A 55069-nucleotide genomic window follows, 5' to 3' on the forward strand; every position below is an offset into this window, starting at 1 on the left:
ACTAAAGCCTGGTAATAAAATTGATATTGTTTCGATGAGAGATGGGATTGAAGGATATCAGCATATTACTGGCCCAATTTTGTGGAACGTATCCGTAAACGACTAAATGTTTCGTTAAATTTTAGAGTGTGACCTTGAAGTTTCTGAAGGTCACACTTTTTATTGTTTTACATAAAAGTGTTTGTAGCAATGACTGGTGGTATTTCTATTGCTGCAGGTATTTTATTTTCAGTAAGTATAGTATGATATGAAATTAAAAGAAGAACAAAGTAATACGAAATAACACGTTCATTCTTACTGTAATAAAAAAAGAAACTAGGACAATGAATACGATCCTAGTTTCTTCTACTTTCAAACGACCGCCTATCGCTACACTCTCTCAAGCTGTCGAAAGCCAAATAATAAATTCTCTCCGCTCCATTGAACTAAATGTTCCATCCATACATGTGAACGGCTAACATTTGCTCGCCGACCATTCGGGCTGGGACTTCTTGGTCCTCTACGACGATGAACATCTTATTGTCTTTTTCAACAATCTCTAAAGATTGTCCTTCATTTGCTTTATAGTTCCCGAGCATAAATTGCTTGCTTTCGTTTGATAGTTCTACATCCTCATAAGTGACTGCAGGTGTTTCAGGGCTCTCTCCAAAGGTTACTTTCAAAGCACTTTCAAGGACAGAGGAAGCGGGTGCTCCAGCAATGTTCGTTAAACAAACCCCTGCCGTTTTCTCACCGGGTAGCACAGTAAGTTGTGCAGAGACCCCTTTAATACCCCCGGCATGCTCAAGTGTTCGTCGACCGAAGAAGTCGGTACGAATCATGATGCCGTAACCGTAGTAAAGATCAGGTTCGATTTGTACGTGTTGTGTTGTGAGTTGTTTCAAACTATCTGCATTAAGAATAGTAGCTTTGCTTTCAATTAATTGGCTTCCGAATGAAAGCATATCCTTTGCAGTTGATTTAACATACCCTGCTGACCACATTGTTGGGGCATCCCACCAAGTAGGCGATGCTTCAGTGAATGCTTCGTTATCTTTTTGTTCCATCGTGTATAACATCGCAACATTTTCATAGTCTTCGAGTTTCTTAGGAGAAAAGAACGTTCGTTTCATACCAGCTGGAGAAAAAAATCTCATCTTGCATATAGTCTTCGTAAGAGAGACCGCTTACTCGTTCAATAATGTATCCGAGAATTGAGTAACCATCGTTGGAATAACTAAAGACTTCACCAGGATCAGCGAGTAGACGATAAGATTTCGATCGCAAATACGAGAAAAACTCGTCCTCTGTATCAATACTCGGCGTATTTACGTCTAAATGATCGCTCATTGCTTTGAATTCTTCATTTGAAACGCTCTTCTTATTCGCATAAAAAAAGCGTATCGAGTGGCGGAAGTCCAGAAGTGTGCGTCATCATATGATGAATTGTCATGTCTTTTGAGCGGTCGTCTTCAGAAGCTGAGAACTCAGGTACATAAGTAGTGACTGTGTCGTGCACAGACAATTTTCCTTCTTCTTGTAGTTTCATAATCGCCATGCACGTCATCACCTTCGTGACGCTACCGATGCCAAAGATCGTATCTTCATCAATTGGCTGTTGTTCCTCTACGTTGCGGTAACCAAAGCTTTGTTGATACTCTGGATTCGAGAGTGCAACCATCGTACCAGGTGTTTTGAATGCTTCTAAGAATGGTGTGGCGTAAGATTCAAATGCCTTCATGTCCATACAATCATTCCTCCCTTTACTTGTTCATACGTTTTGAAACAGAAAAAGGTTCAAATTAAATTATAGTCTTTTTGAAATTGCATTTGTTAAGGCGTCGCACTAAGCACGATTGTTTGTTCCTTTTCGTGTTCGATATAGCGTAGCTACAACGTCCATGAGCCATTTTGGTAATTTAGAAGGAAAATAAGCTTTATGATAGTACCTGTAATAGCCTGACTTTAGGTCGTTCCACTGCTCACATGGTTTAGACTGAGAGAAACGCGCGATATCAATAATACAGACGTCACCACGTTTTGTAATGATTAGGTTGTGTAGGTGAATATCCGATGGATTAAGCCCACGGTTACGAGCGAAGAGCAGTGCATCGTCGACTTGTTTCACATGCTCAGGTAGAATAGGGACTCCTTCTTGTAAACATTGAAAAAACGTTTTCCCCTCAATGTAATCGAGAACAATGTAGGTATGACCAACTTCATAGAGCTTAGGATAACGAGGATCTCCTGCGACTTTCTTATAATTTATCTGTTCGTTTTTTTGCAACATGTTGATAAGGTGGATAATACACTTTTATTACACGTTTTTGTTCTTTAATCTTAAACACGACAGCACTTCTGCCAATCCCGCATATTGATAGATCTGGATGGTTGCTTGTCACGACATAAGATTGTTTTCGTTGTTCGAAAGTGACGCTGTTCGCATAGTGCTCATAATTTGTAGCTAAGCACCCCATTAATTTTTTTTCGTTTCGTTTCTTTTTGCTAGTTCCTTTTTTACGAAGGGAACGACGTGCTTTTGTGCCTCTTTAAATCCTTGACGGACGGCTTTTGACTTAAGTAGCTTCATTAGCTACTCATTGAACAGACTCCTTTACGAATGGCGGCAAAGGAATACAAAAAGAGACCTTTGCCCACCGTTGGATGGACAAAGGTCTCGCAAGCAACAAAATCGTTGCCAGCAGTGCCGAGGATCTCTCCCGTAATGACGACAGCTGCTTTTATGCTACTCCCCTTTGGGATCACGCGTTTCATGTTAGACTTAGTATAAGGCCGTTTTACCGGCAAGGCAATGCTTTCCATAACTTTACATGAGTCACCGCAATCACCCATGAAATCTTAATATAATCTATAAAAAGTTCGTTTAATCATAAAGGAGGAGGAAACATGAGTCATTACCCACCGGTTGATTATTACGATAAACGAATCTATCACATTGATGAACAGATCTGTGCCCTATTGCATCAGCGTAAGGCGATGACTAACAACAATCCAGGGTGCCCGCCAGTGAACGATGTACGTGATTGGGCAGAAAGGTTTAATTTAGCTCAGCGCTTTTTAGAACTGGTGTTTAAGGATGCTTGGGACGAAGAAAGGTACCGACCTCAAATTGAGCCTAAAGAGTTTAGAAAATATATACCACTAATGAAGTGGTATGAGAAAGATAATTATGTGTATTCGACGACTTATGTGGCTCAATACACAAATGCGAGTGTAATTAAGTTAATGGTAGATTGGGATACGAGTAATGAAAAGCGTGGATTTTTATCTACGAAAGTTTCTCAACTAGAAATGGACATCGGAAAGGACTATAAAGTTAGAAAAAAGGGTGGAAGTGGAACGCAAGGGCATCGACATTATGAATATGTTGTTACACCAGCATTGCCAGATGACTTGTCTCAACTAACACTAGTCATTCAAGAATATCGGGATTTTTATAAACAGAATCCTACTGACTTTGTCATTAAGTGGGCATTACCGTGATGAGTAACAGACGAAATTATCTTTGTATTATGATGAAATATAAGGTTGAGAATATTGTTTTATAGGTGTGAGACAGGTTATGGACGATGAGTATTCGTATGAAGAGTTAAAAAGAAAAGCGTTTAAACGTAATTTTATAAATGTACCTCTATCAATTATCATTGGTGTTTCGGTTGCTCAATTTTTAATCGATTTTCAATTACCAACGTTTTGGGAATTACTACCCTATGTTGTAGGCGCATATACCGGGGTGACGTTAGGTTGGGTTGTTAGGACAGAAGATCGAAATGTAGAACTAGAGCGTAAATATCTAGATAAGAGGGCAAGAAAAACGAGTAAGAGAAAAATCATCGATTTCATACTCATCTGGTCGGCAGTCGTTGTTGTTATACGTTTAATCGTCTACATCTTAGGTTGATGTTTTCGAGTAATTTATGTATTACTAAGTGATTCTCTCAAAGGCATGTGAACCATCGATTTCCGGTACCATTGTAAACAAAACACTCCAATGAGACATGCATCAATGAGATCTCCATAGTACATGATTGCGCGTGGTTCGTTTAATTCTTGGTATCATTTTACAAAAGCGATAAAGGGGGGACCTAAATGATCCATAACTTAAGCTTATATGACGTACCTTTTCAATCCATTGTGCATCTGACCAAAACAGTCGAAGTAAGATTAAATGATCAGCAAGTAAGTACAGTTCAAGTTGATGATCACATTCGATTTTATCTTGAAGACGACCTGGCAAGAACTGTTTTGTGTAAGGTGACGACTCTTAATTCGTACGAATCATTTTTCGCTTTATACGAAGACATTGCATTTGAGCAAATGGACTGTAGCGGCTGGACGATGGACGAGATGATGAATGCAACGTATAAATTGTATACACCTGAACAAGAGAAAGCTTACGGTGCGTTAGCGATCGGTGTTGAGGTTGTTGATGTAGGCAAATCAGACAGTGAGGACCATTCAAATGGAGATTAACGTTGCGAAACAAGAAGAATTAGAGACACTCACTAACATTTGGTATGAGAGTTCAATACAGGCACATGACTTTATTGTCGAGTCATATTGGAAGTCGCAAAAGCGAGCAATGAAAGAAACGTATTTGCCGCAATCAACGACGTATGTGATTAGGGATCAATCGCACATTGTCGGATTTTTATCTATGGTTGATCACGTTATTGCAGCACTCTTCGTTGACGTTACGAAACAAAAGAAAGGGTATGGAAAAGAGCTACTAAACTTCGCCAAACAACAGAACGATGTTGTGACTCTAAATGTATACAAGAAAAACACATCAGCGATTCGGTTTTACGAGAAGAACGGTTTTCTCGTGAAGAAGGAAGCGATTGACGAGCATACGAATGAGGGTGAATACGTGCTTGAATGGCGTAAAGACATTTAACGGAGAAGGGGAGAAGAGCGGCATGAGTTCGAAGGTAAATCGTGTATCGAATCTCGCTACATTATTAGCATTTCTTTATTTGGTGCTGTTTTTTTTCCACAGGTCTAGCATTTCTTGCCGAAGTTCTACCTTGGGTCGCGTTCATTTTATGTTTAGCACTATCGGTAAGTGGCTTAGTGATGTCACTATGGGCATTTAAAAAAAGGAGAAAACGCATTCAAGATATCGCAAAACTTACTAACGGCATCGATTTGTTTTGTGTTGATTTTGTTTACAGGCTTTGTATTCTTAATGTCAGAAGGCGGGTTCTCACCGTTAATTGGGAGTGTTTAAAGCGAACGTTTAGTTCGCCATTCAGTGATGAACGTATGTAGCAATGATATAACAATCGCAGTACAAGATCCGACGATCCAAATGACTACTGTAGTTGCAGAAAATTCTGGAATTGCTAATGGAATAAAGCTGATGACACAGATCACCGATGAAATGACAATCACTTTCTTAGCACCTCGTTTGTTTTTAACATACCAATCTGAATCGCACTCATAAATGTTACGGACTATCCCATAAAAGTAATTCGGTTTCACCTTCTTATAATAGAGAGGTAAGCTTACACCGATAAATAACAAGCCTAATAAAAACATAACCAAAGTAGCGATGATATTGTGCATCGTGACCTCCTTGAGATTTAGTTATCACGAAAGTCGGTGTAACAGGGCGTATGACATTTCGTTCAAGAGTTGACAAACGTATGGTCGTATTCATCACTGTTGTCATGATGAGTGTCGTCAGCTTAGCAGGTGATACACTTCTCTTTAGTGCCTCAACACTGTGGGAATGGTTGCCGTTTATCTTTCTATTTGTGGTCGCTGCACTTTGCTTTTGGATGTTGATGACGGTGAAGTATGTAATTACGGAGCAGCAATTAAACGTGCAAGCAGGACTTATTAAAAGTACGATTCCATATCAAAAGATCACTCGTATTGAGCGCTTTCGAGGGTTGGGGTATACTTCAGGTGGATACAAGCTTCATTTGGTAGGAGATGGATTTGAAATCTATTATTCTAATGGATGGTTTGGTAGTGTGCGGATCTCGCCCCAACAAGATGAACAATTTCTAAAAGAGATTCGTAGGCATTTGAGCAACGATTCAATTGATCTCTAACTCCTGAATAGATAGAAAATAAAAAATAATAAGTTATATAAATATCCTACCATAATAATCCTTCGACCACAGAACAAGAGAGGCGGAATTGAACATGGAACACAAGTTTTCAAAGCGAGTAGAAGATTATGTGAAGTATCGTCCAACCTATCCACGTGAAGCGATTGATTATTTATATGAACATCAGATTGTTTCAGATCATTCTACGGTCGCCGATATTGGAGCGGGAACTGGCATATTTTCTAAGTTGCTCGTTGAACGAGGAACGCATGTAATTGCTGTAGAGCCTGACCCTGTCATGCGTAACGCATCAATGAAAGCAATCGGAGACGATCAAGCATTCAACACGACGGCAGGAACTGCTGAAACGACCGGTTTAGAAGATCATTCCGTTGACGCAATTACATGTGCTCAGTCTTTTCATTGGTTCGATCGAGTAGCTGTAAAAGAAGAGTTTAGCCGAATACTAAAACCTGGTGGGAAGGTTGCTCTCATTTGGAATAAGCGCCAAATAACAGGAACGTCTTTTATGGAAGGGTTAGAGGAGGTATGGCACCGTTATGGTATTGATTACTCCAAAGTTAATCATAAGAACATTGCTGATGAAGACTTACAGGCCTTTTTTACTGATAACACAATGCATAAAGCACGTTTTCAGATGCAGCAAACGTTTGATTTTGAAGGGTTACGTGGGAGGGTCAAGTCATCATCGTACACACCGATGCCTGAACATGAGAACTATGAGCCGATGATGGCTGAGTTACAGCGCCTTTTTAACCGATATGAGCAAAATGGAGAAGTTCCGTTCTTATATGAAACAGAGTTGTTTTGGGGTCGTGTTGATCGTACAGAGGTATAGTTTGATTAAAAAAGAGGGGGATCATGATGCTAAAGCTGTTTGAATACAACTGGAGAATTCGGGAAGCGTGGTTTGATTGGTGCTGTGAAGTGCCTCGGGAAGAATTAATAAAAGATCGAGTTGGGGGCGTTGGCAGTATACTATATACATTGTTTCATATCGTCGAGGTGGAATATAGTTGGTTGCGTGTGATCCGAGGTGAAGAGGATCTAGTTGTGAAGTATGCGGATCATCAATCTTTGGATCAAATCCGTGCGTTATCCAATCGCTTTCATAAAGAGATCAACCAAGGGTTACATTCGCTAACCAATCGAGATCTCGTCAATGAAGTTAGTGTTCCTTGGGACAATTCTGTTCAAACCATCGATGATATTCTACATCATATGGTAGCTCACGAGATTCATCATAGCGGTCAGCTTTCCATTTGGGCTAGAGAGATCGGTCGACAACCTGTTGTGGCCCGGTTTCTTGATTAGGAGGTTCTGCTCTCAAACGTTAAATTAGAGAGCAGAATCCAATTATCCCTTTGAATTCTCGCGTTCCCAATCGTAAGTTGCTTCAATCACTTGTTGTAACGACAAGTGATGTTCATTCGCTGCTCTTTTAAGGTCTTCGTATTCATACGACCTTTTTACAATTCCGTCCGCTGTGCTTGCGTGTTTTACGTTAATCGCACCGAGTGGAGTGTCGAGCGTTTCCATCGAACGCTTCATCGGGTTACGAGTTGCCGTAGTTTGTCTGACGCCGAGCGTACTCGTTTCTTTAAGTAACGTATGCTCGACAACTTGCGCTTGCTCGGGTTTTGAAATGACGGTAATTAAAACGCCAGGACGATTTTTCTTCATGTACACGGGTGTGTAGTAAGCATCAAAAATCTCATGTTCAAACAACTTTTCTAACGCAAAGCCGAGCGCTTCGCCAGTCATATCATCAACTTGACATTGTGAGATGACGAGGCGCTCACGGTGCTTTGGGACATCATTCATGACGAACACGCGCATGACATTTGGATGCTTTGGAAAGTCTTTTTTTGCCTGCACCATATCCGATTGCTGAAATGATCCCTTCAGGTACTTGACCAAACGATGATGCCAGTGCCTTTAAGATTCCTGCACCGGTTGGTGTTGTAAGTTCGCCTTTTGCTTCAAGTGGTGCAAGTGGGATGCCTTTTAACAATTCGGTTGTCGCTGGGGCGGGAATTGGGTACAATCCGTGTGCCATATGCAACTTCCCTGATCCTGTTGGAACAGGTGACGAGATAATCTGATCAATGTTCAGATCTTCAAGAGCAATGCAGATCCCGATAATATCAATAATCGAATCCATCGCTCCAACTTCGTGAAAGTGAACGTCATCAGGTTCATGCCATGAATGGTTCCTTCAGCGTGAGCAATTGCAGTAAAGACAGCAATACTTCTTTCTTTCACTCGTGCTGAAAGCTCGCTCTGTTCAATTAAATGGAAAATATCTTTCGCCGTTCGATGAACGTGATCATGTCCGTGTTCATGCGAATGATTGTGATCGTGAGCATGCCCATGATCGTGAATATCTAATTGTAAGTACTTTGAAGCAATTCCCATTTTGACAACATTGTCAAAGGACATATGAAAATGATCAATAGGTAATGTGTTAAGTTGGGAAATGATCGTCTCTTCATTAGCGCCAGCGTCAACGAGGGCAGAGAGCATCATGTCACCGGCGATGCCAGAAACGCAATCAATATATAACGTGTTCATCTGTAACTACCTTTCTTCGCTTAAATCAGCGGCAAGCTTTAAGATTTGTGCGGCCTGATACATCGCTCCAAAACCGTTGTTGATGTTCACAACACTCATCCCAGAAGCACAGCTGCTTACCATTGCAAGTAGCGGTGTAATCCCTTCAAGATTCGCTCCATAACCAACTGAAGTAGGAACAGCTAGTACTGGTCGCTTGACGAGCCCAGCCACAACAGAACTTAAGGCGCCTTCCATGCCGGCAATGACGATGACGACACTTGCTTTTTGCAACGTTTCTTTTTGAGATAATAAGCGGTCGATGCCTGCAACCCCAACATCGGTCATCGTCTCAACGCGACACCCTAGCCATTGGCCTGTTTCGACGGCTTCTTCTCGAACAGGGACGTCAGAAGTACCTGCGCTAACGACGAGTACATGCCCAAGTTCAATTGGATCGCACTGCCCGTAGACGAGCGTTCGAGCTTCTTTGTTGTACCGACCTTCTGGGTAATGATGCAAAACTTCTGTGGCTTTTGTTTCATCAATACGAGTGATCAACGCTTTGTGATGTCGTGGAAGAAGCTCGTGAATAATGTTGATGATTTGTGCGGAGGTTTTGCCTTCTCCGTAAATGATCTCGGGAAAACCAGTGCGGCTTTCCCGGTCAAAGTCAACGTGATGTTCATTGCTCATGATGGGACTCCTTTAATCATTGCGTTCATACTTCCGCTTTTGTAACCTTTAAGATCTAACGTAATGTAGAGAAAACCTATGTCTTGGAGTTTCTCGTGGATCGCTTTGTGATTTTCTAAAATGATCGCCATATCATTAGGATCAACTTCAATACGTGCGATGTTGTCGTGGGAGCGAACTCGAATTTGTTGAACGCCTAAGTGTTGAATGAAGTGTTCAGCTGCATCTACTTTCTCTAACTTTTCAATCGTAATTTTCTCCTCGAAAGCAATGCGAGAAGCAAGACACGCATACGATGGCTTGTTCCAAGCAGAGATTCCCATCTCTCGTGCAAAGCTTCGAATTTCTTCTTTGAATAGATTTGCTTCTTGCAAAGGTCCTCGAACACCGTGCTCACGTGCCGCGATCACACCAGGGCGATGTTCACCCATATCATCAGCAATTAAGCCGAAGACAATGTTCTCAAAGCCTTGATCTTCGAGAATTGGTTTTAAATTATGAAATAAGTTGTCGCGACAAAGGTAACAACGGTTCGATAAATTGTCCTCAAAGCCTTCGACAGCAAGTTCGGACGTTTCGATAATTTGATGGGTAGCACCGAGTTCGCCTGCAATACGTATTGCATCTTGGAGTTCTCGCTCTGGAAGTGTTTCAGAGTTTGCGGTGACTGCCAGTACGTGGTTTGGACCGAGTGTTTTAAGGGCAACAGCAAGTAAGAGCGAACTATCAACTCCTCCTGAAAAAGCGACAACTACGGTGCCCATCTCTTGCAAAATCTCCTCTAAGTGCAAGAGTTTTTCGTCACTGTGCATCGTATCTCTCCTTTAATCTTCTTCTACATATGGGATCGTAAGTGGTCCTAAAGGGAGCACGGCTACGCTTAGTTCACGATCAGTAGCTTTGTTAAGTTTGTCTAACGTATCTGTAATAGAGTGGCTTGGTGTTAGCATGGCCGTGTTCACTTGTTCATCACTTAACTTGGAATAAACATGAACGTCTGCCCAGACTTGAATGACGGCTTGCTTTTGGACTTGCCACTGATCAAACATTTTAAATTCAGGATCTTCGATCATTTGAAGGAGTTCTGCAGGTGTACTTGCCATTTTCAAAATATCGGCATAGTTGCCGTGACCTGGTAGCCCATCGGAACATTCAGAAGCGACGATAATCGTACCGCCTTCTTTCACAATCTTATGAGCAGCACTCATCTTTGACGGCTTGATATAAATTCTGATCAAGTGGGTAGCCAGAGTTTGAGGTGATCACAACATCAAAGCGATCGTCACATTTGACCATGGCATGTTCTTTGGCGTAGGCACATCCAGCATCATGGGCTTCATACAATTCGCCTGAGAATACGGCTGTAATGTCTTTATCACCGTTCAGTGTGACATTGAGCATAAATTCTGGTTTACACATAGCATTAATTTCTCGTGTCATGTCTTGAACAGGGTTATCAACCATGTTACCCCACGTTGATTTCGAGTTTCCGATCATGCGGGCGTTGTGGAACGTCATAATTGTTTCAATGCCGGCGATGCCTGGCATAATTCCTTTCGGTCCTCCAGAGAACCCTGCAAAGAAGTGAGGTTCAATAAAACCTGTTACAATTCGAAAATCTGCTTCAACATAATCTTTGTTTAAGTAGACGTCACAGCCGTATTTGCTTTCACCGACTTTAACGAGTTCGTCGTTGTTGTGGCATTGGTTATTGACGATTTTAATGTTATCAACGATCCATTCTCCAAGCATACCTACAAATTCTTCGCGCGTTTGATCACGGTGTGTACCCGTTCCATTAATAATAACAAATTGTTCGTGAGGAACGTGATCAAGCATTTCCAAGATTGCCGGAACAAGAATATGATTCGGTGTTGGGCGTGTAATGTCACTGATCACAATTGCTACCGTATCGTCTTTGTTGACCATCTCTTTGAGTGATTTTGTTCCAATAGGAGAAGCCATGCTTTTCAGCACAGCTCCCATTTGATTGTCAATGGCTGGTATATGTTTCGGTTCAATAATTTGGGCGTGGGTAGGTACATCAATCGTTAGATTTTCTTTTCCGTAGAGTAAGGTTTGTTTCATTAGGATGCCTCCTTGTTGTTATTGTCTGCGTCTAGTTCGTCCATTTCATCATCTTCAAGTCGGCCATCAATTCCTTGCTTTCGTTGCCAGCGGTCAACGATGATAACGGCAACTGGACAGAGCAGGGCGGTTACGATAACGGCAAGTGAAATTTGCGCCGTTGCGAGCGGTACTAAGTCTTGATAGGCCTGCACTTGTGAAGCACTCATTGCAGCACCAGAAGAACTAGCAGCCGCTGCAATTGCCATTGGTGTTGCTGTGGCGTTCCCTGCGGTCGATGCTTCTGCCATGGGGCAATATAACTTCGTTCTTTGAACAATTTGAATACGAGCATACCTGCGAAACCAGTCACTACAGTTGTAAGTACCCCTAGTAAAATACCTGCTCCAACAACTTCTGGGTTAAAGAATAAAGCTAAGTTCATGCCTGCACCGAGTGCGAAGGCGAAGAATGGTACTGGTAAAATCTCACCTGGTTTTAGAAATTCTCGGATGTCTTCATCCAAGTTACCTAATATCATACCAATAAGAATCGGTAAAAGCACGGCTACAAATGCAATAAATGGAAAGCTAGTACCGATCACACCTAGTGCAACCATCGTTAAGAACGGTCCGTCATTTAATGAAAGGACGGCTACACCACCAACATCTGAACGGCGTCCATATTGAGACGTTAGTGCAGCGTACATTCCACCATTACCATTTGTCATGGCTGCAACAATGGTCATAAGTGATAATCCTAGTAATCCATCCATTACGCCGAAAATCGAAGCGAATGCAAAACCTACAGCTACCCCAGAGCCGTATTTCGCGACGAGGAGTAATGTACCGATTTTTAACGCTTTTCCGCCAATTTTCAAGTTCATTTGACTACCGCAACAAAAGAGAAACAAAGCAATTAAAACCATAGCCCCGTCTTTAAAGAGCCATTCAGAAAAACCACCAAGTCTCAAAAACTCATAGTTCCCGTTTTCTTGTTGTTCTGCTCCGAGCATTTGGAGGAAATCAACAATCCACGGAATTTGCAATTGGTCAACGGTGTTTAGCGTTGCTCCGAGAAGGAGTGGAATAACCATTAAGCCCCCTGGTACTTTTTCAATCGTCTTCTTGATTTGCATGTTTGCAACCCCCATCTTTGTTTTTTTGAGAGCGTTTTCAGTCATTATACAAGAGGGTGTCCATAAATAAATCAGTACGAATGCACAAAATACTCACAAAATTAGTAACAAAATTGTATAATAGGAACAAAAGAGGAGGGGAAGGACATGCTTACTGTCGATATTGCCAATTCCATCATTAAAGAAACAGCATCCAAATTGCATTATCATATGAACATTATGGATGTGAACGGTGTCATCATTGCGAGTACTGATGACCGCCGTCTGTATACCGTTCATGAAGGTGCACAATCTGTGCTGGAAACAGGCATTCCTCTCATCGTAACGAGCGAAGATGTAGTGCATTACCAGGATGTACGACCGGGCATCAATATGCCGGTTTACTTTCAAGATGAGTTAGTAGGGGTAGTTGGGATCACTGGAGAACCAGAACAAATTAAAGAACTATCAGAAATGGCTAAGTTAACGACTGAGCTGTTAATTAAGCAGAACTTCTTGATTTCGCATAAAGGGTGGTTGCAAAATTCAAAGCAAACGATTCTAGAAGAAATTCTACTTTATAAAGGCTCATTAGCAGATATTACGAGCAAATTAGAAATTCTAGGATACGAGCTTCAATCCCCTTATTTACTAATCATTGTTGAACCGAATGTTGCAGGCCTAAATAGAAAAGACTTTCTTACTCATGTTGAGCAGTTCATCGATACGACAAAAAGCTTTGTAACGTGCACAGAAATTAATCGATTTGCAGTGTTAACGTCATCAATCTCATCTAGAAAGCTCGTAACGAGCGCGAAAAAAATTGTACACAGATTTACAACGGCACTACCCTGAATTGCGAATGATGTATAGTCCAGCTTTTCATCGGTTGGATGAGACGAAAGGTCTCTTTGATGACTGTTGTATCGCGTTTGCCAATCAAAGGAACGTACCGGGCATGCTTGCTTATGAAGATTATGAAATGGACGTCTTATTGGCAGACGTCACCGAAGAACGGGCTCACCATTTTACGTTTCGCCTATTTGCATCGTTGAAAGAAAAAGAAGTTGCGACGCTTGAAGCGTTTTTTGCTGAGAATGGTAGTAGCGAACAGACGGCAAAACGGTTGAAAATTCACCGCAACACGCTCAAATACCGACTCGAAAGCATTCAAGAGAAAACGAAGTTGAATCCTAGAAATGTTCGTGAAGCCTTTGAGCTTCAGCTCGCTCTGAAATTGTTGCGGTTGGATACAGGAGCTTAGCGTTAATTTCTTTTGAAACAAAATTCGTGGAGTAACGTCTACGTTTGAAATGAATGGTGGAGGGGTGAAACGATTCGATACGTTGTGACATGCGCGATCGTTCTAATCATGTTGACTGCTTGTAATGGAAGTGAAGATGTTGGAGAAGTACGAGAGGACATTAGCTTGCTAGAGAAAGACCTTGAAACGATTAGTATTACTGAGATGAAAACGTTCAATGAGAGCGTACCAGACTCAACAGTTGTGATCGATGATCAAGAAGATGTTGAAACGATGCAATCAATTATTGGTGAGGGACAGAATTCTCGGCAACCATCAATTAGCGATGTGATTGACCCTGATTATGAGATTGAATTTGGTAAGTTGAACTATTATGTCTGGTTAAGTGAGAGTGGTGGATCGTTTCAAGATCAACGAGACAACGATCATATCTATCCGCTTTATAAAGTGGAATCACAAGAGATGTTAGAGGTTGTGGAGGAAGCGTTAAACGAATAACCGCCGAACGAGAATACGTGCTCGCTCGGCGGTTTCTTTCGGTTATTGATGAAAGTTCGTTCCGTCACTCGTCTCTTTAATATACCCGGCACGAATGACGTAATCACCGAAATGTTCCTCAGTTTCTCGGTTTTTGCCATAGTCGATGAGAAGGGGACGAAGAATGGAGAGAATCTCTTCTTCGCCAATATTCTCTTTATACATCTTGCTTAATCGTTCTCCTTTGAAGCCTCCGCCAAGGTATAAGTTGTATTTGCCCGGTGCTTTACCAATAAATCCAATTTCAGCTAGAGCTGCTCGAGAGCAACCGTTTGGACACCCGGACATCCGGATGACAATCTCTTTATTCCTGAGCCCTGCTTCATTAACTGTCTCTTCGAGTTTGTCGACGAGACTAGGGAGGTAGCGTTCTGATTCTGCCATTGCGAGTCCACAAGTAGGGAAGGAGACGCAAGCCATGGAGCTTTTCCTTAAAGCGGATAGCTGATCTTCGGCGACAATATTGTAATTTTCGAAGATGTTACGAATCGCTTTTTTTCTTTGGAGCGGTTATGTTACTGATGACTAGATTTTGGTTTGCAGATAATCGGAATTCCCCGGTGTGAATGTGAGCAATTTCTCTTAAAGCAGTCATTAAACGGTAATCGTCATCATCTTTAATACGACCATTTTGAATGAACAGCGTGTAGTTCCAGCGGTTGTTCGCGCCTTTAACCCAGCCGTAACGATCGCCGTTATGAGTGAAATCAAACGGTTTGGATTCAGCGAGTTCATACCCGAGACGTTCGTGCAATTCGGTTTTTAACCAATCGAGTCCCCGAGCATCAATCGTATATTTGAACCGTGCGTATTTTCGTTCGTTGCGGTTGCCGTAATCTCGTTGAATCGTGATCAGTTTCTCAGAGACGTCAGTGACTTGCTCAGGAGTACAAAAACCAATCATTCGAGACAGTTGGGGGTACGTGTTCTCATCTCCGTGAGTCATCCCCATTCCTCCACCAACGCTTACGTTAAATCCAGTCAGCTTGTCGTTTTCAATAATGGCGATTAGACCAATATCTTGCGAGAATACATCCACATCGTTCGAAGGAGGAATCGCGATCCCCATTTTAAATTTACGAGGTAAGTACAGTTTTCCATACATCGGTTCTTGCTCGTCTTCTTTACTGCTCGTTATTTTTTCTTCTCCAAGCCAGATCTCATGGTAAGCTCTCGTTCTTGGAGAGAGGTATTCACTCAGTTTGCTCGCCCATTCATAGACTTCTTGATGAACCGAAGAGAGGTCTGGATTTGGGTTCAACATCACATTGCGGTTGACATCACCGCAGGCAGCTAACGTGTCCATTAACGATTTATTAATAGCATGAACGGTTTCTTTCATGTTCCACTTGATGATGCCGTGAATTTGAAACGCTTGACGCGTCGTTAGTTTTAGCGTCCCATTTCCGTATTGAGTGGCTAACTCATCCATGGCGAGCCATTGTTTAGGTGTGGCAACCCCACCAGGGGCGCGAACGCGCACCATAAATTGGTGAGCTGGTTCAAGCTTTTGTTTGCGACGTTCGTTTCTGAGGTCTCGGTCGTCTTGTAAGTAACTGCCGTGAAACTTCATTAGGCGGTTGTCTTCGTCGGGAATGCCAGCGGTAATCGAATTGGCGAGCGTCTCTTCAAGAGTGCCTCGTAAATAATTACTCTTTTCCTTAATTTCTTCAACATCACTAGGAGGGCCATTTTGAATGTGTACGTTTTTCTCGTTCGCCATTGTTTTTCACCTCAATTAATAGACATCTCGTTGATATCGTTGTTCTTGTTGCAGTTCTTTTAAGAAGGTTTCGGCTTCGTCTGTCGTGTAATTGCCTTCTGCAGCGACAATCTCAGCCAACGTATCGTGGACGTCTTGTGCCATTTGTTTTTCATCTCCGCAAACATAAATTGTTGCGCCCGCATCAATCCATTCATACAATTCCTTCGACTGTTCTTTCATACGGTGTTGAACATACACTTTTTTTATCAGTATCTCGTGAGAATGCGACATCCATTTTCGTAAGCGTCCCGTTTGATAGCCAGCGTTGCCAATCCACTTGATAAAGAAAATCCGTCATAAAGTGTTGATCACCAAAGAACAACCACGATTTCCCTGAAGCATCAAGTTCTTCGCGTTCTTCAAGAAAGCTTCGGTATGGTGCCACGCCAGTCCCAGGTCCAACCATGATAATCGGGGTTTCAGGGTCTTTAGGGAGACGGAAATTATCATTCTTTTGTAAGAAGATTGGAAGAACACCGCCTACTTCCGTACGCTCTGCGCATTGAACAGAACAAACGCCACTTCGCGCTCGCTCATTAAGATCATAACGAACGGCAGAGACCGTTAAATGAACTTCATCTTCATTCGCCAAATGACTACTTGCAATTGAATAAAGGCGAGGCGGAATTTTTCTTAGTGTGGCGACGAATGCTTCTGCAGACGTTTGAATGGGACCATAATCTTTGATGTAATCAATAAGATCACGACCTTCTAGGTAGTCGCGCAATTGATCTTGATTCCCTTCTTGGATTAATTCCTCTACGCCCTCTTCATTCATCCACTGTTTCGTTTTTGTAAGAAGTGGCTTCGTTAACACAGTAATTTCATAGTGTTTAAGTAATGCTTCTTTGAGCGGGACAGTATCGTTATTTTTATTGATGGACACGTCAAGATTACCGTCCCAATTCGTAAGCTCCAGTAATTGCTGAACGATTAACTCATCATTTTCTGGGAAAATACCGATGCTATCGCCTGGTAGGAATGTAAAACCAGAGCCTTCGAGGGACAACTCAATGTGTCGTGTTTCTTTGTTCGATCTCGTCCATTTAGATTAATATTCTCAAGCACTTCAGCATGGTATGGGTTGCTTCTAGAATATGGACTCGGTGAGTCTCCGATTATTGACGTCGGTGAAGCCAAAGAAGCTGTAGCTGATTGTTGGTTCTCAGCCATTTTTGTGACGACTTCATCGATCCATTCATTTGCCACTTCTTCAAAATCGACATCACAGTCTGCTCGTGGTACGACGCGTTCTCCGCCGAGTTTTTCGAATAAGTCATCCAATTCTTTTCCTGTTTGACAAAAGACTCATACGACTCGTCGCCAAGTGATAGAACGGAGAATTGCACGCCGTCTAGCTTCGGCATTTTGCGGCTAAATGCATGTTCATAAAATCCAATCGCATTGTCTGGAGGTTCACCTTCGCCGTGGGTACTAATGATGACGAAAAGTCGCTCCACAGACTTAAGTTCTTTCGTTTTGTAATCTCTCATTGAATGTAGATCTGCATTAATTCCGGCTTGTTTGAATTGGAGTGCAAGTGTTTCAGCAACACTTTGTGAATTCCCCGTTTGTGATCCATAGAGAACGGTCGCATTGATTGGGTTTTGATCGTTGACCACAGCTTCGGTTGAAGGAGTGGGGAGTGCTTCGCTCGGGAAAGATTGTCCGCTTATGTAACCACTCAACCAAATTTTCTGTTCTGCTGACAATGTTGGTAACAATTGATTTAACAGTTGTACTTGTTCATCTGTAAAAGGACTAGAAGTTGTCTTAAGATGCAATGAAGTTCCCCCTTAATCGAGATCGAATTCCGGAAGATGAAATGGAATGTTCTTACAATTAGAAATTTAGCACAATATTATGCTAACTAAACAAAGTTGTCAAGTTGGTTTTATACAATATTAAGAGAGTGAAGACGACTTCGCAGGCATACAAATGAGTAAGGGAGTAGATTCAGATGTAATCATAGTAGGGATTTTCATAGTTATAAGCCTTTTTATGAGAAGAATTAAGAAATTCTTTTCGTTTGAATTTACATTTTATTTTGACAAAGATTGCTTAGGAATGTAGAATCACTGTAAAACATATCCATTTACTAAGAATATTGTGAGGAAGTGGAAGTTCATGAGTGTTCGCTATCATACCGCTCAACATGAAGACTATGAAACGTTGAATCGAAAGCTTCATAACAAAGATAGTCTAGATGTGCTGAAATGGGCTGATCATTCATTTGGAAACCGGCTCGTCTATGCGTGTAGCTTTGGTGCAGAAGCGATGGTGCTCCTTGATTTACTTTCTAAAGTGCAAAAAGATGCAAGGATCTTGTTTTTAGATACGGACTTTCATTTCAAAGAGACGAAACAACTGATTGAACGAGTGGAAAAGCGTTACCCATCGTTTGAGATCACACAAGCGAAGCCGGCGCTAACACCAGTAGAGCAAGCGGCTACCTATGGAGAACGGTTGTGGGAGACGAACCAGACTTGTGTTGCCAAATGAGGAAATTAGACGTGCTTGAACATCATTTACAGCCCTACGACGCTTGGTTATCTGGTCTAAGACGTGAGCAATCGCCAACGCGTGCGAATACGGAATATGTAAATGCAGATCACAAGTTCCAGAAAATCAAAGTCTGTCCGCTCATTCATTGGACAGAAGAAGAAATTTGGATGTACATCCGTTTGCATCAACTTCCTTACAACGAGCTTCATGATCAGCATTACCCAAGTATTGGTTGTACTCACTGTACTCGACCCGTGTTACCCGGTGAAGATGAGCGAGCAGGACGGTGGGCAGGTACTGGTAAGACAGAATGTGGTTTGCATACAGAAGGAGGACGTCAGACGTGAAGTTAGTAAATCGATATCAACCGAATAAAGATGTGCAGCACATTACAAAAACCATTGATTTGGACGCTTTTGCACTTTCAGATTTAGAATTGCTTGGAATTGGTGGCTTTAGTCCGTTAACAGGATTCCTTAATAAGGATGATTATGAAACCGTTGTTCATTCAATGCGACTTGCATCCGGTGAACCGTGGAGTGTTCCAATTACACTTCCTGCTTCAAACGCTTCTTCCATCCATTTAGGAGAAGAGGTGCGACTCGTCTACAACGATGTGACGTATGGGGTGCTCACTGTTGAATCAATCTATGAACCTGATAAAACAGTAGAAGCAGAACAAGTCTATCGAACGACCGAGCATGCACATCCTGGTGTTGCAAAATTATATGCTCGACCGAATGTTTACATTGGAGGAGAGATCATCCTCACGAAAAAAATCGAACGTGACGAATTTGCGGAAGATTATTTGACTCCTGAGGAAACACGACAGGCTTTTCATGAGTACGGTTGGAAAACAGTTGTTGGCTTTCAAACGAGGAACCCGGTTCATCGTGCGCATGAATATATTCAAAAAGCCGCATTAGAGACGATTGATGGCTTATTTTTAAATCCGCTTGTTGGGGAAACGAAAAAAGGGGACATTCCAGCAAACGTAAGAATGGAAAGCTACAAAGTGTTATTAGAACGATATTATCCTCAAAACCGTGTTCATTTGTCTGTTTTCCCAGCTGCTATGCGTTATGCGGGTCCTAGAGAAGCGATTTTCCACGCACTCGTTCGCAGAAATTACGGATGCACACATTTTATTGTCGGTCGTGATCATGCAGGAGTCGGTGATTATTACGGAACGTATGATGCGCAAGAGATTTTCAAAGAATTTGAAGAAGGGGAATTAGGAATTACTCCATTGTTTTTCGAGCATAGTTTTTACTGCAAAGCATGCGATAACATGGCTTCACATAAAACGTGCCCTCATGATCGCTCAGAACATGTCATTCTATCGGGTACAAAAGTGCGCGAAATGCTCAGTAACCAAGTCCTACCTCCTAAGGAATTCAGTCGCAAAGAAGTGATTGAAGTACTTATAAAAGGAGAAACGAACAAAGAGGTGAAGTCATGACTGACCAAAACATCGTATGGCATGAGGCGAGTGTTACAAAGGAAGAGCGTCAACAGCGAAGCGGAGCGAAGAGCTGTGTGTTGTGGTTTACCGGCCTGTCTGGTTCTGGGAAATCTACGCTTGCAAATGCGATTAATCTAGAACTCTTTCGACGTAACTTGGCGGGATATGTGTTAGACGGGGATAACGTTCGGCATGGCTTAAATGCTGATCTCGGGTTTAGTGATGAAGATCGAGTTGAGAACATCCGCCGCATTGGAGAGGTATCGAAGTTGTTCGTGGATGCAGGAGTCATCGTATCTACGGCATTTATCTCACCGTTCCGAGAGGATCGTCACATCGTTCGTGAACGTTTTAAGGAAGATGAATTTATTGAAATTTATGTCGATTGCCCATTGCATGCATGTGAAGAGCGAGATGTGAAAGGGTTATATAAAAAAGCGCGAGAAGGAACGATCCCGAATTTCACAGGAATTAGCTCGCCGTATGAGCCACCTACACAGCCCGAAATTACAATCAATACGGACGTTTTAAGTGTCGAAGAAGGTGTCTTGAAGATCGTTCAGTACTTAGATCAACACAACTACATTGTGAGGCAAGCCGATGAGTAATGGTCAGGTGTATTTTATCGGTGCAGGTCCAGGAGATGAAGGGTTAATTACAGAAAAGGGTATTAGAGCACTAGAGCGCGCCGATGCGGTGCTATACGATCGGCTCGTCAATCCAAAGCTATTGCTTCACGCTCGACCGACTGCTGAGTTTATCTACGTTGGTAAGTTCCCAAAGCACCATACGTTACGGCAAGAGTTAATTCAAGAAGAAATTATTCGTTATGCGAAAAATGGCCAAACGGTTGTGCGCTTAAAAGGTGGCGATCCAGGTGTGTTCGGGCGAGTTGGCGAAGAAACGCAGGCCTTAGATAATGCAGGGATTAATTATGATGTGGTTCCTGGTATTACAGCGGGAATTGCGGCTCCTCTGTATGCGGGTGTTCCCGTTACTCACCGTGACTATGGAGCAAGCTTCGCAATCGCAGCGGGTCACCGCAAGAAGAATCGGAAGACGAATTAGATTGGCAATCGTTAGCTGGAATTGAGACAATCGCCTTTTATATGGGGGTAAACAACTTACAGCAAATTACGGATCAACTGCTCGCGCACGGGAGGTCTCGTGATGAACCTGCACTCATCATTGAATGGGGGACAACAGGAAGGCAACGAACGGTTCAGGCAAGTCTAGCAACGCTAGCGCTTACTGCGAAAGAAGCTAGTATTTCTAATCCAGCGATTACATTAGTCGGTCGAGTGAATCACGTATACGAAACGAAAAGCTGGTGGGAGAGAAAGAGTGGCTTTGGACAATCCTATATCGTTGCATATGATGAACATTATAATGAAGGAATTCAACAAGAGTTACAAGAAACAGGAGCAAATGTGCTCGTATATCCTCACGTGACGTCAATCGCTAAGCCTTCCCCAACGGACAATTGGCACGACGTGACGAGTATTTGTTTTGAAGATGCTCAAGCGGTTCGTCATTGGATTGTCTGGCTTCGTGAATGTAACGTGGATATTAGACAGCTACGTGCCGAGTTGATTGTTCGAACAGAGTGTGCGGCTAAACAACTCGAACAGTTTGGTCTTTCAGCAATCCAAGATGATACGAGAGAAGCGGAAGTTTCGCTCTCTGGTCTACCAGGCACTGAACAGATTGGAACGACCACTCATACGTATCATCCAATTAGTCATGATTGTCTCGCGAAGCAGTTCGAGAGTGGTGAGCGACAAACCGTCCATTTTCCGACTGTCGAATCGGTTTCGTTCTTCGTGGATAGTTTAAGGCAGGGAGGAATCGATTGGGTGGCCAACTACATTGATGCCATTTGTATGGATCGTGAAGTTGAGCAAGTAGTAAAGCCGTATTTTGCGATTAAGGAGGAAGAACATGAAAGCGATCTTGTACGTCGGTCATGGCAGTCGGGTGAAAGCAGGGTCGAACAGTTCGAGCGGTTTATTCATGAAGTCATGGTACTTTACCCTGAACCCGAGGTGTTTCAGACGTACGGGTTTATAGAATTGTCCTCCCCGACGATTGCAGAGGCGATGAATCACTGCGTGCAAAACGGTGCAACTGAGATTACAGTTGTGCCGGTTTTGCTTTTAACAGCGGGTCATGCAAGTTGATATTCCTGAGCAAGTGGAGGAAGCAATAAAAAAATTATCCGACGATACGTATCCACTACAGGGAAACGATCGGGGTGTGTGAGGAGGTCGTTGAACTAGCGGTCAAACGTTTAGAAGCAGCGGGAGTGTCTAGATTAGCAGATAAGACAAAACGAACAGATGTAGACGTCTTAATCGTTGGAAGAGGATCCAGTGATGGGTACCAACCGAGTGACGTAGCGAAGATTGCTCGCCTCATCTATGAGCGTGTGGACTGTCGTTATGTAGAGACTTGCTTTTTAGCAGCAACAACACCGACAGTTGACGAAGGATTAGAGAAAGTTGAACGTTTGCGATCCGAGCATACGGTAGTGTTGCCTTACTTACTATTTACAGGTGTGCTTATGAATGAGTTAGAACAAAAACTACAATGCCGAAAAGGTGAGACAACGTACACGTTGTGTGAGTTTTAGGTGCGGATCATGAGTTAGCGCCGGTGATCGTTTCTCGGGCATTAGCTCAGGTGGGCACGTATGACAAGTAGTTATTCCATTATGATGCATCCAAAAGATGCACAAGTCGTTGTTGTTGGTGCTGGGAAGGTTGGAACGAGAAGAATTGAACAATTGCTCGATTACCATTCAGACATTGTCGTGATCTCGCCGGAATTGCCTGAAAGCCTTCTACGCAAGGTGCGTTGGGAAAAACGTCGGGTGAGAGATTCGGAATGTTTTCTTGCGAGTATCCTTGTGTTATGTACAAATGTACCAAAACTACACGAGGCGTTAATGCGAAATCGAGCGCCGCGTCAGCTGATTTATCGAGCGGATCAGATGGCGCAAAGTGATTTTCATTTTCCAAAGTCTATTCAACGAGGGAATTTGACAGTTGCTCTTTCGACGCACGGATCAAGTCCTCATTACGCAAAACGCTTAGAGCGTGAGATTCGTGACATCTTGCCGGGGACGGTAGAAGAAGAATTAGCTTTTTTGGAAGAAGCTCGTACGGCATTGAAGCAACAAACGATGTCGCAAACGATGCGTTCGGAATTGCTAAAGAGAATCTCAGCTCAATCTTTTTTTGAACGATCCAAATCGTAAGGAAGCATTCGAGTCGCTCGCGAAACAATGGAGTGATGAGTTCTAAACGTGTGGATAAAGTTAAGCACCGAATAAAATGACAGCCAGTAAGGCAGTGTCATTTTATTCGGTGCTTTTCGTTTTTGTCGATTTGTACGACGTGGCCATCTTGTACGATGATCGTAACAGATCCATATTGTAGTGTGGCTAACATCTGTTCTACAGTTTCTTTGACTTCTTCAATTTGTGGATGACTAGCTGACATCAAGTCTCCCTCCTATGGTATTAATGCTTTGTCGTAAGTGAGTGCTTAAGGTAATCTTCATCGTGATACGTGACCGTATCAGGGTATTTAATCCCCATTCCGGTATTTAAGCAAAGAACGTGTTCATCTTCTTGGATCCACCCGGATTGTCGTAGCTTTTTCGTTGCGGCAAACGTCGCACCGCCTTCAGGACAAATCCAATTCCCTTCACGCTCTGCGACTTGCTTTTGCTCGGCTAACAACTCTTCGTCAGAGACAGCAAGGCACATCCATTCGTTTCGTAGATGGCTTCAAGCACGAGGAAATCTCCAATCGCTTTCGGAACATTAATGCCAAATGCAATCGTTTCTGCGTTCTCCCAAACGTCAGCATGGGTTTTTCTTTGTTCGTACGCTTTAACGATGGGTGCACACGTTTCTGATTGAACAGCGACGAGGCGTGGCAGAGTGGCGTCGTTAGGGATCCATCCGAGTGTCTTGAGTTCTAGAAATGCTTTATAAATGCCAATTAAACCGACACCTCCACCTGTTGGATAAAGGATCACATCAGGGAGGTGATAGCCATATTGTTCAAAGATCTCATAGCCCATCGTTTTTTTACCTTCGATTCGGTAAGGCTCTTTTAATGTGCTTACGTTGTACCAACCGTGTTCTTTAGAAGCTTCTGATACGGCATGTCCAGCATCATGGATGAGTCCGTCAATTAAAGAAAGTGTCCCTCCAGCTGCAATGACTTCACGTTTTGTAATTTCAGGCGTTTGGAGTGGCATCACGATGTGCGCTTGAATACCAGCTCTAGAAGCGTATAACGCCCAAGCGGCCCCTGCATTCCCGTTTGTTGGCATCGCAAGCGTCTGGACCCCGACTTCCTTTGCTTTCGAAACGCCGACTGCAGCACCTCTAGCTTTAAAAGAACCTGTAGGGAGTAGGCCTTCGTCTTTCATGTAAAGGTTCGGTAACTCGTACGTTTTACCGAGTGTCTCCATATGAACGAGAGGTGTCATTCCTTCTCCGAGTGAGACGCGGTTTGCTGGACTCAGCACAGGAAGTACTTCGTGATAACGCCAAAGCGTTGGTTCGCGTGTTTTGAGCTGTTCTATTGACCAATGTTCTTTTAAACGTTGCAAATCATAACGTGCTAGAAGCGGGGATCCACATACGCATAAATGTGTAGCGGTGGACCCGTCATACTCTTTCTTACATTTTGGACATTCGAGGTGTGTAAAGTAGCTATAGTTTTGTTTCACGATTGAACCTCCTGTACGAGTTAAATCATATATTCATTTGCTTGAAATGTTCCGAAACGCTCTACATGAGCGAACATGATGTCGCCAACTTTGATGGACAAGTTGTCAAATGTACCTTTTGAAAGCTCAATTTCAATGTGCTCCTGATCACGATCTAGTCGTCTTGCTTCAATGAATACGATCGGACCGACAGGATGAGTTTTCGTAATTTCGACTTCTAAGCGATGATCATTTCCAGAGTTGTGCGCGAGCGAAATTTCATGAGGTCGAACATAGCTCACTACGTTTTCGCCATCTGCATGTGGTTCTCCACTGGCAAGTGTTACGCCTCCTATAGAAATGCCTTCTTTTGTTGCGGTGCCCTTCAATTCATTTGCATTACCTAAAAAACGGTACATAAATGGACTGTTAGGTGAATCATAAATATCGGACGGGGTACCTTCTTGAATAATTTCTCCGTCATTTAAGACGATGACTTGATCAGCAACATCGAGCGCTTCTTCTTGATCGTGTGTCACAAAAACGGTCGTCACACCGGTTTGTTTATGGAGCGTTCGCAGCCAGCGACGTAACTCTTTTCTAACTTGGGCATCGAGTGCGCCAAAAGGTTCATCAAGTAATAACACCGAAGGCTCGATCGCTAGTGAGCGAGCAAGGGCTACGCGCTGTTTTTGTCCACCTGAGAGCTGACTAGGATACCGTTCGCCCAATCCTTCAAGCTTTACAAGTTCAAGTAGCTCATTTACTTTTGAATCGATTTGTGACTTTGTCGGTCGATCCTTTTTCTTTTTTACACGTAAGCCGTAGGCGATGTTGTCTTTGACTTTCATATGTGAGAACAAGGCATAATGTTGAAACACAAAACCTACATTTCGGTCTTTTGCATTCACGTTGGTCATGTTATTGCCATCAAAGAAGATGTCTCCTTTAGTTGCGTGTTCAAGGCCTGCAATCATACGAAGCAACGTCGTTTTCCCAGAGCCTGAAGGACCGAGTAGTGCTAATAATTCGCCTTCATTGACGGTGAGATTGATGTTCTTAAGGACTTCAGTTTTACCGAAGTCTTTTGTAATGCCTGTAATTGTGATTGACATCCTATTCACCCCAGTTGTTGTTTTCGTTCGACGACTTGCTTAATGACAATCGTAAAAATCGCGAACAATGACATGAGTAATGCAACTGAAAAAGCAGCAGCAAATTGATATTCGTTGTAAAGGATTTCTACATGTAACGGCATCGTGTTTGTTGCTCCGCGAATGCGTCCAGATACGACGGAAACCGCTCCGAACTCTCCAATTGCACGGGCACTACAAAGAATCACTCCGTACAGTAGTCCCCATTTAATTGCAGGGAGGGTCACGTGATAGAACGTTCTGAAACCACCTGCACCTAGTGTGAGAGAAGCTTCTTCAGCATCGCTTCCTTGAGCCTCCATTAAAGGAATCAGTTCCCTGGCAATAAACGGTAGCGTGACAAACATCGTCGCAAGAATAATTCCAGGTACGGCAAAGATGATTTGCAAGTTATTTGCAAGTAACCATTCCCCAAAAAAAAGCCATTTACTCCGTAAAGAATAATAAACACAAGACCCGCAATAACTGGGGAGACAGCGAAAGGAATCTCAATTAATGTAATTAACAATTGTCGACCACGAAAGCGATATTTCGTGAGTGCCCAAGCAGCAGCTAACCCGAACAACGTGTGGAGTGGGACTGTAACGACAACAACGAGCAAGGTTAGAAAAATTGCGTGCCTTGCTGCAGGCTCCGTAATGGAATACCAAAACACTTCAAATCCTTGGCTAAATGCACCGATGAAAATAATAAGTAAAGGTAATAACAAAAACAGCGTTAGAAAAAGAAAAGCAATGAAAATTAAGAGGGGCTTGTAGGTTTTTGTGTTCATCGGGAAGAATCCACCACCTTTTGCCCTAATTTTCTAGAAAGCCACCATTGCAGGATATTCGCTCCAAGCAACAAAAGAAATGAAAGAGCGAGCATTACCGTTGCAATCGCCGTCGCTCCCGCGTAATCAAATTGTTCAAGCTTATTCATGATGAGTAAAGGAACAATCTCGGTTTGCATCGGGATGTTTCCAGCGATAAAGACGACGGAACCGTATTCGCCAAGTGCCCGTGCAAATGCAAGTGTCATGCCCGCTAAAATTGCGGGTGTTAATAACGGGAGCAATACAGTTTTAAAAATGGTAAAAGGAGAAGCGCCGAGTAATCCAGCCGCCTCTTCTGTTTCTTGATCGAGTGAACGCAATACCGGCTCAACCATGCGGACGACAAACGGTAGGCCGATAAACGTAAGCGCAATCGTCACGCCAATCGGTGTAAATGCGACTTGAATTCCAAGTGGTGCAAGTAACGAACCGATCCAGCCATTTTCGGCATAAAGGCTCGTCAGTGCGATGCCTGCAACTGCTGTCGGTAAAGCAAATGGAAGGTCAATCATTCCGTCCATAATCCGTTTTCCAAAGAAGTCGTACCGAACGAGTACCCAGCAATGAGTAAACCGAAGACGCCGTTAATCATTGCCGCAATAAAAGAAGCAGAAAAGCTTAGTCGAAGTGCTGCAAATAATCTAGGATCAGTAACGGCATTCCAAAACGCTTCCCACCCGATTCCCATCGTGTACCAAACCAATGCAATTAAAGGAATGAAGACGATAAAGCTCATGTAAAACATCATAAAGCCGAAAGAAAGCGGGAAGCCTGGAAGTGTGCGTTTCATCGTAGTTCCTCCTGACTATGGCGCGTAGATCTGATCAAAAACGCCACCATCCGAAAAATGTCTTTCTTGTGCTTCATCCCAGCTTCCGAATCTCTCTTCAATCGTAAATAACTCGACGTCTGGAAAGTAGTCATCGTAATCAGCTAAAATATCTTCATTTCGTGGTCGGTAATAATGTTCTGCTGCAATCGTTTGACCTTCGTCAGAATATAAATAATCCAAGTAGGCATGAGCGACTTCTTCCGTTCCTTTTTGTTGGACATTCGTATCGACAATCGCGACAGGTGGCTCAGTTAGAATTGAAACCGATGGGGTAATAATCTCGAAGTCTTCAGCATTTAATTCATGCACAGTGAGTAGCGCTTCGTTTTCCCATGCGAGCAACACATCTCCGATACCGCGCTCAATAAACGATGTCGTCGAACCACGAGCTCCTGAATCCAATACGGTGACGTTCTCATAGATGTTCGTAACAAAATCCTCCGCCTCTTCTTCGCCATATGTATCTTCGGCATATCCCCAAGCGGCTAAGTAATTCCAGCGAGCACCACCAGATGTTTTCGGGTTTGGAGTTACAACTTCTACATCTTCTCGAACGAGATCATCCCAATCTTGAATGTCTTTTGGATTGCCTTCACGCACTAGAAAGTTAATCGTTGACGTATAAGGGGAGGCATTGTCTGGAAAGTCACTTTGCCACTCAGAATCCAATAATTCACGCTCTTGTAAAACATCAATATCATAGGCAAGCGCTAAGGTCACAACATCCGCTTGTAGCCCATCCAATACGGAACGTGCTTGACTTCCAGAACCACCGTGAGACTGATTAACTGTGACCGTGTCACCGGTTTCTTCTTGCCAATACGTACGAAAAGCTTCATTGTAGTCATCATAAAACTCACGAGTAGGGTCATAAGAGACGTTTAGCAATTCAATGACATCTCCGTCAGCCGTCGAATTGTCTTGAATGGCTTCACCGCTTTGATCTTCATCAAATCCACCTACGTTACATGCAGAAAGAATCGAAACAACCGTTACTCCTCCAAGAAAGTAAGAATAATACTTCACAATCATCATCCTTCCTTATAAAAGATATAATTCAAATGTAAATACTCTGAATTAAACGAGTAAAAAAAGCAAAGGTTTTTATTAAACCTCTCCTCAATTGGCCTTCGGTTGTCCGGTCAGCACGTAGGGTTTTCTTTTTTATCATACTATTCTTATTGTTTAACTATGTCAATCGATTTTTTTTCTAATATTTGGATGATAGATTGTGTGAAGACGGCTTAAATTACGATGCCGTTCAGGTATGACGTTTTCACTAAAAGAGAAGGCGCGCCATGAAGAAAGGGAGGAGGTGTAGGTATGGCGTACCTTTACATTAAGCTTATTCCTCTACGGGTGTATAGCGCACAGATAAGGTTTGTTCAATTTCATCGCCATCGTTAAGGAAGACAATGTATTCAGACGTATAAAAAGAATCGTCGCCGCTCCCTAGGATGATGTTTGATTTCGAACCGCTATTTACAAAATAATTGCCACTACCTGCATTCGGTTCTACTTTATAACGCCCTGGCGGAAGGTCTTGACCGACGGTGAAATATCCAGCAGACAACACACGTGGTTCTTCGGCTTTCGTTACAATTCCAGTCGTTAATTTTTCAAGCTCAATTTCTGCCGTTTCAATGTCGTCAATTACACGTGTTAATGATTCCTCTTTGTCATCGATTTCGTTATTTAACGTCTCGATCTCTAGCATGACGTCATCACGTTCACTAATTAAGGTGGTCATTTCTTCGAATTCCTCACTGTGATCAGAAATATCGTGTTCAAGTTGTTGTAGCAAAGTGGCTTGTTCCTCGTGCGAATTCTGGATACTGCTTAATTCTTCATTCACCTCTGTTAATGACGTTGACGACTGCGCAATCTCGATTTCAATTTCTTCGAGTGTAAACTTACGTGCATCAAGCGTCGCGCGCGCTTGATTCGTACCGATCATGTGACTAATAAAAGCAACAAATACGAGTAGAACAACACCGCCCGATACCCCAAGAATCCACCACATACCCCGATTTTTCATTGATCGTCCCCTTCGTTGTCGTCATGATTACTCTTCTATATTTATTGATGCTCTGACAATTTATTCATTCGATTGGAGCCTAAAGAATGATTTTCTAGAGTTTATTCTCATTTTATAAGTGATGAGTGAAGATTCATTTCGTACATAGCCGATTGCATCATTACTTCGGATAAGCAGATGCACGGTCAAAAAGTACTTACTGAACATGGAATCAAAAGAAGAAGGTAAGAAATCTTGCAGTATCAATTTTTAACCGAAACCACTGTGATTAGCGGTGTAAGAGTAGTGGTTTTAGGGTAAGTATAGTGGAGTTCATCTATTTAAACGACTTAAACGTATACATAAAGCATTTGATTTTGACATTGCATTGTCTGAATTGTGACCGTGACGTGACAGGTCAGCGTTCTTCATAAAATGTTAACATGCACGTATTACAATGGGTTTTAATCGTTGTTATAATGAAATCGAAAGTTTGTGAAGTAGTGAACATACTTTATTTGTGTTGTTCAAAAGGGGGTAGCACATGTTTATTGATGATCCCGTATTAATGAGTCGATTGTTAACGTTGCTTACGCTTTCGTTTCACATATTTTACGCAACCGTAGGTGTCGGTTTGCCGCTAATGATCATGTTGTTTCACTGGTTGGGGATTAAAAAAGACGACATACACTACATTTTAATGGCAAGAAGACTTGCGAAAGGGTTTGTCGTTACCGTAGCTGTTGGTGTTGTAACCGGAACGGCGATTGGTCTTCAGTTAGCGTTACTCTGGCCGAACTTTATGCAACTTGCCGGTCATATTATTGCCCTTCCACTCTTCATGGAAGTGTTCGCGTTTTTCTTTGAAGCGATCTTCCTCGGTATTTACTTATATACGTGGGACCGCTTTGATAATCAGAAAAAACACCTGTTACTACTCGTCCCAGTTGCGATTGGTGGTGCGTTGTCGGCATTTTTCATTACTGTCGTTAACTCATTCATGAATGCACCTGGTGGATTTGAAATGATTAATGGTGAACTTGCAAACGTAAATCCATTGCTTGCAATGTTTACCGTCGCGATGCCAACGAAGGTGACGCACGTCTTAGCAACAGCTTATATGACGATCGCCTTTACGCTTGCGGCAATCGCTGCGTTCCGTTTAATGAAGGGAAGCCACAAAGCCTATTACAAAAAGTCACTAAACGTCATGATGAAAGTTGGTTTCGTCTTTGCGATTGCAGCAGCAATCATTGGAGACTTCTCAGGGAAATACCTTGCAGAACATCAGCCTGAGAAATTGGCAGCTGCCGAGTGGCACTTTGAAACCGAAGAACAAGCCCCACTCATTCTTTGGGGAATCTTAGATGAGAATAATGAAGTGAAGTACGGCATTGAAATCCCATTTGCGCTAAGCATTCTCGCACATAGCGATCCGAATGCAAAAGTCATTGGTCTAGATCAATTCCCAGAAGAGCATCATCCGCCACTCATTATTCACTATTTCTTTGACACGATGATTACGATCGGCATGTTTATGCTGGCACTCTCGTTCGTCTTCCTCGTCGCTCGTTGGAGAAATTGGACATTTGTCGATAAAAAAATGGTATCGCTGGCTAATCGTCATGGGTGCACCTCTATCATTCCTTGGAATTCAAGCAGGCTGGTGGATGTCTGAAGTTGGTCGCCAACCGTGGATTTTAAGAGGAATTATGACGGTTGACGAAGGAGCAACTACTGCCAGTCACGTAGATTTAGTCTTCTTTTTCTTCGTGTTGTTGTACCTGATTCTTGGTGTCGGTACGATTGTCGTTCTTCGCAAGATGTTTAAAGACAAACCTGTGGAGAAAGAATTAGAGTCTTATGCAGGAGGGGATGAGCAATGAGTTTAGAAATCATCGGCATTACGGTGTTGTGGCTCTTTCTCTTCTTTTATATCATTGTTGGATCGATTGATTTCGGAGCAGGTGTGTTTAACGCCCACAGTATTATAAATGGGAAGCAGCACATCTTAAGTAAAGTGATCCAGCGTTACTTGTCACCCGTTTGGGAAGTGACCAACGTCTTCTTCGTCTTTTTCTTCGTTGGGATTATAGGTTTCTTTCCAGACAGTGCGTTTTTCTTCGGTAGCGTTCTATTAGTACCTGCGAGTATTTCGATCATATTACTCGCACTTCGGGGTTCATACTATGCGTTTGAATCCTATGGCTCTCAGGGTCACCGAGGTTATGCATTCATGTACGGCGCAACAGGATCTTGATTCCGGCATCCTTATCGGTCGTGCTCACCATCTCAGAAGGTGGATTTGTCTACATGGATGACGGTCAACCCGTTCTAAGTTATGAATTATTGTTTACAAGTCCGTTAACGTGGGCAATTGTTGTCTTGAGTATCGTTGCCGTGCTCTACATTTCATCGGTCTTCCTCACGTGGTATGCGAGCAAGACGGAAGATCAAGAAGCAACAGGTATCATGAGAAAATACGTACTCATTTGGGCGGTTCCACTGATCGTTGCAGCTGGCGGGATTATTTTTGAATTGCAAAACCATAACTCTGCTCACTTTGATAGCATCCTAAACCTTTGGTGGATGTTTGCCCTCTCATTCGTGTTATGGGCGATCACACTTTGGTTAATCTGGAACAGGCGAAAATATGGCCTTGCGGTATGGCTCATGATCGGTCAGTTCGCCTTTGCCTTTTTCGGCTACGGCATCTCGCATTATCCGTACTTGTTGTATCCTTATCTAACCATTTACGACGGCTTTACAAATGAAGCGATGGCGATTAGTCTCATTGTCGTCTTTATTCTTGGCATGATGTTACTATTGCCTTCCTTGTACTTGTTGTTACGCTTGTTCTTATTCGATCCGAAGTACGTAAAAGGAAAAAGGGAGTGAGCTTATGTTGGATGATTTCTTAATCTTAGTAGCTCCGTTTCTCGTACTCATCGGAGCGATCATCGTTGCCTTTATCGTAGCGAGTAAAGATAAAACGAAATAACTTTCAAAACCAGAGCGGCAGTTGCCCTCTGGTTTTTTTATGGATTGTTTTAGAAAATCGTATAAAAACATATGTTCTCATGGTAAGATATAAACTGAGAAGGAGAGAACATACATGAACTATAGCGTAGATATTCAGTTAACGTTTTTCAAAAATGAGCACCTTGAATTGTTAGAAAAGTTCGAACTCCCAGAGGCACAAGCGCAGTTTACAGCCTTACCAGAAGAACTAATGAATGTATCAGAAGGACAATATCGAATTGTTATTCTTTCTAATCAGGAGCCGGTAGGGTTCTTCTTATTGCATACGACAAACCGAGTAAGTGACTATACACCGAACCCTAAAGCGATGCTACTAACCGCGTTATCGGTCGATTATAAACAACAAGGAAAAGGCTATGCAAAAAAAGCAATGCTGGAATTAGAAACATTCATAACATCAACCTTTGAGACGATCGATGAAGTTGTATTGGCAGTTAACCATAAAAACATCCCTGCTCAGAACCTTTATAAAAGTGTCGGCTTTAAAGATACTGGCAGAAGGAAAATCGGTAAAATCGGCGAGCAACTCATCTTAGATTTAAAGATTTTGTAGAAAATGATCATCATGGAATGTTTCATCTCTTGAGCCTAATGACGAAGAATGTAGGTGAATGATTTGAGTGAGGTCATCAACTATTACAACCAATTTGACGAATGGGGAAGACTTGATCGTGAGCCGATTGAATTTCAAGTAAATTGGCACTACATAAAGAAGTATTTACCACGAACAGGGAGTATTCTTGATAACGGAGCAGGACCAGGGAAATATTCGGTAGCGCTTGCGCAAGAAGGTTATCATATGACATTAACGGACCTCACTCCTAAATTTGTGGATATGGCAAAGTCCAAAGCCAAGGAACGAAACGTAGAAGGTCAATTTGATGGATTTTACTTGGCGGATGCTAGAGCGTTGTCTTTGTTTAACTCTGAACAATTTGACGCTACGTTGATGCTTGGGCCGATGTATCACATACAACAAGAAGAAGATCGTTTAAAAGCGATAGCGGAATTAAGAAGGATTACGAAGCGTGATGGGCTGGTGTTTGTCGCTTTTATGCCACGAGTGAGGCATATTCTTACTTCGCTGTTAAATCCTCGTAGTTGGAAGCCGAATGATAACATGGGGGCAATCGATGCGTTCTCACGTTCAGGTTGTTTCAATCATTCCGATGAGGGTCGTTTTACCGGTGCGTATTATTTCGAGGTTGAGGACATAAAGCCATTCATGGAAAACAACGGATTTGAAACGATTAATTTGATTGGCTCAAATGTAGCTGCAATCTTAAATCAAGAGAGTTGGAATTATTGGGAAGGTAAAGGAGAGGAAGAAGTAAGGAAGTTAATTGATCTCTTGATTGAACGAGCTGAAGATCCTCACATATTAGGAATCTCTTCCCATTTGCTTTATATCGGCAGACGAAAGTGAATATAGGCCGGTGAAGGTGCGATTCCTAAAGTATACTTGGCAGGTTAATGTTAATTGTTTCACTTGAATAATTCCATAGTAATTACTTCATATTTTGCTTTAAAAGGATAGAAAAGGATTGTTATTCCTTTTCTATCCTTTTAGATCAAATATAAGTGCCAATTCGATGATTAAGGTGTATAGGCTGCTAGAACAAAACTTTGGAATGGAAGCTCTTCAACTACAGTATTGGAAATGGTGTCAATTACATAAATAATGTCATTATCAGCATCAGAGATATACGCGCGACGTACACTTGGGTTAACGGTGATTGAACTAGTATTTACGTTTCGGTCAATCGTAATCGTGTCTAGTAAAGTGTTCGTGTTTCCATCTACAACATAGGCAAGAACGTTTGATGCGTTATTCGTGTTTCGATTTGAAACATAAATTCGATTGTTGATCTCGTCTATGGCTATACCTGTGGATAAATTCCCAGGTTCGGCGAGGACAATCGTAGTTGTGACAGTGTTGGTATTGCCATCAATGATGTCGAGTAGAATAGTTCGACTTGGTGTTGAACTGTTTGACGTATAAATTCGATTTGTTGTTGAATTTACAGCCACTAAATCTGACGCATTAGGAGAAGTAATAACAGTATCTACCCAAGTATTGGTGAGTAGGTCAAGAACATACACATTATCAGCTATGCCAATCGGTAAATACCCTCTGTTAGTCAAAGGGTTTAGTGCGAACATTCCGCTACTGGCACCGCTTCGAGTGACATCAATCGTCGTACTTAGCTGATAGTTGTTATCGGGATCAAATCCAAAAGCCCTAAAGTCTGCACCTACATAGACGGTGTTATTGGTTGGGTTGTATCCAATTTCGTTAATAAAACCCGATGGTGCAGGTGTTTGTGCAATTAATTGATAATCTGATAAATTTAAAACACTTAATCCTAATGAAGATGTTACATAAAGCAAATTCATTTCGGAATTGATAAAAATATCATTTGGTGTGCCTACATTTTCAATTTCAGTGATAACACGTCTTCGTGATACATCATATACAGTAATTTCACCAGGATGTCCAATAAATAATAAATCTTCAAGAGGGGGAACTGGTGGGGTGGGCTGAGTCGGTTGTGTTGGAAAAGTAGGAGACGTTGGTGGTAATGGAGGAATCGGAGAAATATTCCCTGGACCATTGATTAGATTGTTATTAATTGTAATTCGCTTTTTCATATTCTCACTCCTTTATCATTAGGATATGAATCTTTGAAATGATTGTATGGTTGAACATCAGGTAGTGGTGTTGTAATTTTAAAATGAGTAAGTATAGAGCGGATAAACAAAAGGAAGAAGTGAAGTCTTTATAACTCACGATCTTTCGCTTTTAAGAGTCGTTAAGTAGCTATTTCATGCTACTTTTTTTTGTTTTGTGCGTTTATATCACAAAAATGATAGGAATTAAAAAGTGAAAACGTATTAGAGGGTATAAGGAGGGAGCATGTGGAGATCAGTGATAAAAACGTAGTCAAACAGCTAAAGAAAAAGAATGAGAAGGCACTGCAATATTTGATTGATACTTACGGAGGCCTCGTAAAGCATATCGTCTATAAGTACCTCTACAAATACCCTCAAGAACGAGAAGAGTGTATAAATGATGTGTTCTGGGTCGTTTGGGATAAGATTAGTGCATTCGATCCGAAGAAGAACAGCCTAAAAAAAATTGGATTGCCGCAGTCGCTTCCCACAAAGCGATTGATTATAAGCGTAAGAAGTTAAGGTTACTTGCTAGGGAGTCAAGTACAGATGATGCTGGAAAAATAACATACTATAATGACTTGAAAAAGCAAGAAAGAGCGTTACAGGAAGAAGTTGAAGAGTTACTCAATCATTTACCAGAAAAGGATCGGAATCTTTTTCGTAATTATTATTTAGAAGGAGAACAGACAAGAGCTTTAGAAAAGAAGTTGGGACTCTCGTCATCCGTAATATACAATCGCTTGTCACGAGGCAGAAAACAACTGCGCAAGCTTTTCAAAAATTAGAAAAGAGGTGAAACCATGAACAAGCTGTATAGGAAATTAAATCGAGCCAATTTTTCTAACTTACAAAATGAAGAAGCATTAAGTCTTTCTGAGAAAGAACGAATTAGAAAGCATATTGAATCGAAAAAACCGATTCGTAAATCTAAACATGTAGTGATGCTATCCGTGACATCTCTTATGGCTGCGATCATTCTAATTGGAACCATTGAACCGCGAGTTCTCGCTAATGTGCCGTGGATTGGGTCGTCAATCAGTGGGTTTTTATTAGATGAAGATGATGAACAACATGTACTTGATGATTATGTGACAGTCGTAGGCACTCACGTGGAAGACAAAGACATAGAAGTGACACTTAATGAGGTGATGTATGATAACCATCGTCTGATTGTAAGCACAACATTCTATTCCACAGAAGTAGATTTAACTGACTATATGCTTCCGATGCCACATCTTAAAGTAAATGGCGAAGAAGTTTCACAGGGTGCATCTGGTCAGCAGGACATTGTTGATGAACATACAGTGACCATGATTAGCTCGGTCCATATTGACGAAGACTTTTCTTCCTTATTATATGAAAAACCAATTGAAATTACGTACTCTCGTTTTCTTCATCAGACGACAGATCATGTGATTGAAGGAGAGTGGTCATTCGCATTTGCAACATCTGGTGCAGAACTATCTGAAGATACGAAGGTCATTGATATTAATGAAACGATCCAACTCGATAATGGACAAGTTGTTGAAGTGGATGCATTTGCAATTAGCCCAGGATCTTCGACACTACACTATACAATGTACAATAATGAAGAAGCCGAACCATTTGATTGGGAGTATGATGTCATTTTTAAAATGTCTGATCAAGATGGGAATCTTATTCCACCTGAGGCTGGTCAGACGTTGAGTGAAAATTCATTCTGGCAATATGGACGATTATCGGAACATATCGAAGAACTGACATTTATTCCAATTGTCAAATCAGGCAGGGAAGGCGAAGCTAGAGAAGAGATTAATAAACGATTAACAGGGGAAGAAATTCAAATAAAGGTTAAACAGTAATGAAGTATAGATGCAGCAAAGGCGTAATTACGTTTACTTTTGTGACAATTACTGAAGATCGTTTTACGGTTACTCATACTTAAGGGGTTGAGGCAGTGAAAGTGCCAACGAGGTTAGGTACGGATAATCAGGGATTTATTAGTAATCAAACAAATAAAAATAAACTACAAGATGAATTTAAACCGATCCTTCAAATCATAGTACAATTGCTACGAAGTGTATTTGAGCATAAATTGCACAGCATTTATGTTTATGGAAGTGTCGCAAGAGGTGAAGCGATTCCTTTTAAATCAGATGTAGACGTAACTGTTATTTTACATTCATCGGTTACTACACTAGAGAAAGATAGGATTGAGCACAAAACTAGTAAACTTCTTGAAGATAACCATGTAATAAAGAAAGTTGTTTACGATATTGGAGATTTAATCGATGTCGTAGATTCAGATAATTATTATGAGTGGGGATTTTGGTTAAGGCACATGTGCTATTGTATCTATGGCAAAGATCTATCACTAGAATTTCCGGCAATGAAACCCAATCACATGATTAGTCGAGCACTTAATAAGGACCTCATCCCAACAATCAATGAACAAATACAGGCTTTAAAAAGCGATAAAGAGATATCAATCGTTAAAAAAACGTAGTGTTCTAAAGAAACTGATCCGTGGCGCTTATTTAATGGTAAATGTACAAGATGAAAGCTGGTCGACAAGAACAAATGAGAATTTAGAAATTCTATCTCTATATTTCCCGAATGAAGCAATCGTTAAAGAACTTCACTTATTTTATGAAACAGAAGAAGTGCTGGACAATTACAAGTACCATCACTTACTTCAGAGATATAAGTTATGGTATGAGAAACAGTACTAAACAGCAAAGATTCTTTTAATATTGGGAGGTTTCTTATGCGTAAGTCGCTGAGCCTTATACTACTGATTATATTATTGGTAGGCTGTAGTAATAGCGAGCTCACAAGTTACTCAGGAACGATAACAGAAATAACAAAAGGGAATAATGGTTACGAACGTGTCACGGTTGAAGGACCTAATGGTGGAGAGGAAGAGACAATCATTTTTATCGTTCCAAATGATGAAAATGAAGGTGTCGAAGTAGGGGATCAGGTCTCTGTCTATTATGATCCGGATGCGTTTAGAGAAGATTCGTTACCACCGACACAAGATGGTGTTGAGAGGATCGAATTAAATGAAGAGGAAAGTTATACGAGCACCGCTTTAGCTAAATCTAAAGGTTAACTACACATAGATTGCTAAACTTTTTTGATGACATCAAATTCGCTTTCAGTTACAACAGAAGAAGCTCAAAAGGAGCAGTTTATATGAATAATAAAAGGAATACTTCATACTATACCGAGCGATATCGCCCTCAGTTTCATTTTTCAACACCTAAGGGCAATTTGGCAGATCCTAACGGCCTTGTCTATTACAAAAATAACTATCATCTTTTTCATCAAAAAGATGGCAACTGGGCTCATGCAGTTAGCCATGATTTGCTGCATTGGAATCATCTACCGCTTGCATTGGAGCACGATGAATTAGGGCAAGCGTTATCTGGTAGTATCGTTGTTGACAAGAGTAATTGTTCAGGGTTGTTTAATGGTGGTGAAGGATTACTCGCTTTTTACACGAGTACGGTCGGGGGAGAAGCACAGTCTTTAGCTTATAGTACAGATGAAGGAGTAACATGGCAGCGACATAAGAAAAATCCAATTATTGAAAACCCTGGCATAAAAGATTTTCGTGACCCTAAAGTATTATGGCATGAGTCGACAAAGCACTGGGTAATGGTCGTTTCCACAGATCAGACGGTTACCTTTTATCGATCAACAAACTTAGTAGACTGGGCGTACAGTAGTCAATTCGGAATGGAAGAAGGGCTACATGCAGCGGTGTGGGAATGCCCAGACCTATTTTCTTTACCTGTTGATGGAAATCAAGAAGAGCAGAAGTGGGTGCTACATGTAAGTGTTGGCGATAACGATGAAACAAAAGGATCGACTGCACAATATTTTATCGGTGAATTTGATGGTCGAATGTTTCATAACGATAATGATTCAAGAGAAATATTAATCACAGATTTTGGGCAAGATTTTTATGCAGCACAAACGTTCTCCAATCTTTATTCTCGTACAATTTGGATTGGATGGATGGCGAATTGGCGCTACCCGTATCAATCGCCAACGTCCCCATGGTTGGGGGCAATGTCTTTTCCTAGAGATTGAGTCTAAAAACAAATAAGCAGAACCAATTACGTCTTGTCCAACAACCAATTTTAGAGCTTGATAACATCAAATCAAAGCGTAGATCATTTGAAGAGTTTATGGTTGAACAGGAGCCACATACTCTAGATTTTAGCGGTACTAACTATATGTTAGAAGCGACAATTTCATGGGAGGATCTTCGTGAATTTGGTCTGCGACTTCGACATGGTGATGGTGTTGAAACCTTAATTGGTGTAGATGTTGAGTATGATAAGGTATTTGTTGATCGCACAAATGCTGGAATGAAAGAGATTATTGATCGAAATGGGGAGGTCTTTCCATTCGGTCAACGCTATGAAACGAACTATGACGCAAGCAAAGGGAGCATTGAGTTGTGTGTGTTAGTAGATGAATCTTCTATTGAAGTATTCGTTCAAGAAGGCATGACAATCTTCACTTCGTTAATTTACACCGAACCTACTAATGATGGAATTGAGTGGTATGCGGAGAATGGTACAATAATAGTTCAAGACTTAACGATTACTTATCTTAAGAATACTTGGAGAGATAAAAGTCTTGGCTATGACCGATTGGTTACAAATGTTGAATGTGTGTCTTTGCAGGAAGGAGAAACGACAAAGTTTCTTGCAAAGCTCAAGCCAGATGAAGCAGAAAGTCAGTATGAAATACTATGGGAGAGTTCCAATAAAGACATTGCAAACATTCAACACACGAACGGACAAGAGTGTTTGTTGGAAGCCGTAAAAGAGGGAGAAGTAATGGTTTCTGTTAAAGAAATTTGCTCAGGACTTTCAAAGAATATAAAAGTTACTGTTCATGGGAAGCCAACACTAGCTGAGCGTATAAAGCAATGGTTTTAATAGGCTATCAACATTATTAGGTTATAGAAAACCTTAGTGAGTGTGTAGTTACCATGTCACATATTTTTTTACTTAGTGAAGAGCAACCCAACAATGGATAGTTTACTTTTCTTTATTGTATTGTAGTAATGCAGAAGTCTACAATTATGCAAAATCTTGTATAGCTATGCTCCTATAATTGTTTAAGGCTAATGAGAGCGGTTCAGGTTTAATTAAAAAGGTTGGGTCATCACTGGATTGACCAATACTAAAAGGCAAATAATAAAAAAAAGTCTTATAATAGTAAGACCCAAACTGATTACCCATTATAATTGTAGAATGGATAATCAGTTTGGGTTTTTTTTGTTTTAAAATATTCTTTTACAACCTCTTTATAATATATAAAATGTATGGAGCACCGATTAAGGCAACCAATAATCCAGAAGGAATCTCTTTAGGGAATAGTAAGAACCGGCTTAAAAAATCAGCTGTTACGAGCAACATCCCTCCAATGGCTATTGAAGCTGGTATAACACGGTGATTTTTGTGCCGACTAATCCTCTTGCTGCATGAGGTGCAAGTAATCCAATAAAGCCAATAGCGCCTACGACAGCTACGGTAGCACTTCCGATTATGACAGCAAGGATTATTGTTCCTATACGCATTAATTTGACATTTAGACCTAATCCAGTGGACACCTGTTGGTGAAGACCCAAAAGATCTAGTTCTTTTGATAACCAATACGAAATTGGGACTAAAAGAACTAGAATAGAAACCAAGAAGTATACGTTTTGCCAATTCATACCGTAGGTGCTTCCTGCAAGCCATAATAAAGCTGGAGCTACACCAATCGTTGCTTTTACCGTTAGGATTTGAATAATTCCAGATCCAACGGCGGAAACGGCTACACCCATTAAAGCTAATGAGATGGGTTCCCAATAAGAACGTTTCGTTGCTAGTAAAATCGTGACGATTGCAAGTGTCGATCCAACTACAGCACCTACAGGCACAAAAGCAAACGATAAAGTAGGAAAGAGAACGATGATTGTAAGTGCCCCCGCACCGCCACCAGATGTAATTCCTAGGATAGACGGGTCACCTAAGGGATTTCGTAGCACACTTTGGAGGAGTACACCACAAAGTGCAAGAAGTGCTCCGACAAGAAACGCTGTAAGTATCCGAGGCCACCGATATCGAACTGAAAACTCTTGGAAAAGGGAACCAGAAATTAAGTCTTGTACAGAATCAAAGCTTCCGCCACCATACATGAGTGAGACAAGTGCTACACCAAAAGTTGATAAAATCAAAGCAGCATACAAGATAGGTAAAGGAAGTGAGGATTCTCTTCCATTTAACGTTATTTTGCTCGATGCATACCTTTTTCCCATTCGATACGCCAAGTACATAAGCCAAGGTCCGCCTACGATCGCAGTCATTGCACCTACAGGTATTTCACCACCAGGTTGTACGAAGCGTGCCAATGCATCTGCTGCAATGAGCAAGAAGGCTCCCCAAACAAATGTATGGATAAACTGCTGACGATGCCCTTTGATGCCAAGAAGTCGTACAATATGAGGAGCCATTAAACCGATGAATCCAATCGGTCCAACTACACTGACTGTTGCTGCAGCAAGTGTAATGGCTAAAATCCAACCAATTAACTTTACTCGTTCGGTAGCGAGCCCAAGCCCGGTGGCACCCTCATCGCCTAGTAATAGGAGGTCAAAGTTTTTCCCATTAAAAAGAAGCAGTATTGCTGAAATAAAAATAAAAGGTAAAGCAAACTGCACTCCAGCCCAGTTGTTTTGAATTAGGGTACCTGCCCCCATAAAAACAGCCCGTTTGTTTCTTGTTCAAACATTAATTGCAGTCCGCTAGTAATTGCACCAAAAAGCAATGTTATGATCATGCCAGTAAGAGCAACCTTAACAGGCTCCATCCCCCGTCCGACGAGCAAAAATACGAGAATAGCCGCAGTGCAAGAACCGACAAATGCAAAGAGAAATGGAAAATTCGCCGCTACAGTTGGAAAGAAAATAGCGCCAGCAGACACAAAAAGAAAAGCGCCTGAATTAATTCCCAGCGTACCTGCTGATGCCAATGGATTGCGAGTTAGTGTTTGTAGGAGAAGCCCTGCCATGGCAAGTGCTCCTCCTGCTAAAATTCCAATTACTAGGCGTGGAAGTCGAATGCCAAACAAAATGGCTTGCAATCTTTCATCCGTCCAGGATGCGGTTAGAATGTCCGTCCAATAATAGTCAGCCTGACCTTGCGTTAGATGGATGAGCGACACGAGTAAAAGTAAAAAGGTACCGAGCAATAATAATCTAAGTTGTCGGAACTGTAACATATTAGTCCTCTTCTAATACAGCAACGGTACGTTGAACAAGTGTTTTGGCGGCTAATGGACCTCCGTATGGCCACGTGTCCCCGCCTAAAGCAAACACATTGTCCTTTTGTACAAAGGTTAAGTCCTTCCATACAGCGTTGTCGCTTAAATGCTCTTCAAAAATATTGTCACTATCTTGCACGATATGCATAAAGTTAGATTCTTCAATTTTGGTTAATTCTTCTACACCAACTGTTGCAAATCCAGCTGATTCAAAATTGCCTGAATCATAAGCGTTTGTCAGGCCGATATTTTCTAATATTTTTACTGCAAGGGCGTTAGGGTTTGATAAACGAAATACAGGTGCTTGGTTGTCTGTATAGCCCATGGCAAGAGTGAATTCCGTCGTGTCCAATGATAATTGGTCAATCGTGTCATTCGCCTCTGTATAGATCGTATCTAATTCTTGTAGTACATCTTCAGCTTCATCCACCTTATCAACCGCCTTAGCAATTTCGATAAATGTATCTTCCATTTCTTCATATTGATCAATGCCTTCTTCTTCCTCAGGATATGGATTATACGTAAGCGTAGGTGCAATCGCTTGTAACTCTTGCAATACGCTTTCGGTACGATTATCAAGCATAATAATTAAATCAGGCTTCAGACCAGCTATTACTTCTAAATTAGGCTCTGTACGTAACCCAACGTCAATGACTTCATCTGATAACTCCGCATCAATATCTACCCAAGTCTCAAATCCTTCTATATCAGCTACACCTACTGGGTCTATTCCAAGAGCAAGTAAATTTTCTGCATATAACCACTCTAAAGCGATAACCCGTTCAGGTATTTCATCTAGCACCTGTTCACCATAAATATCTTTCACGACGATAGAATCTTCTGATGTTTCCGTAGCGGTATCTACTTCTGATGTTGCATCACAAGCAACTAAAACTAAAGCTAAAATTCCGAATCCTAAACAATTTATTCGTTTTCTCATATGTACACTCCTATAATTAATAATGATAATCATTATCAATTATACATTTTAAGTCAGGAAAAGCAATTCCTTTATTTTTTTGTGAAAAAGAATGTAAATCAAAGGGTGTAGTTTAGGTCAGTGTGAACAAAGTTTAATGCACCAATGTGGGTACGTACGTATTTGAGTTCAATGCCAGTGATATACACAAATAAACCCCACCTGTATGAAAGGTGAGGTGAGAGTGCGATTTAAGAAAAACATGTCGTGAAACTTTTTTTTAAAGAATTATGAAGTATACGCACGCTGCCAGGCAACAGCATAAACAAGAATTTGAGAAATTGGAAAGATCAACATGATTACGATTGGATAGTACGGAAAAGACTCCGAAATAAATGGGTACAAGAGCATAAGAATTGTTATGAAAGGAAAACTATAGAAGATACTTATATAAGCAAACCGTGTTGCTTTAGAAGTAATAAATTGTTCACGTTCGTCGTTTTCTTCAATCTCTGCTGGAAAAAGTAAGGATTTATTTTTCTTTTTATAAATCATGAATGTAATGAGTGAAAATAAACTAAAAAGCAAGAATGGTAATAAGTTTAAAGATGCAGACCATGGTGGATTTAATCCTTGCGAAGCAATTAATTGAATGAATTGATAAAATTCAATTAACGACCAACCGAACAAAATGATAATTCCAACTGAGCTTAAAACTCCCCAAAACAATTTCATTGTTCTTCCTCCTCAATCCTAAAGATCTCTTCCACTTGAGACTCAAAGACGTTTGCAATTTGCATGGCGAGTAAAAGAGATGGGGTGTAACTGCCTTTCTCCAGGGCAACAATAGTTTGTCTGGTGACATTCACCGATTTTGCTAGCTTCTCTTGTGTGAGGCTATGTCTAGCCTCATTTCTTTGACTCGATTGTTTATTTTCATATGATCACCTTAGTTACAATGTAAACTCAACCTTACAATATGTCAAGTTGAGTTTACATGTGATTGTGTTTTTGAATGTTAATTAATAAATTGTGGTATCTTTTTACTGTGTATGGTGAACCCCACTGTGAAGTTGAGGGTGTTTGTGACAGTACAAGAATGTAAGGAAGGGCTGCTTATGAGAAGAATCACAAAAATATCGACGACTTTAATTGTATTTCTTGGATTGTTAGCCGCTTGTGGAAACAATGATGAGGGTGCTACAAGTTTTTTTTGAAGAAAATAGAAATGAATGGCCTGAGTTAACTGTGATCGAGGATCAAATTGGCTCGGATTTTGAAGAGGTCAATGTGGAAAATGATAAAGGTAACAGTCGGGTACTCCTTTACGAAAATGATGGCAATGCAGAATATAAATCAATCTATATTCTAGATGAAGAACGTTTGAAAATTATTAGAATCGGGGAGAATGGCGAAGGACAAATTTATAATGAGGTTATTCGTTAACGAAGTTTAGTGAAGGGTTTCCTGCTAAGTTAGAAAGTACGGACGCAAAATAGGTGAAAGCACCTTTTTGCGTTTTTTTTCATGCAAGCGATTAAAGTTATGACGCTGAAAATTCTAGTCAGCATGCATGATAATAGAGTATTGAATGTTCTTCAAGTGAAGCCTGTAGTGATGATCTACAGATTGACTTTGGTACGATGGAATTATTTTGGTGTAAATGATGACTTATAAATTAGAAGTTATTCGTAATAAAATCATGCTTAAGTGTGAGTTGTTTCAGTATGTACAAGTTTTAATTTGCAGATGGACCAGTCTTATCATCCATACATCCTAATCGTTAGGGTTAGAATGATAGATTAGAAGATCCTGAACGTATACAACCTGGACTTGAGTTATGGATTACACGTCTATTTTCGTGATTTTCACCTCCTCTAAACTTGAGTCTAAGGTTCATTTTTAGTAACGATGATATGTGATAGATTCGTAGACGGAGGTGTTAAAGCATGAAACAATTTTTACTTTCGTTTACGTCTTTGGCGCTGATCGGTGTAGTTGGAATAAATGATGCCGATGCTGCCGAACAAGAAGAGGTAGCCGATCTTGTTAACGAGGAAAGAGAAGAGAGAGGTCTTGATCCTTTGGAATTGGATGAAGACTTATCAGAAGTTGCTCAAGTGAAATCTGAGGATATGAATGAGAACAACTACTTCAGCATGTGAGCCCGGTTTATGGTTCGCCATTTGGGATGATGAGTGAATTTGGAATTGAGTACATGCGTGCAGCTGAAAATATTGCTATGGGACAACAGACTTCCGAACAAGTGATGGATGGTTGGATGAACTCAGACGGACACCGTCAAAACATCCTAGACCCAGAGCTTACTCATATCGGTGTTGGATATGAAGAAGACGGCAATTATTGGACCCAGATGTTTATTAGTGAATAACGTACCAAGCAGTTGAGAACAAGAAGTTCTCAACTGCTTTTCATTTATTTTCATGATCGATGCATGTGATCTTTTTGTTTGAATGTATCGGTGAAGCTAATTTGAAACTGCACAAAGTGGTTCGGTCCTAGGTGTGATATACTGTACAAAAAGATAGGAGGTAACAGTCCAATGGCAAAACGAAACTAAACGAAAACCTACAACTTAACCAGCATGTAGGTTTTCTATAATTCTAATTATTTAATCAAATTATAGAGGAGATCTATGATGCTAAATCAAATAAATCAAAGCAATTATTATCTACAGAATGATGACGCAAAAGAAAGACCAGCCTTAGGACTGGTCTGTGGTGACAAATATAGTCTAATGATCGATGCTGGAAATTCTACTCAGCATGCACGAGACTTTTTAAGAGAAGTTAAGGCGTTGGATGTTCCTCCAGTGAAATATGTTGTGATTACGCACGGTCATTGGGATCACTTTCTAGGGATGAATGAGTTTGAAGATGCTAGCATAATCGTAAATAGCCTTACAAATGGAACGATCAAACAGTGGCAAAGGTATTCATTTGATGATGACTCTATACAAAGGTACAGAGATTCTAGTTTGATTACAGATCAGTGTGTTGAAGTTATTATGGATGAAATACCTGATCGGGAGTCGTTTAAATTAGTCTCACCGGATATTGTTTTTCAGAATCAACTTACAATTGATCTAGGGAACAAAGTTTGTCTGCTTGAAACGATCCAAGGGACACACCGATGACTCAACAATTGTTTACGTACCGACGATAAAGTCATTTATCTAGGTGATTGCGCTTATGGAACGACAACGGACTCTTTGTTCCATTATAAACAATCTCATTTATTACCTATGATTGAGAGCATTACAAAGTATGAAGCAACGTACTCACTACTTGGACACGAATCCATATGCGACCGAGATGAAATGAATGTATATTGGAACGAACTGACCTCTACAAGCCGTGTCGTAGACTCGACTTCAATGGAGGAAGCTCTTGATTCTTTTAAGAAAGAATATCGTAGAGAACCGAATTCCAATGAGGCGTTCTTTCTACAAGCGTTTGTGAATGACCGAAAGATTCATTTAAACCACAATTAGAGCAACTTTTAAGGGCACAAGTCAGGAATAGTAACCTGCTTGTGCTTTATTATGTAATAAAGAATCAAGAAAATATGATTGGAGCGTGAAAAATCAATGAGTTTACTCGATCGAATTGACACAATTTGTTTACGTGTTCGTGATGTTGAGAAGGCAAGTGCTTGGTATCAAAGCTTTTTAGGTTTTGAGGAGTCTTTTATAGGAGATCACTATCGAATCTTATCAATTGGTCATAGTAAGATGCCTTTAACGATTGAAGAAGGAGAAGTGAGCGAATCGCACAATAATGTGTATCCTATTTTTTTTCTCTAAGGACATTGAGAATACGTACAAAGTACTAAAAGAAAATAGTGTAACAGTTAGTGAATTACAAAGTGACGATGTGAACAAGTTCTTTGACTTCTATGATTTAGACGGTAATAAGTTGCAAGTTTGTTATTGGACATAAGGATTTCTACTGTTATAGAGGTGAAGAGGAATGAATTCCCTGGTTCAAGTGTTAAGAGAGCAAGATATTTATGTGTTGATAAGCGATGAACAAATTATGTTAGAAGTTTTTCGTGGTGTACCTAAAGAAATTTCTAAAGTCGATCATTTGATCGTTGAACTACTCTCAACTGCGCATACTTATGGCTATAAACGTGTAACCCTTGAATGCACGAATCAACTTCTTAACCAGCTTAACAAAACTCGAGAGAAAATGAGCATCGTTGGAGAAAGGGTCCTGTACACGTGCCAAATGACAAATGAAATTGCAATAAATAAAGCTCACTACGAGGTATGGCTTCATTTTGACGATCGTTCGATAATGCTATTGGCGACGATTATGGACATCGATAAAGATAAATCAATACAGTTTCTTCAGAGTATGAAGGTTGAACTGCCATCACAATATCATGCGATGTTTACGGTTTATATCGATGATGGAATTCCAGTCGGAATTGTTTTACCCCATATTGAACCTAATACAGATCAAGAGGGACGGATGTTTTGGATCGGAGTTCATCCAAACTACAAAGGGATCGGTTATGGTGCTCTATTACATAAAGTGGGTTTGCATCGGTTGCAGAATGACTTTCATGCTAAGACGTATGTAGGGATTACAACGATAAAAACAAACCAATGAGACATGTCATGTTATCAAATGGCTGTGACCAGTTAAATAACACGTTGGTTTCTTTAGATTATCCATTGAAAACAGAGAAGTAAACGTGGCATTGAAAAAAATATCAGATTATTACCAAATATCTTAGGGTAAATGAATGTGATTGCACAATAAATCATTGTCATTAATCTGGGAGGCATAACACATGAAAACGTTTGGTAAGACGATGCCTACACTTTGTTTCAGTATAGCGGTACTAACGGCATGTGGAAGTGATGAAGAAAGTGCATCAGGAAATGAAGCTGGGGAAAATGAAGATGTGACTGAAAATGAAGTTGAACATAGCGAAGCCAAGGAAGATGAAGTGGCTGTAAAGGAATACGAACAAGAAGGGATGGACAGCGAAGGTTCACATCACGAAGAAATCCAGTTTTTAGAAGAAGGAGAAGAACGAGAGGCTGCATTTACAAAAGAAGATCAGTATTTACAGTCGGGTACAGTAATTGGCGGTGAAATTACTGATGGAAAAGTTGTCGGAAAGATTGACCATGGGATTCATGATGAATATGAGAGACTTGTGCTTGATATTTATGAAGGCGCACACCATGAGCTTGGTGATCCTGCTGAAATGCCGAATCATTTTGAAGTGGCAAAAGAAGCCTATCCTTCGCATTTCGTATATACATTAAGAGGGATTCGAGGTCTTCCAGAGGAGTTACCCGATCTATCAACGATGGATCTCTTTTCATCTATGGAAATGATCCCATACTTTGATGATGCAACGATACAATTAGCGGTTTATTTACAGGAGCCGATTGAATTTGAAGTGTTCGAAATGCACAGTCCAGCTAAAGTTGTAACAGATGTTCGCAGGATAACCAGTGAAGAAGAATATCCTACCGTCTATTCTGTGAGAACGGCCTCAATTCCGCAAGAAGAGTACACCGAGTCATTTCAGTTAGATTTTGAAGAAAGAGATGCAGAACGGGTGAGAACAGTACACTCAGAAGAGGACACGATCTTTGTTGAAGAGGGGTATTATTCTACGTTAGAAGAGGCCGAAGAGAGGAAATCAAGTCTGCTGGATGACGGTATTGATTTTGATTTACACATTGAAGAAAGAGGGATGTATGACACCCCTACAAATATTGAATGACATAAAAGCTGTTATGTGTAGTTGGCATGCAATGGAGTATGTGAATAATTAATTATTTTTATATAACTAAAGGAAAATCGGGAATAAAATAACGACCGATACGATGTAGATCGCTAATGCTAAGATGGCTTTGACGCGTTCGCCTCTGTAAAGCATCTTTAATATGTTACGTGCTACAGCCAATGTTATAAGAGCAAGTGCGATTATGAAAGCTGGAAGGATCTTAACCATAAAGCTAACAAAAGAGATCCCATAGCAATAATTGGAAAGATACGATCAAGGAAAATAGTAATCACCCTTTTATCATCAATACTGTTTCACATTCCATTCCTCTTTTTTTCATGAATTCAAACGGTCAATGATGGGTACTCAACAATCGGTATTGTGGCGATGATTCTGTGATGGAGGAACTAAATTATGAATATTAGCTTAGGTGTTTTATTAGCTGCAACGGTTATTTTTCTGTTTATTCTTTACTTTGTTGTAGAATCAGCAGCACAAAGGGGAATCGATAACTCTGACACCAAGAAGATGTTAGAACAAGTACTAAAGAAGTTGGATGAAAAAGAGCATAATAAGTAACGGTGCTAAAGCTTCCAATCTATTAGAGGCAATCGTAAGAGCTCATAGCATCGTCTTGATGGAAAGAGTTAAATTAGTTTTTTCTAGGAGGTTATGATGAGGAAATATTCAATCGGATATGCTCTTTTAATTGGCTCTCTGTTTTTATATGCCTGCGAAGATGGGGCTGAAGATTCTCAGGTTGGCGGTACGGATAATAACCTAGAAGAAGAGCAAGAGTTGCCTGAAGATGACGAGAAAAATAATGTCGAAGATGAGCCATTGAATCTGGAAGGAGAAGACCTAACAGAAGAAAGTGATCTAGACAATGAGGAAGTTTCTTCTGATGAAGAGGAGACCGTTAGTGAAGATGTGTACCTCTACTATACGGAGGACACTGAAGAAAGCGATGCCCAAAAATATAAAGAGCATACGACGATTTATGCAGCTACCGAAGATGAATTGTATTGGGCAGCGATTCATACGTGGGCAAGCGATTCAGAACATAAAGTCGGTGATGTCCTTGTCTCCCATGATGTGGAAGTGGATTATGTAAGTGAAAATGATGCGTCGCTGAAGTTTCTTTTTCTGAAGAATTATATGAGATTGATTTCCATTTGCCTTTGAATGATGAGTTCCGAGAGCAAGTGGGGCTTATTATGATGGATTTTGGTTATGAATCTACACAAATTCTAGTCGAAGGTGAAGAACTTGATGGTTTACTCTTCATAGGAGACCAAATTGGTGAAAAGCCGTTCCAGCTTCATGAAGATCGAAAAGAAGAATACGAAGAGCTGAATTAGCTAGGAAATGATAAAGGTAAAGCTGTTTTCTTTGATTGATAGAACTGACGCTTGAGTAGTAACACGATGACTTAATTAGAAAGCAGTGATGAGCATATTTAGTTTATCGATTGTCATTCATGTGTTTGCTGGTTTTGTTGCTTTGTTTACGTTATGGATTCCGTTGCTTGTCAAAAAAGGTGGACGTTCTCATCGTCTTACTGGTTGGGTCTTTACAATCAGCATGTTTATTATTAGCGTCACATCCATTCACTTAGCTTTATACAGAATTTTTATTGATGGAAACAGAGCCAACGAGCAATTTTCTTTTTCCCTTTTTATGATTTTTATTGCAATCTTAAGTTTTGCTACAGCTTATTATGGGCTAAGAGTATTAAAGTTTAAGGCGCATAAGGTAACCACCATAAGACAATTGATTGGCTCGTGTCACTATTACTTTTATTAAGTGCAGCAGCAATGAGCATTTATGGTTTTACTAACAATGATCTGCTTTTAGCGTGGTTTCCATTTCTGGGTATTTTCATTGCTTCCACTCAAATGTTCTATTGGTGGCGTGGCTCCAAATTCAGAAGAAGTTGGGTTGTTGAACATATTACCGGTATGTTGAGTTGCGGTATTTCAACTGTGACGGCTTTTGTTGTTTTCGGAGCGCCGCGTTTATTCTCTTTGGATGAAGCCCCGTTATGGCTGTGGTTCGCACCAACCGTCATTCTCGTTCCGCTGATTATTTACTTTACGACGCTGGAATATCGTAAAGCATCAAGAAAAAAGGGGGCTAAAAAAGCAGCATTGTAATGAGTCTGAATGAGGCGCAGATCAGGTAAATCAACCTGATCTGCGCCTTATTTCTTTTGGAATAAATCATTAAATTTTGAAGGGATGTTAATTTAGTTGTAACCGCACTGCTTAATTCCCGACCTATAAGTAACGCAGCTGCAGAAATGATTTCCAGGAGGTGCATCGCAAATAAAAAAAAGGTGTGACGAATAGTGAAAATCATAACATGATCCGTGCCTGAAAGAAGTGAACTAAATTTTAGGAGGAGATTCGTATGAAGAAGCTGTTAATCCTAGTACCCATGTTTGCGCTTGTAGCGATGCCGCTCGCTGTGCAATCTGTAGAGGCATCATCAGGAAATGAATTAGAAGTTGAACAAGTAAAGGGATCTGACCCTTTAATTACACCAGGGTATAGTCCAATTTTTGAATGGACACCTGAAGAGCAACCAATACTCACAAAGGGACCTGGAGCGTCCTTTGAAAAAGAGTTTTTACAAGTTATGCTGACGCATTTCGGATTTGAAACAGAAATCGATGGGATTTTTGGTGAACATACCGAGCAACAAGTAAAGAATTTGCAAGCAGATCAGGGAATTACTCAAAGTGGAATTGTTGACGTAGACACTTGGACAATTCTGCAAGAAGAGTACGGGGAGAAGATCTTTACTGAAGAGAAAGCCATTACCTTTGCAGAAGAGGCTTTAAATAATGATGACCTTCGATTTGGAATCGTTGGATACAAAGATGTGATACCAGAAAACAGAAGCTATTATAAAGTTCAAGCAAAGAGCCAAGAACTGATTGATAATGGTGGAAGTGGAACAGTTGGATATTATGATGTTTATAATAATGGTGAAGTCGTAGAATCAGACCCTCCAAAGTAAATGGGTTCGATTTTGTGAAGATCGATTTGTAGCGTCGGGCGTGATCCTTTAACAACAAGGATTGCGTCTTTCTTTGTAAATTAGAAAAAAAGAATAATAGTAATTTGGCAACCCTGACATATAAGATGTCAGGGTTGTTGTAATACTATACATAGTAACGGGGGTAATGATATGAGGTTAGAACGTTTATTAGGTGTCGTCATTCATCTAATGTCTATGAATAAGCTAGTTACTGCAACCGATCTATCAAAAAAAATTTGAAGTATCAATTCGAACGATATATCGAGATATTGACTTAATCTCTCAAGCCGGAATTCCAATTGTTTCTCATCCTGGGATGGATGGTGGCTTTCAAATTATGGAGAGTTTCTCAATAAACAAACAGTCTTTTACTTTAGAAGATTTATCGGCTGTTTATCATCTTTTAGCTGAAGTTGGAACTTCGCAATTTCAAAGCATTTCGGAGAAGATCGCTGTTATCCAGCCTATGGTTAAAAAAAGAAGATAACAACATTTTGATGTCGATGAGTCATTCTACAAAAGAACGTTCAACGATCGAGCTGTGGTTACATGCAATCAATCAAAGCAGAGTGATCTCTATGAGCTATGCAGATGCAAAAGGAAATTATTCATGCCGAGAAGTTGAGCCTCGTAATCTTCTTCTTGAAGGTTCTAAATGGTATGGGGAGGCTTATTGCTTAAAGCAAAATGCCGATAGAGTGTTTCTTCTTTCAAGAATCAACGACATTACTATGTTAGATCGACATTTTCAAGTTAGGACGAAGGTTCAGCATAATAACGCTACGCCTAATAAACATCTACACTTACGCTTCACTAAAAACGAAGGCGTCAAACAGAGGGTGGTAGAGCAATTTGAACATATTTCAATAGGTGATGAACACATTGATGTTTATGCTCCTTTATATGACCACAGCTATGCTATATCAGTCGTTCTTAGTTATGGATCTAATGTAGAAATCATTGCCCCTGTAGAGATAAGAAGGGCCTTATTAGAAGAACTGAAAAAAATGAGCACGATATATTTCAAGGGAGAGAACAAATAATGACAATTTTAGTGACTGGAGCAACAGGAACGATCGGTTCACATATGGTAAAAGTCTTAACAGAAAAAGGGTTCAGCGTAAAAGCATTAACGAGGCGTCCGGACGTAGCTCAATTCCCTGCAGGTGTGGAAGTGGTCAAAGGAGACCTTATGGACGCTCAGAGTTACTGCCAGCATTAGAAGGTGTAGATGCAATGTATTTGCTAACTTCAAGTGACCAACTTGAAAACGATCTGAACACGGGTGCTGAAGTTGTTCGTATGGCTGAAGCATCAGGAGTAAATAAAGTTACTCTATTTACCCTCTATGGTGAAGGGACAATTGAAGACGCCATTAAAACAAGTTCAATGAATTGGACGTTTGTACAAGCTGTAGGGTTCATGTCCAATATTCTGGATGATTGGAGTGAGATCATCAAGGGAGGTAAAACTGTAGAAACGTTTTATGGTGATAAGAAAACATCCATGATTCATGAGAAAGACATTTCAGAAGTGATGGTTGAAACGCTCATAAATGAAAAACATAATGGTCAATTTTACACACTTACTGGACCTGAACTCATATCTCAAAGCGATTGTCTGAAACTCATTGGAGAACAAATTGGAAAGCAGATTCCTGTTAAAGAAATGACTGAAAAAGAAGCAAGAGATCATTGGAGGCAAAAAGGGTTCGATGAAGAAAGTATAGAGTTTTTTTGTTCAGATGAGCGTTGAAACACCTGAAGTTGGTTTAAATGTATTACCAACAGTTAAAGAAATCCTAGGAAGAGAAGGAAGGACATTTGAGCAATGGGCAGAAGAAAATAGACAGTATTTTCTTCCTGAGAAGGATGGCAATACAAATGGATGAAATAGCGATTGAAGTGAAAGACCTAGTAAAGTCCTTTGGGAAAGAGCGGGTTGTGGATCATCTTAATTTATCGATTCCAAAAGGAATCGTTTACGGTTTCTTAGGTCCAAATGGCGCGGGGAAAACGACAATGGTACGTATGCTCTCGACATTACTAAAACCAGACCATGGACATGTGAAGGTTCTCGGTTATGATATTGAAAAACAAGCAAGCGAAGTCCGCAAACGGATTAGTTTGACTGGACAGTATGCTTCTGTTGACGAAGACTTAACAGGGTTAGAAAACCTTGTCATGCTTGCTAGATTGTTGGGATATCCAAAGAAACAGGCCAAACAACGGGCCCATGAATTATTGGGAGCATTTCGACTTGAAGATGCAGGAAAAAGGTTGGTGAAGAATTACTCTGGAGGAATGAGGCGCAGAATCGATATTGCAGCAAGCATTATTGTTACTCCAGAAATATTGTTCCTTGATGAACCGACAACAGGTCTAGACCCGGAAAGTCGTAACGAAGTTGGAGTATTATAAGAGCCTTTGTTAAAGGTGGTACAACGGTTATGCTGACTACACAATATTTAGAGGAAGCTGACCAACTAGCAGACCGCATTGCTGTCATTAATCATGGGAAATTAATTGCAGAAGGAACGAGTAATGAGTTAAAAGATTCAGTTGGATTAAGTCGTCTTCATGTCACAATTATGAGTGAAGGAGATGTAATTGAAGCGAAGAATATACTTGAACAACAGCTTACGATAGAAGTTCATATAGAAGGTATGACATTGAATGCTCAAGTGAATACCCCTTCACTG

The 55069-nt window shown here is 40.9% G+C and carries 62 protein-coding genes and 15 pseudogenes (2 of these 77 running past the window's edge); 51 read left to right on the forward strand and 26 right to left on the reverse strand.

The features are described from left to right. Nucleotides 1-106 carry the 3' portion of an ABC transporter substrate-binding protein gene (locus JCM19055_RS24120; RefSeq protein ID WP_265182199.1) on the forward strand. It extends 845 nt beyond the left edge of the window, so the window shows 106 of its 951 coding nt (coding positions 846-951); its start codon lies off the left edge, out of view; it ends in the stop codon at nt 104-106. A gap of 319 nt (nt 107-425) precedes the next feature. Here JCM19055_RS24120 and JCM19055_RS24125 read toward each other — a convergent pair whose 3' ends face one another. The 5 genes from JCM19055_RS24125 to JCM19055_RS13815 all read right to left on the reverse strand — a co-directional run bounded on the left by JCM19055_RS24125 (nt 426) and on the right by JCM19055_RS13815 (nt 2802). After that, nucleotides 426-1112, reverse strand: a complete 687-nt coding sequence (locus tag JCM19055_RS24125; RefSeq protein ID WP_052366353.1) for a serine hydrolase — start codon at nt 1110-1112, stop codon at nt 426-428. Continuing rightward, nucleotides 1087-1329: a serine hydrolase gene (locus JCM19055_RS24130; protein ID WP_052366354.1), complete on the reverse strand. Its 243-nt coding sequence runs from the start codon at nt 1327-1329 to the stop codon at nt 1087-1089. The genes JCM19055_RS24125 and JCM19055_RS24130 overlap by 26 nt, the downstream gene beginning before the upstream one ends. 31 nt (nt 1330-1360) lie before the next feature. Continuing rightward, entirely contained in the window at nt 1361-1726 is a 366-nt protein-coding gene (locus JCM19055_RS24135) for a serine hydrolase (RefSeq protein ID WP_052366355.1), read from the reverse strand. A 99-nt stretch (nt 1727-1825) separates the two neighbouring features. Then, nucleotides 1826-2269, reverse strand: coding sequence for a hypothetical protein (locus tag JCM19055_RS13810; RefSeq protein WP_265182172.1), 444 nt, complete (start codon nt 2267-2269; stop codon nt 1826-1828). 299 nt (nt 2270-2568) lie between these two features. Next, a complete protein-coding gene (locus JCM19055_RS13815) occupies nt 2569-2802 on the reverse strand; it encodes a hypothetical protein (protein ID WP_042360138.1) in 234 nt (77 codons plus the stop codon). A gap of 84 nt (nt 2803-2886) precedes the next feature. Here JCM19055_RS13815 and JCM19055_RS13820 point away from each other — a divergent pair, with 84 nt between their 5' ends. The 4 genes from JCM19055_RS13820 (at nt 2887) to JCM19055_RS13835 (ending at nt 4897) form a co-directional block, all read left to right on the forward strand. Beyond that, complete coding sequence (locus JCM19055_RS13820) at nt 2887-3483, forward strand: hypothetical protein (RefSeq protein ID WP_042360139.1); 597 nt, start codon at nt 2887-2889, stop codon at nt 3481-3483. Between the two features lie 79 nt (nt 3484-3562). Beyond that, nucleotides 3563-3901: a hypothetical protein gene (locus JCM19055_RS13825; RefSeq protein ID WP_042360140.1), complete on the forward strand. Its 339-nt coding sequence runs from the start codon at nt 3563-3565 to the stop codon at nt 3899-3901. Between the two features lie 188 nt (nt 3902-4089). Next, nucleotides 4090-4473 (forward strand): ASCH domain-containing protein, encoded by a 384-nt coding sequence (locus JCM19055_RS13830; RefSeq protein ID WP_042360141.1) that lies wholly within the window; start codon nt 4090-4092, stop codon nt 4471-4473. Next, nucleotides 4448-4897, forward strand: coding sequence for an N-acetyltransferase (locus JCM19055_RS13835; protein WP_265182173.1), 450 nt, complete (start codon nt 4448-4450; stop codon nt 4895-4897). Before JCM19055_RS13830 ends, JCM19055_RS13835 begins: the two co-directional genes overlap by 26 nt. 329 nt (nt 4898-5226) lie before the next feature. Here the strand turns inward: JCM19055_RS13835 and JCM19055_RS13840 are convergent, their stop codons facing one another. Further along, a complete protein-coding gene (locus JCM19055_RS13840) occupies nt 5227-5568 on the reverse strand; it encodes a hypothetical protein (protein WP_042360143.1) in 342 nt (113 codons plus the stop codon). A gap of 50 nt (nt 5569-5618) precedes the next feature. On the opposite strand from JCM19055_RS13840, the gene JCM19055_RS13845 reads away from it, so the two are divergent. From JCM19055_RS13845 to JCM19055_RS13855, 3 genes are all read left to right on the forward strand, one after another. Further along, nucleotides 5619-6062, forward strand: a complete 444-nt coding sequence (locus JCM19055_RS13845; RefSeq protein ID WP_042360144.1) for a PH domain-containing protein — start codon at nt 5619-5621, stop codon at nt 6060-6062. Nucleotides 6063-6156: 94 nt separating this feature from the next. Continuing rightward, nucleotides 6157-6921: a class I SAM-dependent methyltransferase gene (locus JCM19055_RS13850; RefSeq protein ID WP_370543154.1), complete on the forward strand. Its 765-nt coding sequence runs from the start codon at nt 6157-6159 to the stop codon at nt 6919-6921. 26 nt (nt 6922-6947) lie between these two features. After that, on the forward strand, nt 6948-7397 hold the full coding sequence (locus JCM19055_RS13855) for a DinB family protein (protein WP_042360146.1): 450 nt from the start codon (nt 6948-6950) through the stop codon (nt 7395-7397). Between the two features lie 42 nt (nt 7398-7439). Here the strand turns inward: JCM19055_RS13855 and larC are convergent, their stop codons facing one another. From larC to JCM19055_RS13885, 6 genes and pseudogenes are all read right to left on the reverse strand, one after another. Beyond that, nucleotides 7440-7922 (reverse strand): nickel insertion protein, encoded by a 483-nt coding sequence (gene larC, locus JCM19055_RS29840; RefSeq protein WP_042360147.1) that lies wholly within the window; start codon nt 7920-7922, stop codon nt 7440-7442. Then, nucleotides 7900-8657, reverse strand: a pseudogene (locus tag JCM19055_RS31935) (LarC family nickel insertion protein). The gene larC and the pseudogene JCM19055_RS31935 overlap by 23 nt, the downstream one beginning before the upstream one ends. A 6-nt stretch (nt 8658-8663) precedes the next feature. Further along, the gene (larB, locus tag JCM19055_RS13870; RefSeq protein WP_042360148.1) at nt 8664-9332 is read right to left on the reverse strand and encodes a nickel pincer cofactor biosynthesis protein LarB; all 669 of its coding nucleotides are present in this window, start codon (nt 9330-9332) and stop codon (nt 8664-8666) included. Then, the gene (larE, locus tag JCM19055_RS13875; RefSeq protein WP_042360149.1) at nt 9329-10144 is read right to left on the reverse strand and encodes an ATP-dependent sacrificial sulfur transferase LarE; all 816 of its coding nucleotides are present in this window, start codon (nt 10142-10144) and stop codon (nt 9329-9331) included. The genes larB and larE overlap by 4 nt, the downstream gene beginning before the upstream one ends. Before the next feature lie 12 nt (nt 10145-10156). Next, nucleotides 10157-11420, reverse strand: a pseudogene (gene larA / locus JCM19055_RS13880) (nickel-dependent lactate racemase). Continuing rightward, nucleotides 11420-12537: pseudogene (locus JCM19055_RS13885) on the reverse strand (2-keto-3-deoxygluconate permease). Before JCM19055_RS13885 ends, larA begins: the two co-directional pseudogenes overlap by 1 nt. Before the next feature lie 147 nt (nt 12538-12684). Between JCM19055_RS13885 and JCM19055_RS13890 the strand changes: the two are divergent. From JCM19055_RS13890 to JCM19055_RS13900, 3 genes are all read left to right on the forward strand, one after another. Beyond that, nucleotides 12685-13371: a sugar diacid recognition domain-containing protein gene (locus JCM19055_RS13890; RefSeq protein ID WP_042360150.1), complete on the forward strand. Its 687-nt coding sequence runs from the start codon at nt 12685-12687 to the stop codon at nt 13369-13371. 34 nt (nt 13372-13405) lie between these two features. Continuing rightward, entirely contained in the window at nt 13406-13780 is a 375-nt protein-coding gene (locus JCM19055_RS13895; protein ID WP_265182176.1) for a CdaR family transcriptional regulator, read from the forward strand. Nucleotides 13781-13888: 108 nt separating this feature from the next. Next, nucleotides 13889-14278: a hypothetical protein gene (locus JCM19055_RS13900; RefSeq protein WP_152549898.1), complete on the forward strand. Its 390-nt coding sequence runs from the start codon at nt 13889-13891 to the stop codon at nt 14276-14278. Between the two features lie 42 nt (nt 14279-14320). Here JCM19055_RS13900 and cysI read toward each other — a convergent pair. Next, nucleotides 14321-16040 (reverse strand): annotated as a pseudogene (cysI, locus tag JCM19055_RS13905) (assimilatory sulfite reductase (NADPH) hemoprotein subunit). 15 nt (nt 16041-16055) lie between these two features. After that, nucleotides 16056-17866: pseudogene (locus JCM19055_RS13910) on the reverse strand (assimilatory sulfite reductase (NADPH) flavoprotein subunit). Nucleotides 17867-18359: 493 nt separating this feature from the next. On the opposite strand from JCM19055_RS13910, the pseudogene JCM19055_RS13915 reads away from it, so the two are divergent. From JCM19055_RS13915 to JCM19055_RS13940, 7 genes and pseudogenes are all read left to right on the forward strand, one after another. Continuing rightward, nucleotides 18360-18934 (forward strand): annotated as a pseudogene (locus tag JCM19055_RS13915) (phosphoadenylyl-sulfate reductase). Beyond that, nucleotides 18898-20049 carry a sulfate adenylyltransferase gene (gene sat, locus JCM19055_RS13920; protein WP_042360153.1) on the forward strand — a complete coding sequence of 384 codons (1152 nt, stop codon included), beginning with the start codon at nt 18898-18900 and terminating at the stop codon, nt 20047-20049. Before JCM19055_RS13915 ends, sat begins: the two are co-directional and overlap by 37 nt. Beyond that, nucleotides 20046-20660, forward strand: coding sequence for an adenylyl-sulfate kinase (gene cysC / locus JCM19055_RS13925; RefSeq protein ID WP_042360155.1), 615 nt, complete (start codon nt 20046-20048; stop codon nt 20658-20660). Before sat ends, cysC begins: the two co-directional genes overlap by 4 nt. Further along, nucleotides 20653-21398 (forward strand): annotated as a pseudogene (gene cobA / locus JCM19055_RS31940) (uroporphyrinogen-III C-methyltransferase); the annotation flags it as partial. The gene cysC and the pseudogene cobA, both read left to right, overlap by 8 nt. A gap of 675 nt (nt 21399-22073) precedes the next feature. Further along, nucleotides 22074-22232 (forward strand): sirohydrochlorin chelatase, encoded by a 159-nt coding sequence (locus tag JCM19055_RS31945; protein ID WP_370543161.1) that lies wholly within the window; start codon nt 22074-22076, stop codon nt 22230-22232. A gap of 74 nt (nt 22233-22306) precedes the next feature. After that, complete coding sequence (locus JCM19055_RS24140; protein ID WP_052366356.1) at nt 22307-22684, forward strand: CbiX/SirB N-terminal domain-containing protein; 378 nt, start codon at nt 22307-22309, stop codon at nt 22682-22684. A 60-nt stretch (nt 22685-22744) separates the two neighbouring features. Then, the gene (locus JCM19055_RS13940; RefSeq protein WP_042360156.1) at nt 22745-23311 is read left to right on the forward strand and encodes a bifunctional precorrin-2 dehydrogenase/sirohydrochlorin ferrochelatase; all 567 of its coding nucleotides are present in this window, start codon (nt 22745-22747) and stop codon (nt 23309-23311) included. A 97-nt stretch (nt 23312-23408) separates the two neighbouring features. Here JCM19055_RS13940 and JCM19055_RS25615 read toward each other — a convergent pair whose 3' ends face one another. The 7 genes and pseudogenes from JCM19055_RS25615 to JCM19055_RS24145 form a co-directional block, all read right to left on the reverse strand. Then, complete coding sequence (locus tag JCM19055_RS25615; RefSeq protein ID WP_081833716.1) at nt 23409-23555, reverse strand: YezD family protein; 147 nt, start codon at nt 23553-23555, stop codon at nt 23409-23411. 20 nt (nt 23556-23575) lie between these two features. Then, nucleotides 23576-24801, reverse strand: a pseudogene (locus JCM19055_RS13945) (threonine synthase). A gap of 20 nt (nt 24802-24821) precedes the next feature. After that, nucleotides 24822-25895, reverse strand: coding sequence for a sulfate/molybdate ABC transporter ATP-binding protein (locus JCM19055_RS13950; RefSeq protein WP_042360157.1), 1074 nt, complete (start codon nt 25893-25895; stop codon nt 24822-24824). Between the two features lie 5 nt (nt 25896-25900). Next, a pseudogene (gene cysW, locus JCM19055_RS13955) lies at nt 25901-26706 on the reverse strand (sulfate ABC transporter permease subunit CysW). Further along, nucleotides 26703-27538: pseudogene (gene cysT, locus JCM19055_RS13960) on the reverse strand (sulfate ABC transporter permease subunit CysT). The pseudogenes cysW and cysT overlap by 4 nt, the downstream one beginning before the upstream one ends. Nucleotides 27539-27553: 15 nt before the next feature. Further along, a complete protein-coding gene (locus JCM19055_RS13965; protein WP_042360158.1) occupies nt 27554-28615 on the reverse strand; it encodes a sulfate ABC transporter substrate-binding protein in 1062 nt (353 codons plus the stop codon). 310 nt (nt 28616-28925) lie between these two features. Further along, nucleotides 28926-29618, reverse strand: coding sequence for a hypothetical protein (locus JCM19055_RS24145; protein WP_052366357.1), 693 nt, complete (start codon nt 29616-29618; stop codon nt 28926-28928). A gap of 523 nt (nt 29619-30141) precedes the next feature. Between JCM19055_RS24145 and JCM19055_RS13975 the strand changes: the two are divergent. From JCM19055_RS13975 to JCM19055_RS13990, 4 genes and pseudogenes are all read left to right on the forward strand, one after another. Beyond that, nucleotides 30142-31483, forward strand: a pseudogene (locus JCM19055_RS13975) (cytochrome ubiquinol oxidase subunit I). After that, a pseudogene (locus tag JCM19055_RS13980) lies at nt 31480-32495 on the forward strand (cytochrome d ubiquinol oxidase subunit II). The pseudogenes JCM19055_RS13975 and JCM19055_RS13980 overlap by 4 nt, the downstream one beginning before the upstream one ends. A gap of 217 nt (nt 32496-32712) precedes the next feature. Then, nucleotides 32713-33192, forward strand: coding sequence for a GNAT family N-acetyltransferase (locus tag JCM19055_RS13985; RefSeq protein WP_042360159.1), 480 nt, complete (start codon nt 32713-32715; stop codon nt 33190-33192). 63 nt (nt 33193-33255) lie between these two features. Continuing rightward, the gene (locus JCM19055_RS13990; RefSeq protein WP_042360160.1) at nt 33256-34065 is read left to right on the forward strand and encodes a bifunctional 2-polyprenyl-6-hydroxyphenol methylase/3-demethylubiquinol 3-O-methyltransferase UbiG; all 810 of its coding nucleotides are present in this window, start codon (nt 33256-33258) and stop codon (nt 34063-34065) included. 170 nt (nt 34066-34235) lie between these two features. Here JCM19055_RS13990 and JCM19055_RS13995 read toward each other — a convergent pair whose 3' ends face one another. Then, nucleotides 34236-35291: a YncE family protein gene (locus tag JCM19055_RS13995; RefSeq protein ID WP_042360161.1), complete on the reverse strand. Its 1056-nt coding sequence runs from the start codon at nt 35289-35291 to the stop codon at nt 34236-34238. A gap of 267 nt (nt 35292-35558) precedes the next feature. On the opposite strand from JCM19055_RS13995, the gene JCM19055_RS25620 reads away from it, so the two are divergent. From JCM19055_RS25620 to JCM19055_RS24155, 8 genes are all read left to right on the forward strand, one after another. Beyond that, entirely contained in the window at nt 35559-35834 is a 276-nt protein-coding gene (locus tag JCM19055_RS25620; protein ID WP_193745437.1) for a sigma factor, read from the forward strand. Next, a complete protein-coding gene (locus tag JCM19055_RS14000) occupies nt 35810-36100 on the forward strand; it encodes a sigma factor-like helix-turn-helix DNA-binding protein (protein WP_265182200.1) in 291 nt (96 codons plus the stop codon). Before JCM19055_RS25620 ends, JCM19055_RS14000 begins: the two co-directional genes overlap by 25 nt. Before the next feature lie 15 nt (nt 36101-36115). After that, on the forward strand, nt 36116-37156 hold the full coding sequence (locus JCM19055_RS14005) for a DUF4179 domain-containing protein (protein ID WP_042360162.1): 1041 nt from the start codon (nt 36116-36118) through the stop codon (nt 37154-37156). A 95-nt stretch (nt 37157-37251) separates the two neighbouring features. After that, nucleotides 37252-37800 carry a nucleotidyltransferase domain-containing protein gene (locus JCM19055_RS14010; protein ID WP_042360163.1) on the forward strand — a complete coding sequence of 183 codons (549 nt, stop codon included), beginning with the start codon at nt 37252-37254 and terminating at the stop codon, nt 37798-37800. A gap of 34 nt (nt 37801-37834) precedes the next feature. Further along, the gene (locus JCM19055_RS14015; protein WP_042360164.1) at nt 37835-38026 is read left to right on the forward strand and encodes a hypothetical protein; all 192 of its coding nucleotides are present in this window, start codon (nt 37835-37837) and stop codon (nt 38024-38026) included. Nucleotides 38027-38061: 35 nt separating this feature from the next. Then, nucleotides 38062-38409, forward strand: a complete 348-nt coding sequence (locus JCM19055_RS14020) for a hypothetical protein (protein WP_042360165.1) — start codon at nt 38062-38064, stop codon at nt 38407-38409. Between the two features lie 83 nt (nt 38410-38492). After that, a complete protein-coding gene (locus JCM19055_RS24150; RefSeq protein ID WP_052366358.1) occupies nt 38493-39395 on the forward strand; it encodes a glycoside hydrolase family 32 protein in 903 nt (300 codons plus the stop codon). Next, complete coding sequence (locus tag JCM19055_RS24155) at nt 39392-40255, forward strand: GH32 C-terminal domain-containing protein (protein ID WP_052366359.1); 864 nt, start codon at nt 39392-39394, stop codon at nt 40253-40255. The genes JCM19055_RS24150 and JCM19055_RS24155 overlap by 4 nt, the downstream gene beginning before the upstream one ends. A gap of 360 nt (nt 40256-40615) precedes the next feature. Here the strand turns inward: JCM19055_RS24155 and JCM19055_RS14030 are convergent. From JCM19055_RS14030 to JCM19055_RS14045, 4 genes and pseudogenes are all read right to left on the reverse strand, one after another. Continuing rightward, a pseudogene (locus tag JCM19055_RS14030) lies at nt 40616-42584 on the reverse strand (iron ABC transporter permease). Between the two features lies 1 nt (nt 42585). Further along, a complete protein-coding gene (locus JCM19055_RS14035) occupies nt 42586-43566 on the reverse strand; it encodes an ABC transporter substrate-binding protein (protein WP_052366360.1) in 981 nt (326 codons plus the stop codon). Between the two features lie 267 nt (nt 43567-43833). After that, nucleotides 43834-44280, reverse strand: a complete 447-nt coding sequence (locus JCM19055_RS14040) for a hypothetical protein (protein ID WP_042360166.1) — start codon at nt 44278-44280, stop codon at nt 43834-43836. Further along, on the reverse strand, nt 44277-44414 hold the full coding sequence (locus JCM19055_RS14045; protein ID WP_370543155.1) for a helix-turn-helix transcriptional regulator: 138 nt from the start codon (nt 44412-44414) through the stop codon (nt 44277-44279). Before JCM19055_RS14045 ends, JCM19055_RS14040 begins: the two co-directional genes overlap by 4 nt. A 310-nt stretch (nt 44415-44724) precedes the next feature. Here JCM19055_RS14045 and JCM19055_RS14050 point away from each other — a divergent pair, with 310 nt between their 5' ends. From JCM19055_RS14050 to JCM19055_RS31965, 21 genes and pseudogenes are all read left to right on the forward strand, one after another. After that, nucleotides 44725-44991, forward strand: coding sequence for a hypothetical protein (locus JCM19055_RS14050; RefSeq protein WP_152549899.1), 267 nt, complete (start codon nt 44725-44727; stop codon nt 44989-44991). 572 nt (nt 44992-45563) lie between these two features. Further along, a pseudogene (locus tag JCM19055_RS31950) lies at nt 45564-45937 on the forward strand (CAP domain-containing protein); the annotation flags it as partial. A gap of 267 nt (nt 45938-46204) precedes the next feature. Beyond that, the gene (locus JCM19055_RS29885; RefSeq protein WP_265182182.1) at nt 46205-46702 is read left to right on the forward strand and encodes an MBL fold metallo-hydrolase; all 498 of its coding nucleotides are present in this window, start codon (nt 46205-46207) and stop codon (nt 46700-46702) included. A 108-nt stretch (nt 46703-46810) separates the two neighbouring features. Continuing rightward, nucleotides 46811-47059, forward strand: coding sequence for a hypothetical protein (locus tag JCM19055_RS29890; RefSeq protein ID WP_265182183.1), 249 nt, complete (start codon nt 46811-46813; stop codon nt 47057-47059). A 96-nt stretch (nt 47060-47155) separates the two neighbouring features. Further along, nucleotides 47156-47371 (forward strand): VOC family protein, encoded by a 216-nt coding sequence (locus JCM19055_RS14065; RefSeq protein WP_042360168.1) that lies wholly within the window; start codon nt 47156-47158, stop codon nt 47369-47371. Nucleotides 47372-47537: 166 nt separating this feature from the next. Continuing rightward, nucleotides 47538-48185 carry a GNAT family N-acetyltransferase gene (locus tag JCM19055_RS14070; RefSeq protein ID WP_052366364.1) on the forward strand — a complete coding sequence of 216 codons (648 nt, stop codon included), beginning with the start codon at nt 47538-47540 and terminating at the stop codon, nt 48183-48185. 184 nt (nt 48186-48369) lie between these two features. Continuing rightward, complete coding sequence (locus tag JCM19055_RS14075; protein ID WP_042360169.1) at nt 48370-49320, forward strand: hypothetical protein; 951 nt, start codon at nt 48370-48372, stop codon at nt 49318-49320. Nucleotides 49321-49737: 417 nt separating this feature from the next. Further along, nucleotides 49738-49902 carry a hypothetical protein gene (locus tag JCM19055_RS27455; protein WP_193745438.1) on the forward strand — a complete coding sequence of 55 codons (165 nt, stop codon included), beginning with the start codon at nt 49738-49740 and terminating at the stop codon, nt 49900-49902. 96 nt (nt 49903-49998) lie between these two features. Next, nucleotides 49999-50508: a hypothetical protein gene (locus JCM19055_RS14080; RefSeq protein WP_042360170.1), complete on the forward strand. Its 510-nt coding sequence runs from the start codon at nt 49999-50001 to the stop codon at nt 50506-50508. Further along, entirely contained in the window at nt 50505-50684 is a 180-nt protein-coding gene (locus JCM19055_RS27460) for a hypothetical protein (protein WP_265182184.1), read from the forward strand. The genes JCM19055_RS14080 and JCM19055_RS27460 overlap by 4 nt, the downstream gene beginning before the upstream one ends. Nucleotides 50685-50772: 88 nt before the next feature. Next, nucleotides 50773-51129, forward strand: coding sequence for a hypothetical protein (locus tag JCM19055_RS24170; protein WP_052366366.1), 357 nt, complete (start codon nt 50773-50775; stop codon nt 51127-51129). Further along, nucleotides 51108-51479: a hypothetical protein gene (locus JCM19055_RS24175; RefSeq protein ID WP_052366368.1), complete on the forward strand. Its 372-nt coding sequence runs from the start codon at nt 51108-51110 to the stop codon at nt 51477-51479. Before JCM19055_RS24170 ends, JCM19055_RS24175 begins: the two co-directional genes overlap by 22 nt. A gap of 256 nt (nt 51480-51735) precedes the next feature. After that, a complete protein-coding gene (locus tag JCM19055_RS14090; RefSeq protein ID WP_042360171.1) occupies nt 51736-52347 on the forward strand; it encodes a peptidoglycan-binding protein in 612 nt (203 codons plus the stop codon). A gap of 241 nt (nt 52348-52588) precedes the next feature. Continuing rightward, nucleotides 52589-52684 (forward strand): annotated as a pseudogene (locus JCM19055_RS31955) (HTH domain-containing protein); the annotation flags it as partial. Further along, complete coding sequence (locus tag JCM19055_RS29895) at nt 52685-52855, forward strand: hypothetical protein (RefSeq protein ID WP_265182185.1); 171 nt, start codon at nt 52685-52687, stop codon at nt 52853-52855. It abuts the pseudogene before it with no gap. A 16-nt stretch (nt 52856-52871) separates the two neighbouring features. Continuing rightward, entirely contained in the window at nt 52872-53411 is a 540-nt protein-coding gene (locus JCM19055_RS24180; protein WP_265182186.1) for a YafY family protein, read from the forward strand. Further along, nucleotides 53411-53590: an SDR family oxidoreductase gene (locus tag JCM19055_RS24185; RefSeq protein WP_052366371.1), complete on the forward strand. Its 180-nt coding sequence runs from the start codon at nt 53411-53413 to the stop codon at nt 53588-53590. Before JCM19055_RS24180 ends, JCM19055_RS24185 begins: the two co-directional genes overlap by 1 nt. 14 nt (nt 53591-53604) lie before the next feature. After that, on the forward strand, nt 53605-54123 hold the full coding sequence (locus JCM19055_RS24190) for an NmrA family NAD(P)-binding protein (RefSeq protein ID WP_052366373.1): 519 nt from the start codon (nt 53605-53607) through the stop codon (nt 54121-54123). Further along, nucleotides 54113-54259: a hypothetical protein gene (locus JCM19055_RS27465; RefSeq protein WP_193745441.1), complete on the forward strand. Its 147-nt coding sequence runs from the start codon at nt 54113-54115 to the stop codon at nt 54257-54259. Before JCM19055_RS24190 ends, JCM19055_RS27465 begins: the two co-directional genes overlap by 11 nt. Next, nucleotides 54252-54788, forward strand: a complete 537-nt coding sequence (locus JCM19055_RS31960) for an ATP-binding cassette domain-containing protein (protein ID WP_370543156.1) — start codon at nt 54252-54254, stop codon at nt 54786-54788. The genes JCM19055_RS27465 and JCM19055_RS31960 overlap by 8 nt, the downstream gene beginning before the upstream one ends. A 29-nt stretch (nt 54789-54817) precedes the next feature. Continuing rightward, nucleotides 54818-55069: the 5' portion of a DUF4162 domain-containing protein gene (locus JCM19055_RS31965; RefSeq protein ID WP_370543157.1), read on the forward strand. Its footprint extends 129 nt past the window's final position; 252 of the gene's 381 nt are visible here — the first part of the coding sequence; the start codon lies at nt 54818-54820; the stop codon falls past the right edge of the window.

Origin of the sequence: Geomicrobium sp. JCM 19055 (genome assembly GCF_000698185.1) — a bacterium.
Lineage (GTDB): Bacteria > Bacillota > Bacilli > Bacillales > Marinococcaceae > Geomicrobium_A > Geomicrobium_A sediminis.

Excerpts from the sequence above, each read along its gene's own strand:
- JCM19055_RS31945 (WP_370543161.1), top strand. The coding sequence starts at position 22,074 with ATGGTACTTTACCCTGAACCCGAGGTGTTTCAGACGTACGGGTTTATA.
- JCM19055_RS13950 (WP_042360157.1), bottom strand. The coding sequence starts at position 25,895 with ATGTCAATCACAATTACAGGCATTACAAAAGACTTCGGTAAAACTGAA.
- JCM19055_RS31960 (WP_370543156.1), top strand. The coding sequence starts at position 54,252 with ATGGATGAAATAGCGATTGAAGTGAAAGACCTAGTAAAGTCCTTTGGG.
- JCM19055_RS24190 (WP_052366373.1), top strand. The coding sequence starts at position 53,605 with ATGTATTTGCTAACTTCAAGTGACCAACTTGAAAACGATCTGAACACG.
- JCM19055_RS14075 (WP_042360169.1), top strand. The coding sequence starts at position 48,370 with ATGAAAACGTTTGGTAAGACGATGCCTACACTTTGTTTCAGTATAGCG.
- JCM19055_RS29895 (WP_265182185.1), top strand. The coding sequence starts at position 52,685 with ATGGATGGTGGCTTTCAAATTATGGAGAGTTTCTCAATAAACAAACAG.
- JCM19055_RS24135 (WP_052366355.1), bottom strand. The coding sequence starts at position 1,726 with ATGGACATGAAGGCATTTGAATCTTACGCCACACCATTCTTAGAAGCA.
- JCM19055_RS14020 (WP_042360165.1), top strand. The coding sequence starts at position 38,062 with ATGCGTAAGTCGCTGAGCCTTATACTACTGATTATATTATTGGTAGGC.
- JCM19055_RS13820 (WP_042360139.1), top strand. The coding sequence starts at position 2,887 with ATGAGTCATTACCCACCGGTTGATTATTACGATAAACGAATCTATCAC.
- JCM19055_RS13815 (WP_042360138.1), bottom strand. The coding sequence starts at position 2,802 with ATGGAAAGCATTGCCTTGCCGGTAAAACGGCCTTATACTAAGTCTAAC.
- JCM19055_RS14065 (WP_042360168.1), top strand. The coding sequence starts at position 47,156 with ATGAGTTTACTCGATCGAATTGACACAATTTGTTTACGTGTTCGTGAT.
- JCM19055_RS14005 (WP_042360162.1), top strand. The coding sequence starts at position 36,116 with ATGAACAAGCTGTATAGGAAATTAAATCGAGCCAATTTTTCTAACTTA.
- JCM19055_RS13965 (WP_042360158.1), bottom strand. The coding sequence starts at position 28,615 with ATGATGATTGTGAAGTATTATTCTTACTTTCTTGGAGGAGTAACGGTT.
- JCM19055_RS13850 (WP_370543154.1), top strand. The coding sequence starts at position 6,157 with ATGGAACACAAGTTTTCAAAGCGAGTAGAAGATTATGTGAAGTATCGT.
- JCM19055_RS14015 (WP_042360164.1), top strand. The coding sequence starts at position 37,835 with ATGGTAAATGTACAAGATGAAAGCTGGTCGACAAGAACAAATGAGAAT.
- JCM19055_RS14035 (WP_052366360.1), bottom strand. The coding sequence starts at position 43,566 with ATGAGAAAACGAATAAATTGTTTAGGATTCGGAATTTTAGCTTTAGTT.
- JCM19055_RS27455 (WP_193745438.1), top strand. The coding sequence starts at position 49,738 with ATGAATATTAGCTTAGGTGTTTTATTAGCTGCAACGGTTATTTTTCTG.
- JCM19055_RS24180 (WP_265182186.1), top strand. The coding sequence starts at position 52,872 with ATGAGTCATTCTACAAAAGAACGTTCAACGATCGAGCTGTGGTTACAT.
- JCM19055_RS13810 (WP_265182172.1), bottom strand. The coding sequence starts at position 2,269 with ATGTTGCAAAAAAACGAACAGATAAATTATAAGAAAGTCGCAGGAGAT.
- JCM19055_RS13825 (WP_042360140.1), top strand. The coding sequence starts at position 3,563 with ATGGACGATGAGTATTCGTATGAAGAGTTAAAAAGAAAAGCGTTTAAA.
- JCM19055_RS29890 (WP_265182183.1), top strand. The coding sequence starts at position 46,811 with ATGATTGAGAGCATTACAAAGTATGAAGCAACGTACTCACTACTTGGA.
- cysC (WP_042360155.1), top strand. The coding sequence starts at position 20,046 with ATGACTGACCAAAACATCGTATGGCATGAGGCGAGTGTTACAAAGGAA.
- larE (WP_042360149.1), bottom strand. The coding sequence starts at position 10,144 with ATGCACAGTGACGAAAAACTCTTGCACTTAGAGGAGATTTTGCAAGAG.
- JCM19055_RS13890 (WP_042360150.1), top strand. The coding sequence starts at position 12,685 with ATGCTTACTGTCGATATTGCCAATTCCATCATTAAAGAAACAGCATCC.
- JCM19055_RS27465 (WP_193745441.1), top strand. The coding sequence starts at position 54,113 with ATGAGCGTTGAAACACCTGAAGTTGGTTTAAATGTATTACCAACAGTT.
- JCM19055_RS24145 (WP_052366357.1), bottom strand. The coding sequence starts at position 29,618 with ATGAAAAATCGGGGTATGTGGTGGATTCTTGGGGTATCGGGCGGTGTT.
- larB (WP_042360148.1), bottom strand. The coding sequence starts at position 9,332 with ATGAGCAATGAACATCACGTTGACTTTGACCGGGAAAGCCGCACTGGT.
- larC (WP_042360147.1), bottom strand. The coding sequence starts at position 7,922 with ATGCGCGTGTTCGTCATGAATGATGTCCCAAAGCACCGTGAGCGCCTC.
- JCM19055_RS24170 (WP_052366366.1), top strand. The coding sequence starts at position 50,773 with ATGAGCATATTTAGTTTATCGATTGTCATTCATGTGTTTGCTGGTTTT.
- JCM19055_RS24185 (WP_052366371.1), top strand. The coding sequence starts at position 53,411 with ATGACAATTTTAGTGACTGGAGCAACAGGAACGATCGGTTCACATATG.
- JCM19055_RS14080 (WP_042360170.1), top strand. The coding sequence starts at position 49,999 with ATGAGGAAATATTCAATCGGATATGCTCTTTTAATTGGCTCTCTGTTT.
- JCM19055_RS24130 (WP_052366354.1), bottom strand. The coding sequence starts at position 1,329 with ATGAGCGATCATTTAGACGTAAATACGCCGAGTATTGATACAGAGGAC.
- JCM19055_RS13830 (WP_042360141.1), top strand. The coding sequence starts at position 4,090 with ATGATCCATAACTTAAGCTTATATGACGTACCTTTTCAATCCATTGTG.
- JCM19055_RS13855 (WP_042360146.1), top strand. The coding sequence starts at position 6,948 with ATGCTAAAGCTGTTTGAATACAACTGGAGAATTCGGGAAGCGTGGTTT.
- JCM19055_RS13995 (WP_042360161.1), bottom strand. The coding sequence starts at position 35,291 with ATGAAAAAGCGAATTACAATTAATAACAATCTAATCAATGGTCCAGGG.
- JCM19055_RS24150 (WP_052366358.1), top strand. The coding sequence starts at position 38,493 with ATGAATAATAAAAGGAATACTTCATACTATACCGAGCGATATCGCCCT.
- JCM19055_RS14040 (WP_042360166.1), bottom strand. The coding sequence starts at position 44,280 with ATGAAATTGTTTTGGGGAGTTTTAAGCTCAGTTGGAATTATCATTTTG.
- JCM19055_RS13900 (WP_152549898.1), top strand. The coding sequence starts at position 13,889 with ATGTTGACTGCTTGTAATGGAAGTGAAGATGTTGGAGAAGTACGAGAG.
- JCM19055_RS13845 (WP_042360144.1), top strand. The coding sequence starts at position 5,619 with ATGACATTTCGTTCAAGAGTTGACAAACGTATGGTCGTATTCATCACT.
- JCM19055_RS13840 (WP_042360143.1), bottom strand. The coding sequence starts at position 5,568 with ATGCACAATATCATCGCTACTTTGGTTATGTTTTTATTAGGCTTGTTA.
- JCM19055_RS25615 (WP_081833716.1), bottom strand. The coding sequence starts at position 23,555 with ATGTCAGCTAGTCATCCACAAATTGAAGAAGTCAAAGAAACTGTAGAA.
- JCM19055_RS29885 (WP_265182182.1), top strand. The coding sequence starts at position 46,205 with ATGCTAAATCAAATAAATCAAAGCAATTATTATCTACAGAATGATGAC.
- JCM19055_RS13940 (WP_042360156.1), top strand. The coding sequence starts at position 22,745 with ATGACAAGTAGTTATTCCATTATGATGCATCCAAAAGATGCACAAGTC.
- JCM19055_RS14070 (WP_052366364.1), top strand. The coding sequence starts at position 47,538 with ATGAATTCCCTGGTTCAAGTGTTAAGAGAGCAAGATATTTATGTGTTG.
- JCM19055_RS13985 (WP_042360159.1), top strand. The coding sequence starts at position 32,713 with ATGAACTATAGCGTAGATATTCAGTTAACGTTTTTCAAAAATGAGCAC.
- JCM19055_RS24125 (WP_052366353.1), bottom strand. The coding sequence starts at position 1,112 with ATGAAACGAACGTTCTTTTCTCCTAAGAAACTCGAAGACTATGAAAAT.
- sat (WP_042360153.1), top strand. The coding sequence starts at position 18,898 with ATGTGGTTTGCATACAGAAGGAGGACGTCAGACGTGAAGTTAGTAAAT.
- JCM19055_RS14090 (WP_042360171.1), top strand. The coding sequence starts at position 51,736 with ATGAAGAAGCTGTTAATCCTAGTACCCATGTTTGCGCTTGTAGCGATG.